The organism is Sulfurimonas sp. HSL3-1 (assembly GCF_039645995.1).
Lineage (GTDB): Bacteria > Campylobacterota > Campylobacteria > Campylobacterales > Sulfurimonadaceae > Thiomicrolovo > Thiomicrolovo diazotrophicus.
Genome location: NZ_CP147920.1, coordinates 1,238,581 through 1,294,075 on the forward strand (window position 1 = coordinate 1,238,581; position 55,495 = coordinate 1,294,075).

The following is a 55,495-nucleotide window of genomic DNA, read 5'->3' on the forward strand; positions in this document are numbered from 1 at the left end:
GACGTGCATCTCGAGGTGCTCGGCTTTGCCGGTAAAGGCGAGCGCGTCATCCCGTCGGCGGCGGCGCTGCGCGCCGGACCGACGGAGCAGGTCGTCAGTGCGTTCTATATTCAGATCGGTGCTTTCCGCCGTTTCGAGGGGGCCTCCATCACCCAGCAGAAATTCGATGGTTTCGAAGGGCATAAAACGATCATCAAGGATACTGAGTATAATAACGAAAGACTTTTCCGCGTCTGGCTCGGAAAGTTCAAAAGCGAGGCCGAGGCGCACGATTTTATTGCATCGTCACCTTTTGAGCACGCCTTTATCGTAAGGAAATAAGCATGATCGTCAAAGAGCGCAATACCAAAGAGACGCAGATCCGCGTAGAGCTCGAACTCTACGGCGAGGGGAAAAGCAGCATCGAAACCGGTGTCGGTTTTTTCGACCACATGCTCGAAGCTTTCGCCAAACACGCCCTGATCGATCTGAACGTCTCCTGCCAAGGCGACACGCACATTGACGACCACCACAGCGTCGAGGATGTCGGCATCGTGATCGCCATGGCGCTGGCCGAGGCGATCTATCCGATCGAGAAGGTCGAGCGTTTCGGCAACGCCGTCGTCGTCATGGATGAGGCGAGCGTCAGCTGCGACATGGACCTGAGCAACCGTCCCTATCTCTATTACGACGTTCCCGTCAACGGCAAGGTCGGCAGCTTCGATGCTGAGCTGGCCGAAGAGTTCTTCCGGGCCGTCGTATTCAACGCACGCATCTGCGCGCATATCGTGATGCAGCGCGGCAAAAACCGCCACCACGTCATCGAGGCGGCCTTCAAAGCCTTCGCTGTGGCACTGCGCCGGGCGGTCACCCGCAACGAACGCGTCACCGTCCCGAGCACAAAGGGCGTTTTGTGATCAAACTGATCGTTCTGGACGTGGACGGCTGCCTGACCAACGGCCAGATCATTTACGGCGAAAGCGGTGAAGAGATCAAGGCGTTCAACGTTAAAGACGGCCTGGCGATCAAAAGCTGGATGCGCCTCGGGCACGAAGTGGCCATCATCACCGGTCGCCGTTCGGGCATCGTCAAGCGTCGCGCGGACGAACTGGGGATCCTGCACCTTTACCAGGGGGTCAAGGATAAACGCAAACGTCTGGAGATGCTCTGCAGCGATCTCGGTATCGATGCCGCGACAGAGGTGGCGGCCGTCGGTGACGACCTGAATGACCTGACAATGCTGGAGCTGGCCGCGGTCTCTTTTGCCCCCGCTGACGCGTCTTCATACATCACCGGACGCGTCGACAACGTTCTTTCCCGCCGGGGCGGCGAGGCTGCCGTACGGGAGATGATCGAAGCGCTGATGCGCCGTAACGGCGAGGAAGAGGCCTTTCTCGCACAGTGGCAATGAGCGTCACGTCCTTCTACCTCCTTATCGGGGCGGTGCTGGGGGGAATTTTCCTCTTTTTCAAACCGCTGCAGGTGGATATTGCCTCCCCGGGGGAGCTCGCACAGATCGAGCTGGATCATTTTACGGTCTATGAGGTCGCGTCGACCGGGGTGAAAACGATACTGGCGGGGCAGCATGCATCGCGCTTTCCCGACCGCTACGAGGTGGACGATCTCAACCTCACCGACCGTTCGGAGGGGCACGTTGAGACGATGAAGGCCCGCAAAGGGATCTATAAAGAGCCGCTGATCTCCCTCGAAGGGGATGTGCGCTTCAGACGCGACGATGGGATCACCTTTGAGACCGCGCAGGCCGATTACAACCAGAGTTCCGGGGTCGTGCGCGCGCCGGGCGCTTTCGTGCTCTTGCAGGCCCGGGACCGCGTTGACGGCAAAAACCTTTATTATAACCTCAACAGCGGCGATATCAGTGCGAAAAAGATCGTCGGAATCTATACCATGAAGGAGAAGATGTGAAGTCCGCTTTAGCCCTTATCCTGGCCACGGCAGTGGCCGGGAGCCTCTATGCAGCCGAACAGCTCAGAATCGTTGCCGACGCGTTTACGGCAAATGAAAAAAAGGGACGTTCGGTCTTTGAGGGCCATGTGCACATCAAGATGGGAAGCGACGAACTCAACGCCTCGCGCGTCGAGGTCTATACCGCGGCTGATCGTACGCCGACGAAGTACATCGCCAGCGGCGACGCCTCGTTTTTCCTCAAGGCCGACAACGGTTCCACCTACAGCGGGCGTGCGCAGAAGGTCATTTATCTGCCGCTCAAAGAGCAGTACAGTTTCTACGGAGACGTCCACCTCATGCAGCACGATGAGCACAAGCAGATCGACGGTGAAGAAGTCGTGGTCAATATCCAGGAGGGTACGGCCGCGGCCAAGGGGGCGGAGCGCCAGCCCGTTATCATGATCTTCAATCTCCCCGAGGAGAAAAAGAAGTGATCGAGGTCGTTGAAGCGCATTTCGAGACGAGCGCCGCGAACATCTCCCAGTCACCGGAGAACGACACCGTCAACGAGGTGGCCTTCATGGCCCGCTCCAACGCAGGCAAAAGTTCGCTGCTCAATGCGCTGTGCAATCACAAAAACCTTGCAAAGGTCTCCGCGACGCCGGGCAAAACGCGTCTGATCAACTATTTCGACGCCACGTTCATGGATCGGGAGAACCGCGAAAAATATCCGGCAAAACTGGTCGACCTTCCCGGGTTCGGATACGCAAAGGTCTCCAAGAGCCTCAAGAGCGACTGGGAGAAGAACCTGACCGACTTCATTACCCAACGCGAGCAAATCCGTGTCTTCGTCCATCTCGTCGATGCGCGCCACCCCGATCTCCCCATCGACCGCTCCGTCGCTGAGTACCTTGAACAGATCCGCCGCCCCGGTCAGACCGTTTTGCGCGTCTTTACCAAGGGGGACAAGCTCAACCAGAAAGAGCTTGGGGCGCTGTTGCGGGACTATCCCGGTGCACTGGTCGTCTCCAGCAGCAAAAAGCGTGGCATTTCAAAACTGGCGACACGCCTTTACGATCTCCTGACGGAGTATGATGATGGCCATACACTATAGAAAAGCGACCCTGGCCGATATCGAGGCGATGCAGCGCCTCGTCGCGCCCAAGGTCGAAGACGGCACCATCCTCGTGCGCAGCAACGACGAGCTGGCGACCAACATCCGCTCCTACATCCTCGCCTTTGACGACGAGCGCCTGATCGGCTTTACGGCCCTGCATGTGCATTCGCCGGAGCTGGCGGAGATCCGTTCGCTTATTGTCGACGAGCCCTACCGCAACCGCGGGATCGGGGCGGAACTGGTCAAACTGGAACTGGAAGAGGGCAAAAAACTCGGACTCAAACGGATCCTGGCACTTACCTATGCGGCCCGTTTTTTCGAAAAACTCTCCTTTTCCGAGATCCCAAAAGAGAGCCTGCCCGAACATAAGATCTGGGCCGACTGTATCAAATGCAAGCACTTTCCGGTATGCAACGAAATCGCGCTGATCAAAACCCTCTGATCTGGCTTTTTTTCGCGCTGCTCTTCGTGCCCTACGAAGCGCTCTCCATGCACTACCTCTATCTGCCGCCGATGTTCGGCGTCCTTTTTTTCCTCTACATCAGGGCGCTCGACACCCATTCGTCCTTCGCGTTTTTCCTGATCCTGATCCTGCTGGTCATCGCCGAGACCGCCAAAGGGTATCTGCTGCTCAGCACGCTCTTCTTCTATACGGTCAGCTACTTCCTGATCCTGCCGCGGATCAAAAGTATCGTCTCCTGCCATCTCTGCCTCAACGCGATCATCGTGGTGCTCGCCTACGTCGGCTACTGGGCGTTTACAGCCCTTTTTGCGAATATGTTCGCCCTGCCGCTGCCGCAGCTTGATTTCAAGGTCATCTTTTATATGATGATCGAATTTTTTCTGGTGGGGCTGCTGTGAGAACCCGTTTCCTCATCGCCCTGTTCATTTTTATCTGGGTTTCGCTGCTCAGCCGCGTCTACTATCTGAGCGTGCACTCCAACCGCTATTATGAGCAGCTTTCCATGGAGAACACGCTCAAAACGGAGCGCATCGCGCCGGTCCGCGGCGAGATACTTGACCGGAATTTCAAGCCCCTCGCCATCAACAAGCTGGGCTTCAAGATCGAGATCATGCCCCATCTGAACACCCAGCGGCGGATCGAGAGCCTTCAGACGACGCTGGAGCGGATCCAGCAGCTGCTGCCGATGCTCGATGCGCAGAAGATGATCAAGATCTACAAGCAGAACGATTCGCACTACAACCACCGCGAGATCGCCGTGGCCGACTTTATCTCATACGAGGACATTCTGCCTGTCTATTCCGAGCTGAACCTGCTTGAAAACGTCAAGATCTCCCCGGCGCCGATGCGCTATTACCCCTACCAGAAGATCGCGGCGCATCTCATCGGCTATACGGCGAAATCCAACCAGCAGGAGATCGAGAAGGACCCCGTGCTCAAACTGACGGGCATCGTCGGGAAATCGGGCCTGGAGAAAGAGTATAACACCTACCTCGAGGGGATTCCGGGGGAGCGCACGGTGCAGATGAACGCGCTCAACGAGGAGATCTCCGTGCTCGAAACCCGCAAGGCGGTGGAGAACCGGAACCTGGTGCTCACCATCGACATGCGGCTGCAGCAGTACATCAGCCGCCTGATGGAGGGAAATGCAGGCGCCGTGGTCGTGATGGGCCTTGACGGCGAGATCCTCTCGGCGGGAAGCTACCCTGAATACAACCCCAATACCTTCGTCTCGGGGATCTCGGCAAAGAAATGGAACGCGCTGATCAACGACCTCGACATGCCCTTTACGAACAAGATCGTCAACGGGCTCTATCCGCCGGGCTCTACCATCAAACCTTCCATCGGGCTTGTCTATCTCGACAGCGGGATCAGCCAGTGGTGGTACGTCACCTGCAGTGGTACGATGAAGCTGGGGAACCGGAATTTCCGCTGCTGGAAAAGCTGGGGTCACGGCAAGACCGACCTGCACAAGGCGATCCGGGAGAGCTGCGACGACTACTTCTACAAAGGGAGCCTCAAGGTCGGGATCGAAAAGATCAGCGACGGGTTGAAAAACTTTGGCCTGGGCAACAAAACGGGGATAGACCTTCCCAACGAGTTCATCGGCACCATCCCCAACCGGGCGTGGAAACGGGAGCGCTACAACGAGCCGTGGTATATCGGCGAGACGCTCAACACCTCCATCGGGCAGGGAAGTGTGCTCGTCACGCCCCTGCAGATCGCCCAGAACACGGCGCTCCTCGCCGGTGGGAAACTGCCCCGGCCGCGGCTGGCGCGCATGATCGACAATAACCTGACCAAAGCGGTCTACCGGGATGTCCTGACCCCTGCGCAAAAAGCGGACCTTCCCATTATCCGCCGGGCGATGCGCCAGGTCTGCAGCCATCCCAAAGGGACGGCATCCTCCCAGATCAAAACCACGGTGCCCATCGCGGGCAAGACCGGGACCGCCCAGGTGGTCGGGATCCCGCAGGCGACGAAGAAACGGATCAAAGAGGAGGATATGGCCTACTATACGCGCTCACACGCCTGGTTGACGACCTACGGGCCCTACAAGCATCCCAAATACGTCGTCACCGCCCTGATTGAACACGGCGGCCACGGGGCCAGCGCCGCCGGCGACATCGTCTCGAAGATCTATGACAAACTGGTGGAGTTCGGGTATATCAAAAAATAGCGGCTGCCGGGGCCTACTGCCCGAGTGCGCTTTTGACGAAGAGGGCAAAGATCATCAGCAGAATGATCCCGCCGGCTTTGCTGTAGAGCTTATTGGCAAGGACCAGCAGCAGGGCGAGTGAAGCGGCCATCATAATGTAGATGTCGGCGAGGTTTGTCCCGTTGATGGGAAGCGGGCGGATAATGGCAGCGCCGCCGAGCACCATGGCGAAGTTGGCCACGTTGGAACCGATGATATTGCCGATGCTCAGATCGGCATTACCCTTTTTGAGGGCGACAAGGGAGACGACAAGCTCCGGCAGCGACGTCCCGAAGGCGATCAGCAGCAAGCCGATGACCCATTCGCTTACCCCGAGGCTGCGGGCGATCATGCTGGCGCTTTCGACGACGAAGTGGGCCCCGCCGATGGTCATAACGAAGCCCACGAGGAGCAGCGCGATTGTTTTGCCCCAGGCAAAGGACTCTTTTTCAAGGCTCTCATCGATCTCTTCGGTCAGTTCCGAACCGTCCGTCGAGAAGAGGAAATAAAGGTAGGCAGCCATGAGCATGACAAAGATACTGCCCTCGAAACGGCCGATGACGCCGTCGTAAGCCGTCAGGAAATAGAGAATGACGGGAAAGAGGATCCAGGCGCTGTCGCGGTTGAACAGATCGCGGTTCGGGTTCATCTTTTTCGCCAGGACGAAGACGAGGCCCAGGACGAGGGTGATATTCATCGTCACGCTGCCGACGACGTTTGCCACGGCCATTTCCGGTTTGGCGTACCATGATGCCGTCATGGACGCCGCCATCTCCGGCAGGGAGGTGCCGAATCCGACCAGCGTCGCACCGATGACGAAGTGGGAGATGTTATAGTGCAGGGCGATCCGCTCGGATTCGCGGATAATGAAATCCGCCCCCCAGATCAGCGCCGCCATCGCGGCAACGAAAACAAGATACTCCATTACGCCTCCTCGGTACGGACGATCAGGCTGCTCGGCAGTCCGAGCGCTTTGATGATTTCTTCCTCTTTGCACCGCATCTCGCCCTCGTCCGTTTCATGGTCGAAGCCCAGCAGGTGCAGGACGCCGTGCAGAAAGAGCAGGGCGCACTCCTCGGCTTCGCTGTGGCCGAAACGCGCCGCGCCGCTGCGCACATGATCGGCGCTGATGACGATGCTGCCGATCGGCGCCATAGGCATCGGATCGTAAGGGAAGCTCAGTACATCGGTCGCTTTGTCGATACCGCGGTGATCGCGGTTGAGTACGCGGATCGTCTCGTCGTCGCAGATGACAAGCTCCATCTCGCCTGCGTCCAGGGCGTCAACAATGGCGTCAAGCAGCGTAAAGTCCGGTTGAAAATCCGTCTGGTTGTCAATATCAATCATAGTCGGCATTTTAGCCAATCTGTGCTTTAGCGTGCCGTTACTGAACCGTTTTTGCCGCTATGCTACAATCAATTCATGATAAACCGACGAACCCTCCTGTTCGGGGGCGCGGCGCTCCTGCTGCTGCCTGCCGAAAGCGGCGCGGAATACGCCCGTCCCGTCACCATGCTCAACGAGCCGTATCAGACCATCGCCGCCGTCCAGCGCGACCTCTTTCCCGGCGGCAGTGCCCCTTCGCCCCGGCTGCTCAAGGCGATCGACTATCTCGGTGGTGTCATGCGCGATCCTTACGTCGATGAAGAGGATAAGCGTTTTCTCTCCAACGGCGCGCGCTGGCTGAACCTGCAGGCGCGCGAGGATTTCGGCAAAGCTTACTATGTACTTGATTCGGAGCGGCGCCAGCAGGTCCTGCAAAAGGTTTCCGGACTCGCCTGGGGAGACAACTGGCTCTGGAGCATACTCTCCTATCTTTTCGAAGCCCTGCTGAGCGACCCTGTCTACGGCGCGAACACCCACGAAGCAGGGTGGCACTGGCTGCAGTACGAACCCGGATATCCCCGGCCGAAGGCACCGTTAATATGAAACAATATGATATCTGCATCGTCGGCAGCGGCGCGGGGGCTTCTCCCGTCGCCTACGAGCTCAGCCGCGCGGGCTACCGTGTTCTCGTACTGGAGAAGGGCCCCTATCTGACGGAGAAGGATTTTACCAAGGACGAGATCGCCGTCAGCCGCCGCAGCATCTACACCCCCCGGCTTCGGGAGGAGCAGCATGTCGTGGAGACCTATAGCAGTGACGGCAGCATTGATCGCGTGACCGCGGCGGAATCGGGCTGGAACTTCTGGAACGGCTCCATGGTGGGGGGCTCCTCGAATCTGATGAGCGGCTATTTCCACCGGATGAAACCGGTCGATTTCAGGCTCCGATCCGCCTTCGGGCCCGTCGAAGGGGCCAACGTCGTCGACTGGCCCATCTCCTACGACGACATGGAACCCTATTTTACGAAAGTCGAACAGCTCGTCGGCGTCTCGGGCCGGGTCGTCGAACACCCCTTCCAGGAGCGCCGCTCCACGAAGGATTTCCCCTTCCCGCCGACCTGGGAGCAGCCCATCTCCGGCTGGTTCGATACGGCCTGCGAAACACTCGGCTACCACAGCATCCCCACGCCGAGGGCCGTGCTCCCCTTCGACGCCCTGGGGCGCAGCGGCTGTTCCTACTCCAACTTTTGCGGCAGCTACGGCTGCGCGACGGGCGCCAAGGGCAACGCCCGCGCGGCACTCCTTGAAAAGGCGAAAGCGACGGGGCGGTGCGATATTCTGCCGAACGTGTTTGTCTACAGACTCGATGCAGACCGGCAGCGCGTCACGGCGGCACACTACTTTGATGCCGACGGCAGATCCCACACCGTCACGGCAGGCACCTTCGTCGTCGCCGCCCAGGCGATCGAAAGCGTACGCCTGCTGTTCAATTCGCGCAATGATCTCCACCCCGACGGCCTGGGAAACGCCAACGGCCAGCTGGGCAAGAACCTTATCTTTTCCGCCGGCGGCAGCGGGCGGGGGAGGTTCGAGTTTGCCCGCCTGAACGAACGGCAGCGCTTTGAGCTGATGACGCGCGGCGCCTTCGTCAACCGCTCGTTGCAGGAGTGGTATGTCTATCATCAAAACGGGCGCGCGCTGAAAGGGGGGACGATCGATTTCCTCTTCGAACATCCCAACCCCGTCAGCCGCGCCCTGCGCGAGCTCTACGACGACGAGGGCAATCTGCTCTGGGGACGGAAACTGCAGGCACGGCTTAAGCACGCCTTCACGGCGTCGCGCATCTTCGCTTTCGAGGTCTTTAACGACTGGATGCCGACGGACAAATGCTTTGTTTCTGTTGACGAAAGCGTGAAAGACAAGTGGGGAGTACCCGTCGGCAAGATCCGCCTCTACGGCCATCCGCACGATATCGAGGTTGGGAATTACCTGGCCGCAAAAGCGGAGCGTGTCCTGCGGCAGATGGGAGCGGTAGAGATCGAGAGCGACATCTCCTCGGCCCCGCCGCCCAACCTGGTCGCCGGCGGGTGCCGTTTCGGGACTGACCCCGAACACTCCGTCCTCGACCCCGACTGCAGGATGCACGGCATCGCCAATCTCTACGTCTCCGATGCGAGCTTCATGCCGACGGGCGGAAGCGTGCCCTACACCTGGACGATCTACGCCAATGCTTTCCGGGTCGCCGATGCCATCATTGCCGCGCTCAAAGGCCGGGAAACAGGCTATAATAACGTCAAAGATTCATAAGGGGAGCACACGTGGCTAAAAAAGCGGTCTGTATCATGAGCGGCGGAATGGATTCGACACTGGCGGCCTATATGCTCCGCGCTCAGGGGTATGAGATCGTTGCGGTCCATTTCAACTATGACCAGCGCACGCAGCAAAAGGAGCTGGAGAGCTTCCGGGCCATCACGGCGCGCCTCGGTACCGGGCAGACCTACGAGATCGATCTGGACTTCTTTGCCGCCATCGGCGCCTCGGCATTGACGGATAGAAGCATCGACGTTCCCACGGGCGGCATCGAAGCCGGCGTCCCCGTTACCTACGTACCGTTCCGCAACGGTATCTTTTTGAGCATCGCCGCCGCCATTGCCGAAAAAGAGGGAGCTTCCGTCATCGGCATCGGCGTCGTCGAGGAGGACTCGAGCGGCTACCCCGACTGCCGTGAGGCCTACATCGAAGCGATGCAACGCGCCGTCAATCTCGGCACGAGGGATGAAACGCAGCTCACCATCGCCATGCCGCTGGTGCACCTTAAAAAGGAGCAGATCGTTGCCGAGGCCCTCGCGTACGACGTACCGCTCGAACTGACCTGGAGCTGCTACAGTGACGAAGCGGCGGCCTGCGGCGTCTGCGACAGCTGCCGGCTCCGCCTCAAAGGTTTCGAACTGGCCGGCATACCCGACCCGATTCCCTATCGTGTTAAAAACGGTGTGTCCTAAGCCTGTCGAAAACTGTTATGATATACAATATCAGAAGTTGACACAAAGGAGTCCGATGACAGAGTTTGTACAAGTTGCGCGACAGCCCATCATCGATGCTTCCAATGCTACCTACGGCTACGAACTGCTGCACCGCGAAGGTGAGAACAACGCCGCTAACCCAGCATTGACGCATCGGCTGATGTCTGCGCAAGTAATGCTGAGCGTATTCAACCTGATTGGCAGGGAGCGCGCAGTGGGAGATACCCTTGCATTTTTCAATATCTCCCCCGCCTTTTTGATGACGGATATTATTGAGACCTTCCGTCCCGATCAATGCGTCTTCGAGATTGCGGCGAACGAGCCGCTGCGCCATAATGAAATCGCCAAGCTGAAAATTCTGTACGACAACGGATACCGTTTTGCCCTGGATAACTTCATCGTATCCGCCAACACGATTACCCAGTACGAAAATGTACTGCCCTATATCAGTTATCTCAAGATCGACATTCAAAACAGCGATGTCGAACAAGTTGCCGAATACGCCGGCACGTTGAAGAAAAACCATAAGCTCATTGCCCAGAAGGTCGAAACCATCGACGAGTTCTCCGCATACCAGGGGCTCGGGTTCGACTATTTCCAGGGATACTACATCCAGCACCCGGTACCGGTCAAGCACTACCGCCTCGAACCCAAACAGATCGGGGTCAGTCGCCTTTACAAGATGCTCGACACCGTACCGTTCCATGAATTCGCCAAAGAGTTTGAGCGCCACAACGAGCTCACCATCCAGTTTTTCCAGTATCTCATCTCCACCGGGATCAAGCGCTACGACGCCACGCGTTCCGTCCGCGCCATGATCATGGATATCGGTCCCGATGTCATGCGCCGCTGGTTCATGCTCATCATCTACGCGAAGGGCGGAGCGGATATCAGCGTCGAGAAAGGGCCTTTTTCCCGCTTCTTCGAGGAGCGCATCGACCTGATGAACACCATCGTTTCCAACGTGCACAGCGCCGATCCGGAGCGCCGCAGCGACGAACTCCGCCTGCTGGCGGTTTTCTCAACCCTGATCGACATCTACCAGATCCCCTTCGATACGCTGATGGCGTCGTTCGAGATCACAAAGAACCTCGAAAAGTGGATCGCGGCGCGCAAAGGGCGTTTCAGCCTGCTGTACAAGGCCGTAAACCAGCTGCAGCACAAGCCCCTCGATATCGAGAAGGTCAACCGCGTGCTCAAAGCCTTCAAGACCGATTACGACGAGGTGAGCGTCAAGATGGACCACCGGGTGTAGATGCGCCTGGAGCACCCTTTTGCCCCCGTCGCCGACGACCGATCCCGCGTCCTGGTCCTCGGTTCTTTCCCCAGTATCGCCTCCTTCGAAGCCGATTTCTACTACGCCCACCCGCGCAACCAGTTCTGGCCCATCATGGAGCAGCTTTTTGATGTGACGCTCCCGGACAAAGCTGCCCGTCGCGCTTTTGCACTGGAGCAGGGGATCGCCCTTTGGGACAGTTACGCCTCTCTGGTGCGCAGCGAGAACAACTCCAGCGACGCCAATCTGAGCGAACTCGTCCCCAACGACATCCCCGCCTTCCTCGCGTCGCATCCCGGGGTTAAACATATTTTCTGTACCGGCAAAAAAGCCTTTGAGGGGTGCAAAAAACACTACCCGGACCTTCCCGTCCCCTGCACACTGCTTCCCTCGACCTCGCCGGCGTACGCCGCCATGCGTTTTGAGGCGAAACTCGATGCCTATCGGCAGGTCAAAGGGGTGCTCGATGGTGATTGAATTGGAGGGCATCCGCGTGGTACACCGCGTCAATCCCCGGATGAAGCACGCCTACCTCAGCGTGGAAGCGGACGGCACGGTCGTACTCAAATCCAACGGGCGGGTGCAACGGCACCTGCAGGCGTTCGTCGCTTCCAAACGAGAGTGGATCCTTCACCAGCAGCGCCGCTATGCCGCGCAGCCGACGATGCAACTGGGGGAGAGCCTGCTTTTTCTGGGCGATATCGTACCTCTTGCATCACTTGACGCCGCCACGTTTCAGACGCATTCGCCCGAGGCGCTCCGGCGAAGCTACGACCGCTTCTACCGGGAGCGCGCCGAAGCGGTGCTGCGCGAAAAGACAGCCCTGTTCGCCGAACGGATGGGGGTCACGTACGAGACGATCCGTTTCCGGAAGATGAAACGGCGCTGGGGGAGCTGCTCGAAGACGGGGGTGATCACCTATAACACCCTGCTGCTCCAGCTTGAAGAGGCGATGGTCGACTATACCGTCGTGCACGAACTGGCCCACCGCGTTCATTTCAACCACTCCGCAGACTTCCACGCTCTCGTGGCCTCCGTGCTTCCCGACGAGAAAGCGCTGCGCCTCCGGATGCGGCACCGCAAGGCTTCCTACTACTGATCACCGTTTTTGAAATATTAATGCACTCTGCTTATACTGGGGAAAAGAGGAGAGAAGATGAAATACATTATTTTTTTTATCACCCTGTTTCTGACCCTGGCCGTTGCCGCGGATAGTGCACCGTACAAACCTGTCGGCACCTGGAAAACGCTGACACCGCAGGAGGAGGCGGTCATCGTCCATAAAGCCACGGAGCGCCCCTATAGCGGCAAACTGCTCCACAACGAGGCCAAGGGTACCTATGTCTGCAAACGCTGCGGGGCCGAACTCTACCGTTCCGAGGACAAGTTCAATTCGCACTGCGGCTGGCCCTCATTCGACGACGAGATCCCCGGCGCGGTCAAGCGCGTTTCCGATCCCGACGGCTACCGCACGGAGATCGTCTGCGCCAACTGCGGCGCGCACCTGGGCCACGTCTTCAGCGGTGAGCACCTGACGGAGAAGAACCTCCGCCACTGTGTCAACTCCATCTCCATGGAATTCATCCCCGATGAAAAGGTTGCCTACTTCGCCGGCGGCTGTTTCTGGGGAGTGGAGTACTATATGGAGAAGATCCCCGGTGTCACATCAGTCGTTTCCGGGTTTATGGGAGGTACAAAGAAAGAACCGGGCTATTACGACGTCGTCGGGGGCGGTACGGGCCACCTCGAGACCGTTGCCGTTGCCTATGACCCTTCAAAGGTCGACTACGAAACCCTCGCCAAAACCTTCTTCGAGATCCACGACCCCACCCAGGAAGGGAGACAGGGGCCCGATGTCGGCGCCCAGTACCAGAGTGCCATTTTCTATAACGCCGCCGCCGAAAAAGCGACGGTGCTGAAGCTGATGGAGCGTCTGCGCAAGAACGGGTATGACGTCAAGACGAAGCTGTTCAAAGCTTCGCCGTTTTACAAAGCGGAGGATTATCACCAGGATTATTACCGGCGCCACCATAAGCAGCCTTACTGCCACGGCTTCGTCGACCGTTTCAAAGATGGGAACTAGCGGACGTTGAGGAAGTAGCGCAGGCTGGCGTCGCTGAAGACTTTGCTTTTGGCGAGATACCTTGAGGCACTCTCAAAGACCCGTTTGAAGTCGGCGCTCTGGGCGCTCTGTTCGGCGACGACCTCCGTCAATGCTTTTTTGGCGGCCTCGGTGACGGCGTCGGGGAAGCGCATCAGTTTTACGCCGTTCGCTTCGAGCGACGCCATCGCTTCGGCGTTTTTCGCCTGGAATTCGAAGGTCATCGTGCTGTTGAGCTCGCTGACGGCACACTCGATGATCGCCTGCTGTTCGGGGGAGAGCCGCTCCCACGTATGTTTGCTGAAGGTCATCTCCAGGATGGAACCCGGTTCATGCCACCCCGAGTAGTAGTAGGGCGCGACTTTGTAGAAGCCCATCTTCATATCGAGGTAGGGGCCGACCCACTCCGTCGCATCGATGACGCCGCGCTCCAGTGAGGTGTAGATCTCCCCGGCGGGCAGCAGCACGGGGTTGACGCCGAGCTTCGACATCACTTCGCCGCCCAGTCCCGGGATGCGCATCTTCAGACCGTTCATATCCTCGAGCGTCTCGATCGGTTTTCGGAACCAGCCGCCCATCTGGATATTGGTATTGCCGCCGGCAAAGGGGTGGAGGTTGTAGCGGCCGTAAAGCTCCCGCCACAGTTCCATGCCGCCGCCGTAGAGGATCCAGCCGTTAAGCTCCTCCGCCGTCATCCCGAAAGGAAAGCCGCTGAAGAGGGAGAAGGCCGCGTTTTTGCCCTTCCAGTAGTAGGGGCCCGAGTGAAATCCGTCGATCTGGCCGCTGCTGGCAGCGTCAAAAACGGCGAGGGCGGGGACGAGGGTGTTTTTCGGGAAGAGCTTGATGCTCAGCTGCCCGCCGCTGATCTGCGCGACCCGCTCGGCGAAACGGTCGACGCCCGTGCCCATGATGGGAAAGTGCGCCGGCCAGCTTGTCGCGATCTTGAGCTCCGTCTTTTTGCCGCGGTTGACGTTGACGCTTTTGTCCGCCGTGTCGTGCTGTTTCGGATGCTTGCTGTAGTCGATCGCCACCCGGTTGCTGTCGTTGCAGCCTTCCAGCAGTACCGCCGACGATGTCGCCGCCGCGGCAGTGGTCAGGAAAGTACGTCTATTCATCTATAATCTCCTATATAGTTCCTTCAGTTCCGTATGCCTGAAACGCAATTTACGCGGTTGCCGGAAGCAACCGTGTGTTTCAGTGCCACAGCGGCCAGCGTAGGCAAAGGGGCTTTTGCTCCTTTGCCGTTCCGATCAGTAAAACGCCGCAATGATGGCATAACAGATAAAGAAAAAGAGGTGCGACGTCCCTTCGAAATAGTTGGTATAGCCGTCATCCGTCGTTTTCCATGCCAGCACGATGGTGAGAATGAGCGCCCCGACCTGCAGGGTGTTGAAGTCCAGGGTCAGGGGATGCGCCGTCGTATAGGAGAGCGCCAGCAGCGCCGGTACCGTCAGCATGATCGACACCGTCGAGGCCCCCATTGCGATATTGATGACCCGTTGGATCTGGTCGTTTCGTGCCGCCGTGATCGCCGTCATGATCTCCGGTGCAACGGAGATGATCGCGATGATGAGACCCGCCAGGCCAACGGGGAAGTCATACTTTTGAACTAGGGACATCCCCTCATCAGCAAAGATCTCCGCGACGAGACCGATCAGCGCGATCAGGGCGAAGATGATCATAAAGTTGCTAACCGTGGCGAGGCGTTCAAAGGCGTCGGGCTGCTCCTCCGCCTCCTCTTCGCCCTCGGCCAGACGCCGCTTGTAGCGGAAGATGCGGCTGCGTGCCGTCGCCTTAAAGAAGTGAGAGTGGGTCTTCGTCTGGAAGATGAAGATGACAATGTAGAAACAGAAGAGGACGAAGCCGATGATGTTGCTGGCGAGGATCAGGTCACGGTGCGACTCGGAGGTAAAGTGCATGATGCTCGGCACAAGCAGGGCGGAGGTGGCGACGAGCAGGATCGTCGTGTAGGTGCTGGAGGTGTCCTCGTTGTGCTCCTGCTCCTTGAAGGCGAGCCCACCGATAAAGACCGCCAGCCCCAGCAGCACGTTCATATCGACGATCACGGCGGAGATGATACCCCCTTTAACCGTATCGAGCGCCCTAGGGTCGTTGTGCGAACTCATCAGGACCATATAGAGCAGGATGATCTCGACGATCACGGCGCTGAAAGTAAGAACGAAGGAGCCATAGGGCTCTTCAAGCCGCTCGGCAAGCACTTCGGCCACTTCGGCGACGGTCATGGAGAGCAGGGCGATGGAAACGGCGGAGAGCGTCGTGGCGAGATAAGCGTTATGGTAGTAGTGGAAAACGAATGCGATCACGCCGAGTACGATACCGTAGACGGCGACTTTATTTTGAGAGAGTCCTTCTTTTAGCGTCAGGGGACTCGATGAGGGGTCTGCGTTCAACGCAATTGCTCCTAGAAGAGGGTTGGTGTTTCGGCCTTGTAATGCACGGTGTCAAGCAGACGTCTGTCTTGACCGCCGATCAATGCAAAATGATATGGAACCGTTTTTAATAGCTGCATTATATCTTCTTGGTTCTCATATAGCAAGAATGCGTCGTGGTGCTCCGATGCTTCGGCGGAGCTCTTGGGCATCAGGTAGATGATCTTCGCCCATTTGGCTTCGCTGCGGATAAAATCCATCTCCTGCAGTAGCAAGGAGAGGTCCGGTTCGAAGATCAGGACCTTGCCCCCCTGGCCGAACGTCTTGGGGCGCAGGTCGTCGCCGACAAAGACGGGCACGAAGTGAGCGCTGCCTTGCATCCCGCCGACGGTGAACGTCAGCCCGTGTGACTTGGCGAACTGGTAGAGATGGCCGAGGTAGGGGAGGAAAAAGGGGGAGAGCTGCATGCGCTCGTAATAGACGTCATCAAGAACAAAGGAGGTTTCAAAGAGTGTCTGTTCCGCAATGTCGATGGGTACGTTGCCCGTTTTCGGAAGGGGCAGTACCTGAACGAAGAGATCCTCACAGCGTTTGTGCTCCGGAACGAAGACCCAGCTCGCTTCGGGCAGCTCCCACAGATCGTAAAAGTTCGAACGGATGGTTCCCTGCCAAACAAAGCAGCGGGGATCCTTGAGCATCTGGGCTGCGACGGCCAGGGTTACCTGGTCGCAGCCGTAGACATGCAGCGATTTCTCCAGCATGCGGAAACGCAGCAGGCGCAACAGCGTAAACTCGACAGAGTCGACTTTCAGCCAGGCGATTTCCGGGTCGGTGACCGTGCATGCTTCTTCATAGAGCACGGCATAGGCGCCGTTGGCCACAGCCTGGGGAATATCCGCCTTGTCAAAGGCGATGAAGAGGTCCCCCCGTCTTACTTTGTGTGCTTCGAGGACAACGGCGTCGACAAGCGTCACGGCCGGATCGGACATCATCTCCGCCCCGGTCAATGAGAGGAGGTTCTGCAGCCTCATCCGACGGAACTGCCTGCCTTTCTCGGCGCTTCGGGGCGCATCAGCGAAAGCCCCTCGTCATCTTTGGCCGCCAGCAGCATCCCCTCGGAGACCATGCCCATCAGCTTGGCCGGTTTCAGGTTCGCGACGACGCAGACCTGGGTACCGACGAGGCTCTGCGCTTCGTAATATTCACGGATTCCGGCGACGACCTGGCGCGGCTTCTCCTCGCCGACGTCGACCTGAAGCTTGAGCAGCTTCTTGCTCTTAGGCACCTCTTCGGCTTCGACAATGGTGCCGATTTTGAGCTGGGTCTGGAAGAACTGGTCGATGGTGATCAGGTTGTCGGCCTCGACCGGTTCCTCCGTTTTCGCTTTTTTCGGCGCCTCTTCCTCTTTCGCATTGGGTTGGGCCGCCGGGGCCTGGTCCATCAGCGGGGCCTCGATGCGCGGGAAGAGGGGCGGGACCTTTTTGATCGTGAAAGTCGGGAGCAGTTTGCCGCCCTTGACGAGATCATTATACGCATTTGTGTCGATGGCAAAACCGAGCGCATCCGCGATCGTCGCCGTCGTTTTCGGCATGAAAGGGTGCAGCAGAACGGAAGCTTTGGCGAGGATGTTGGCCACGAGTGCCACCAGCGCCAGCGCCTCTTCCTTTTTCCCCTCTTTCATCTTTACCCACGGCGCATGGGCCTCGATCGCCTTGTTCCCGATCGTAAAGAGCTTCCAGAGCTCTTCAAGGAAGCGGTGTGTCTGGACTTCGTCCAGGAATCGCTCGACGCTGCCGAGCACGGCGTCAACCTCTTCCATCTCCGCTTTGTGGTAGGTCATAACATCGCTGCTGTCGATGACAAAATCGGAATATTTGCCGCTCATCCCGATGATGCGGTTGAGCAGGTTCCCCAGGTCGTTGCTGAGATCGGAGTTGATCCGGTCGATCAGGGCGCGCTGGGAAAAGTCGCCGTCCTGCCCGAAGGGGACTTCGCGCATCATGAAGTAGCGCAGGTTCTCCAAGCCGTAAACGTCCGCAACCTCTTTGGGACTGACAACGTTGCCTTTGGACTTGCTCATCTTCTCGCCGTCGCGGGTCCACCAGCCGTGGGCGCCGATGTGCTTCGGCAGCGGCAGGTCCAGGCTCATCAGGAAGGCCGGCCAGTAGATGGCGTGGAAGCGGAGGATGTCCTTGCCCACGAGCTGCATCTGTGCCGGCCAGAAGTCCATTTTCGCCTCGTCGCGTCCGTAGCCGAGTGCCGTAATGTAGTTGAGCAGGGCGTCGAGCCAAACGTACATGACGTGTTTGCTGTCGCCGACCGAATCGGGCAGCGGCACGCCCCAGGTGAAGCTCGTGCGGGTCACGGAGAGGTCGTTAAGACCGCCCTTGACGAAGTTGATCACCTCGTTGCGGCGGGATTTCGGCAGGATGAAATCCTGATGCGCTTCGTAATAGTCGAGAAGCTTCTGCTCATACGCCGAGAGCTTGAAGAAGTAGCTCTCCTCCTTGACGATACTGGTCGAACGGCCGCAGTCCGGGCAGAACTCGCCGTCAATGAGCTGGGTTTCGGGGAAGAAGGTTTCGCAGCTGACGCAGTAGTGCCCCTCGTAGTTCCCCTTGTAGATGTCCCCCTTGGCGTACATCTTCTCGAATGCCTTCTGGACACCGGTCATATGGTCCTTGTCCGTCGTACGGATAAATTGGTCGTAACTGATGCCGAATTCGTCCCAGAGGTTGCGGAAGCTGGCGCTGATCTCGTCGGCGAACTGCTGGGTCGGTTTCTCGAACTTCTTCGCCGACTCCTCGATCTTCTGCCCGTGTTCGTCGGTCCCGGTGAGGAAGTAGACATCCTCCCCGATCAGACGGTGGTAGCGGGCCAGGGCATCCGCGATGAAGGTCGTATACGCGTGGCCGATATGCGCCTCGCCGTTGACGTAGTAGATAGGGGTGGTGACGTAATAGCTCATACTCTCTAATATCCTTGTTAAAATTCGAATCCGCCGGTCTCGCCCTTGGACATACTGTCGTAGACCGCGGCGACGTAGCTTTTGCGCACGTCGCATCCCAGGCAGTGCTCACAGACGCTGCAGCTCTTGACGCCGTGTTCAGCCTGGCAGGCCTGCAATTTCTCGATCATAACATCGAGCTGCAGTTCGAAACGGTCTTTTTCCGCGTCACTCTGCGCCATAAGCCGCTTTTACCTTGCCGATCTCATAGGTGGAACCGAAGAAGCAGGGTGTTGTTTCGTGCGGATCGCTGCAGGGCAGCTCCAGCAGACGGTTCCCTTTTTCATCCACCGCCGCGCCGCCGGCCATCTCGTAGACGAAGGCGAAGGGGAAGACCTCGAAGAGCTTGCGCAGCTTGCCGTCGGGTTTGTCTGTCGTGCCCGGGTAGCTGAAGAGTCCGCCCCCTTTGAGCAGGATCTGGTGCAGATCCGGGACCATGCCGCCGGAGTAGCGCAGGCGGTACCCCTCGGCGAAGAGGCCGTCGATGAGCTGCTTGTGGTGCGAAGGCCAGTGCTGCTGCGTGCCGCCCGGGGCGTTGAGCTTGCCCTTTTCGCCGATTTTGATCTGCTCGAGCTCTTTGAAACGGCCGTGGCGCCACGTGTAGTGGCGGACATTGTTCTTGTAAGCCGTCACCATCTCGGTGCGCGGGCCATAGACGACGTAGACGGAGGCGATCATCTTCTGCGCGCTCCATTCGCCGTCGTAGATGCCGAAAATAGAGCCGACGCTCAGGTCGACGTCGATCAGGCTGGAGCCGTCGAGGGGGTCGTAGGCGATGCAGAGCTGCCCGCCTTCGTGCAGGATCTCTTCCTCCTCCTTCTCCTCGCTGGCGATCGCTTTGACGAGGGGGATGCGGGAGAACTCCTCGGCGATGATCAGGTCGCTCTGGATGTCGAGCTTGAGCTGAACGTCGCCGGATTGGTTGGAGTGGGCCGAATAGTCGGTATCTTCGTTGGTGATCGCTTCGTGAATACGGTGCGCGGCGCGTTCAATGGCTTCAAAGACGGGGGCGAGAGTCTGCATGGTTATATCTCCTTGGCATGGGTGAGGATCCACCCGACGACGGCGTCGGGGTCGTTGAGGTCGAGGACGGCGACCTTATCGGGAAGGTCGTAATTGTCTAGCGTGACGCTCTCGTCGACGGCGAGGGCGTTCATATAGGGAAAATAGGCTTCGTCGATGCGGTCGCGGAAGATGCTGATCCGCGGCAGCGGAAGGGTTTTGAGCCCTTCGACGAGCAGAATGTCAAAGTGGCCGAAGAGCGCGATCAGTTCGTCCAGCTCGTGATGGCGGTGGGAGAAGAGGGTGGTACGGCTGGGCGATGTGACGATCACCTCGGCACCGGTGTCGGTGAACTTGTAGCTGTCCTTGCCGGGGATGTCGAAACGCGCCTTGTCCTTGGGGTCGTTCTTGATAATGGCGACCTCTTTGCCGTGTTCGTGCATCAGGCGGGCGGCCACTTTGACGATCAGTGTCGTTTTTCCGCTGTTCGATGGGCCGGTAAAAGCGACGGCAAGACGTTTCTTCATGGTAACTGCATCCCCGGGGACTCTCCCTTAAAATATGGGGGATTATAGTCCACAATGGTTGAAAATCTCTTAAGATGGGCGCAAATGGGCCGCGGCGCGACATTCCGCTATAATGCTGCAAACCATGCTTTCCGGAGTCCCATGCGCTTTTGGCCCATCCTGTTGATCACCGCCGTGCTCTTTTCCGCGTGCAGCAAAGAGAGCGCCTTTACCCACTTTACCAAGCTCGACAGCCGGCACGAACGGGCGGTTGCGAACCTCAAACGTGTCACCCTGACCGACGAATCCAACCGCACGGCCGCCCTGATCAGCATCCTGCACCTCAACCCCGTCGATCCGCAGCTCTACGGCGAACGACCCTCCTTCTTCGTCGCCCTTTTCGACCGCGGCGGCCGGACGCTGGAGGAGTATAACGTCACCCTCAACGGCAAAGCCCCCGTCGGAATGGCCCCGCTCGACGAAAACTGCTCCCTGCGGGAGCTGATGCCGCTGAACAACCCATGGAACCGCTACTACCAGCTGCTCTTCCGCCCGACAAAGGAGGCGAATCTTACTTTGTTTTTCGGAACCGGTCCGTCTTTGAAGGGTGAAGTAACGTTTCACACAGATCAATAAGCGAGACCGGCTCGCCCAGGATCTTCTTGTAGACCACGTAGTTGGTCAAGACCTTCTTCCCGTACTCCCGCGTCTCCGTCGTCCGCATCAGCTCCATGCTCAAAAAAGGCTCGTATGGGCCGGAGTTGAACTTGTCGCTGAGCAGGTAGCGTTTGGTAAAACCGATGCCGCCGTTATAGGCGTAGGCGATGAAGAGGGGGTGATAAACGCGGTACTGCAGCCACGCGATATGGGGTTTGGCGTAGAGCAGGTTGATATGCGGATCGAACATGTCAAAAAGGGTCTCGCGCCCGCAATCCACCTTGCCGTCCATCGCTCGGCACAGAAAGGGCATCATCTGCATCAGTCCCAGAGCATAGGAGTGCGACAGGGCCGCCGGGATAAACCGGCTCTCCTGGCGCATCAGCGCGTAGATGATCGCCTTCGTATCCGTATCGACGTCGTTTAGCTCTGTGTCGTAGGGCATGACATACCCCTGCAGGCGGTAGCGCGACGCCTTTTCGATGATAAAGGACTGGAGCGGCACGAGGTTTTTCGCATCGTAGTGTTTGGCCAGGGCGTAGAGCTCCTCTTTCGGTGTCCGGCTGATCGTATCAAGCAGATCGTTCCAGACGAAGGGGTCGGAGAGGTTCACGTCGGAGACGGTGTCGGAAGTCTGCAGCTGCGAGTAGTAGTTTTCCGGGAAGGTCCCTGTTTTCTCCATCGCGTAGAGGGAGTAGAAGTTGATGTCCCAGCTCTGCGCCAGCAGTTTCCACATCAGGTCGTTCTTTTCCGAAGCCAGGGCCTGCCAGAAGAGCGCCTTGTCCTTGTCGCTCTGGTAGTAGGCCTTGTCGCCTGAGAGCTGGAAGAGTTCGATCGCCCGGGATTTTTTGCCGCGCAGCAGCTGGTTCAGCCCCAGGTAAAAAAGGCCGCGCGGGTCAAGCCCCTCGACGGCATCGACCTTTGTCAGGGCCCATCCGAACTTCGAGAGTTTGTCGTCGTTGATCGTGCTCATGAGCGCACTGGTAAAGCCCGGCGCTTTCGCCAGCAGTTGCATGTAGTCGTAATCGGGAATGAAATTGAACTGCTTCCGCCGGGAATTGCCGTAGCTGCCGTTGAAAACGCGCAAAAACAGGGCGGGCGGGTAGCGCTTGTAGTGCTGCTGGAGGTCCGGATCGTTCAGTACTTCCGCTGCGGCTTTGAGAGAGGCGTCGCCCACAAGCCCGACAACGCGGTCGCGCGCCTTTTGATGCATCGCAGAGAGTTTCCCGACGGAGACCGCCAGTTTCGCACAGCCGGCATCCTCGCTCTTGATCAGGTCATTGACCCCCATTTTCATGCACTTGACGGTATAGGCGACCTCGGGGCGGGAGCTCTTCTCGGCATAGGCGAAAAACATCCGTCTGCCGACGTTGCGGATCAGATAGAACGCCTCGTCGGCCTGCGCGGAGCTGATGTTCTGATCGAAATACTGCCAGATCATGAAATTGCGGGCATTGGAAGGGGGCTTGGAGCGGATCTGCTCCAGGGTGATGTCGGCGCTGAGCAGCGTACCGATCAGCAGTGTTGCGAGGGCGGCCCGCAGACGCATTGCTAGAGCGCACCTGCCAACGCGTAGACCAGGCGGACGAAGATGACGTCGATCACCTGCAGGCCGATGATGATGATAAGCGGGGCGAGGTCGATGCCGTTGAAAACGGTCGGCACGTAGCGGCGCAGCAGGCTATAGGCCGGTTCGGTCAGGCGGTACAGCACCTGCACGATGGGGTTGGTCGGATCAGGGCGCACCCAGGTGAGCAGGGCGGCGATAATGACGACCCAGATATAGACGTTGATCAGCGTATGGACGATGCCGCCGAGGCCTGCGATAATGCTGCCGAAGGTGCTCATTTTACGATCTCCCCGAGGTAGGATTTGATCTGCACATAGACGTCGGCCAGTTCCGGGCCGTGTTCGGCGCCGGTGAGCAACAGGCGCAGGGATTTAAAGAGCTGTTTGCCCTTGATGCCCGTAGCGTCGACGACATGCTGCTTGAGATCGTCGAAAGCTTCGAAGTAGGGGGCTGCTTTGATGGCGGCGCGGATCGCTGCGGCGCTCTCGGCAAATTCATCCGGGATCTCCTTCGGTGCAAAGACCGCCGCCACCTTCGCTTTCAGCTCCTTCGTCGTGCTGGCCTCTTCCAGGTAGAGTTTGGCCAGTCTGCCGATGGAATCGTCGGCAAACCCGACGTAGCGTGAGAGCTCTTTGTCCTCCATGCGGCGGAGGTGCTCGCGGTTGATATGGCGCAGCTTGTCAATGCTGAAACGCGCCGGTGCGCGGGAGATGTTTTTAAAGTCGAACCAGGCCACCGCCTCGGCCATCGTAAAGACCTCTTCAGGGGTCTTGTTGCCGATGAGAATGAGGTAGTTGGCGATCGCTTCGGGCAGGAATCCCTCTTCGAGCATCCATTTGACGCTCGACGCGTTGTCGCGCTTGCTCATCTTCTTCCCCTCATCGTTGAGAATGATGGGCAGGTGGGCGTATTCGACTTTCTTGTCGTACCCCAGGGCGTTACGGATCGCGATCTGCTTGGAGGTGTTGGAGAAGTGATCCTCGCCGCGGATGACCAGGGAGATGTCGCCGAGCATATCATCGATGGCACAGGCGAAATTGTAGGTCGGGTACTTTTCCGCGCGCAGGATAATAAAGCTGTCGATGTCCATCGGATCGAACGTCGCTTCGCCCTTGATGATATCCTCAACCGTGATCGGCGCATCGGGGCGCTTCAGGCGGACCGTAAACGGGTTCTCGTTGTCGATCGTCGCTTCGGGCGGAAGGTGCGTACAGGCGTCATCGTAACGGAAGGGCTTTTTCTGTTCCTTCGCGAGCTCACGCTTGCGGTCGAGCTCTTCGGGGGTACAGAAACAGTTGAAGGCTTTTTTCTCCTGCAGCAGCTGGATCGCCATGGCGCGGTGGAAACGCAGGTTGTTGCTCTGGTAGATGACGTCGCCGTATTCGATGCCGAAGAGTGCAAGGATCTGCAGGATCTCCTTGTCCTTGCCTTCGATGTTCCGCTCTTTGTCCGTATCTTCGATCCGGATGATGAGGGGTTCGTTGCGCTGGCGGGAGAGCAGGGCGTTGAAGAGGGCAACGCGCAGGTTCCCGATGTGCATATCTCCTGTCGGGCTTGGGGCAAAACGCAGCATGAAACGTTCCTGATTTTTTTGTGAAATATTAACGAAACAAGCTTAATAGCGGAGTTCCTATCACATTTAGTTCGCGACAACGCCCCTTCGCATCCCCGGCGGATTAGCCGGCCGCTATGTAAAATGGGGTAGACTGTCGCCATGAAAGCATTATTGATTGATCCCGATACCCAAACCGTTACCGTCCAGGATTACGACGGACAGCCCCACAGCCTTTACACCCTTTTCGGTTCCCTGCTCGTTGATAGCAACGCCCTGTTGAATGCGCATATGGTCTACAGCGGCGGCGAAGCGTTCGAAAAAGGCCAAAAGGGCTTCTTCCTCGGCGAGAAACTGCTCTTCGGCAAAACGCTGGTCGTCGGCATGGCCGACATTGAAGAGGTGGACGCCACTATCGAGGCGGAAACGCTGCAGCAGCTCGTCCGGTACGATCTGCCGGCGTTCTACCGCAAAGCGATCGCCCTGCTGCCCTCGGACTTTGCCTTTGACCAAAGCTGCGCGCTCGCAGGAATGGAGGGCGCCACGGTCGAGTGGGTCTTTTACGCCTTCAGCCTCGCCGACGATGCGACGCAGTCCTATTTTCTTGACGAACTGGAAAAGACGGTATCGGGGGATGGGGAAGTGCATCCCTACCTGGAGAAAATGGGTAATCTCGCTCTCCGCTCAATGCAGTAGACAGGCAAGCGCCGCCTTGTAGCGGGACGGCACTTCAAAAAGTTCTGAGTGAGCCGCTACTGCTCTCCGCGTTGACGCTCTTCCTTTTCGTACAAGCGGTTGTACTGGAGAACGCCTACTCCTAAAAAAACGGCAAAGAGTGCGATGATGCCTAGAATAATCTCTCCCGGTGTCATGATTGTTTCCTCCGGATTCATGTATATTTGTACTTAGACAAATCTACTCCACCCGAAATAAATACCAGCTTCCTTTGCAAACGGAAGGCCCGGGCATAACCATGAACAAAGAATCGTTCAGTCATCGACAGGGGAGAATGGACATATAAAGTGTTAAGGGTGATGAAAAAAGATGTTGAAAGTATCGAAACGAGGCATAAAAAGTGGTGACCCCACGGAGACTCGAACTCCGGTAACCAGAATGAAAATCTGGGATCCTAACCGCTAGACGATGGGGCCACGCTGTTACAACATTTTTGTTGAGCCGAAATTATATTTCCGTATCGCTTAACAATCTCTTAAATGCCGCGGTGTTGCGGCATTTAAATGAAATTACATATAGAATTCGCGGAGGGCGCGGATAATGACCGCATTCTTGGAGATGCTCTCCGCCTTGGCATTGTCGTTGACCAGGTCATACAGATCAAGGGGCAGGGAGATAGAGAAGGTTTTCGTTTCGACCTTTTTCTTGCGTTTGACCATGTTGGTAACGTTCTGAAGCAGCTCGATGATCTTTTTCGTATCAATCGGCTTCTGGATAAAGCTGTTGACACCGATTTCGATCGTTTCCGAGATCTTCTGGATGTCGTTGCTCGCGGAGATGACAACGACCATCTGCTGCGGGTTCATCTCGCGGATTTTGCGTGCGAGCTCGATTCCGTCCATCTCCGGCATGATAATGTCTACAAAGACGATGTCCGGTTTTTTCTCTTTAAAAAGTTCCAGAGCCTCTTTCCCGTTGAATGCGGATGTGACATCTTTAAAAAAGTTCTTGAACGTTGAACTGAGCAGTTCATTCGCAACGGCCTCGTCTTCAACGACCATTGCACTCATTTTTTTCGTCTCTTCGGTCAGCTGAACCAGGTCAACATTTTTCATTTCTGTTTCCTCATGATGATTTCTGTCTGTATTTTACACTGTTATCAGCAAACAACGTTAACAGGATTAAAATTGTTTGCCCGTGATATTACGTTGCAAAATTATAGTAACAATTACGTTACACAAACTTAAATTTATGGAAAAAATCAATATTTTTTAAATTGTTCCAGCCATTCGAGGTTGGATTCGACCGTTTTTTCCTTCTGTTCCAGGAGAGAAACGATGATCGATTTGAGGGTCTGTTCGTCCATGAAAGCAAGCATTTCCGGGTTGATGTGGGTATCACCGCCGTAACCGTTAAGCAGTTTTTCGATGTCGTTGATTAATTCTTGTTTAGTACTCACTAAGTTAAGCTCCTTGTTTCCGGTCCGATGTAGCGTTGACGCGGCCGGGCGATCTTTTTTTCCGAATCGGCGTGAAATTCTAACCACTGCGCGAGCCATCCGACGGTGCGTCCTATCACAAATATGATCGTAAACATCTCTTTGGGGATTTTGAGCGCCGTCAGAATCAGCCCCGAATAGAAATCGATATTGGGGTAGAGCTTCCGCGAAATAAAATAGTCGTCGCTGAGGGCAACCGCCTCGATCTTCTCGGCGATCTGAAGCAGTTCGCTGTCGACATTGAGCTCGTCTTTCATCTCGTCAAGCAGTTTTTTCAGGATCTTGGCACGGGGGTCGAAGTTTTTGTAAACGCGGTGTCCGAAGCCCATCAGCCTGAAATCGTCTTCGGGATCCTTGGTGCGGGCGATGAATTCGTCGACGCGCTCTACGGAACCGATGTATTCCAGCTGTGCGATAACCGACTCGTTCGCCCCGCCGTGGGCCCGGCCCCACAGGGCATTGATGCCCGCCGTGATCGCCGCATAGGGGTGCGCTCCCGTCGACGCGACGGAGCGAACGACCGTCGTCGAGGCATTCTGCTCGTGATCGGCATGGAGCGTAAAGATCGTATCGAGTGCCCGTACCTGCACTTCGGGGATCTTCAGGTCCTGTCCGGGGTAGGCGTGGATCATATAGAGAAAGTTTTCGGTAAAAGAGCGCTCGAGGTCGGGATAGATAAAAGGAATGCCCAGGGAGCGCCGATAAGCGAACGCTGCCAGGGTAGGGACCTTGGCCAACAGCCGGCGGCGCATCACCTGCAGGTCTTCGTCGTTGCGCATCATAATGTGTTCCGAATAGAAGGTGGAAAGCGCCGAAACGGCGGAGGAGAGCATCGCCATGGGGTGCGCATTGTCCGGGAAGGAGTAGAAGAGGTTTTTCAACCCTTCATGCACATACGCCCGCTTACGGAATTCGTAATCGTACGCCGCCAACTCCTCCGGCGAGGGGAGTTCACCGTTGAGCAGAAGGTAGCACACCTCCAGATAGCTCTTTTTCATTGCCAGCTCTTCAATCGGGTAACCGCGGTATCGCAGTTCGCCTTTTTCACCGTCTATATAGGTAATGGTAGAGCTGCAGCTGGCCGTCGACGTGAAGCCCGGGTCGTAGGTGAACATGCCCGTCTGTTTGAAAAGGTCGCGGATATCGATCACGTCCTGGCCCATGGTCGGGTGCATGATGCTGAATTCATAGGTATTGCCGTTTCGATTGTCCGTCAAAGTCACCGTTGCCATCGCGTGCTCCTTTCTAAAGTATTTTTACAGAGGATACCTGAAAACAAGCGCAAAGCGCCATTATCGAAAGATCTTTTGCTTTCCCATTCAGGGTATGTTTAGCCGATGCGGCTTTGTGCACGGCGCGTACACAATATAGAGGTATGATAGCTCCAGAAGGAGCATCCATGGACGATCATCCTGCTGCGATACAAAGACGCCGATTCCTCCAAAGCGTGGCGGTTTCCGCCGTGCTGGCCCGAACGCTATTGTCCGCTGGGGAAGGGGGGAGTGCACCTGCTCCGATCAAGCGCCGGGAGAGCCTCATGCTTGAAGGAACGGAGTTTTTCCTGACGCTTGAACGCACCGTTGTCAACGTCAGCGGCTCCGATGTGCTGGCGACAACGGTCAACGGCATGCTGCCCGGGCCGACGCTCAAGTGGCGCGAGGGCGATACCGTGACAATCCATGTTACGAACAACCTCCCGGTGTCGAGCTCCATCCATTGGCACGGTATCATCCTTCCCTTTCATATGGATGGTGTCCCCGATATCAGCTTCAAGGGTATTGCCCCCGGAGAGACGTTCACGTACCGTTTTCCCGTGCGCCAGAGCGGAACGTTCTGGTACCACTCGCATACCGGTTTTCAGGAGCAGAGCGGGGTTCACGGCACGCTTGTCATCGTTCCGAAGGACGAAGACCCCGTCGTCAGCGACCGCGACTACGTTGTCTCGCTGTTTGACTGGAGCGACGAAAACCCCGAAGCGATCTACCGGAAACTCAAGCTGCACAGCGACTATTACAACTTCAACCAGCGCACCGCGGGCGATTTCATAAGCGAAGTGAAGTCCGAGGGGTTTTGGGATGCATTGCAGCACCGTGCAATGTGGAACCGGATGCGCATGAGTGACAGGGACCTGTCGGATGTCACCGGCTATACCTATACTTACCTGCTGAACGGATTCACGGAAGCGGAGGATTGGCATGCGCTTTTTGAAACCGGCGAAAGGATACGGCTGCGTTTTGTCAACCAGTCGGCGATGACGATCTTCGATGTCCGCATCCCCGGCCTGAAGATGACGGTCGTCGCGGCGGACGGCAACCCGGTAAAGCCCGTGAAAATCGATGAGTTCCGCATCGCCGTCGCGGAGACCTACGATGTGATCGTGGAGCCCGAAGAGAGGGCATACTGTATCTTTGCGCAGAGCATCGAACGCTCGGGGTATGCTGCAGCGACCCTGGCTCCCAGGGCGGAGATGCATGCCGCGCGGCCGGCGATGGACCCGCCCCAGCCCCTGACGATGGCCGATATGGGCATGGGCGGCATGACCGGGGAGGGTGGTGCCGATACGGGCGCCATGAAATGCGGCGGAGGCATGCAGATGCCGAAGGAAGAAGGGAAGAAGCACATGTGGCCGATCACGCCGCTGCCGATGCGGCGCGGGGTCGGGACGACGATGAAAGCGGCCAACCCGCGCTACCGGCTGGACGATCCGGGCGTGGGGCTGCGGGAGAACGGCAGAAGGGTGCTGACCTACGCCGATCTGCGCAACTACTACTCTACCGCCGACGCCCCGCCGCCTGACCGGGAGATCGTGCTCCACCTGACGGGCAACATGGAGCGGTACATGTGGTCGATCAACGGCATCAGGTATGCCGACGCGGCCCCGCTGACGTTTCATTACGGCGAACGGCTCCGCATCACCTTCGTCAACGACACGATGATGATCCACCCCATGCACCTGCATGGCATGTGGAGCGACCTGGAGACGGGCGACGAGGCACGCCTGGTACGCAAGCATACGGTACTGGTGCAGCCCGGCAGCAAGATCAGCTACCGGGTCACCGTCAATGCCGAAGGAGCCTGGGCCTATCATTGCCACATGCTCTACCATATGCCGGGAATGTTCCGAAAAGTGGAGGTGCTCCCGTGAAAACGGTGCCATACACTGCGACGCTGTTACTTGCCGCCTCCCTTTTCGCGGAGATGAACGACGACCCCCTGCGCGCGACGCTGCTGGCTGATCGCCTGGAGACTGCCTCGGGGCAGTGGAGCAGGTGGGAGCATCTGGTGTGGGACGTCTCAGCCTACGCCGGCTACGATCTCGACAAAGCCTATCTCTACAGCGAGGGGAGCAAAGCGCCCGGCGAGAGCGAGAGCCAGAACGAACTGCTCTACAGCCGCGCCGTGGCGCCGTTTTGGGATGTACAGATCGGGGCGGAGGCGGATACCGCCGACGGAAAAAGCGTCGGATGGGGCGTGGTGGCCTTTCAGGGGCTTGTCCCGTACTATTTTGAAACACGTCTACGGCTGATGGTAAATGCGCAGGCCGTGGCACTCAATGCCGAAGCCGAATACGAGATGCTGTTGACGCAGCGTTTGGTATTGACGCCGCGCATCGAACTGCAGGCCTATAGCAGTGACGTCGAAGAGCTGGGAGCAGGGGCCGGGCTCTCTTCGATCGAAACGGGACTGCGGCTGCGCTACGAGTTTATACGGGAGTTCGCACCCTATGTCGGCGTTTCATACGCTGCGACAATCGGCAACACAAGAAAATATGCGCCTATAGACGATGTCCAGGCGGTCGCCGGTATACGCCTCTGGTTCTGAAAGCGGGGTGAGAAGTGCACAGAAGCGCCTATCTACAATATTGAATATTATTTAGTTAACATAATGTATATTCTCTTGAAAGAAAAATTCCATGCTTCCTGCCCCCTTCATCATCACGGCCGGTGAATAATAGATACATTATTTAATATGAGAGCTTTTATTAAATAATATGGCAAATGAGCGCAAACATTGCACTATTTTGGCGGGTACGTTTTTGGTGCTGACGGCACTGCCGGACGCGTTATCAGCGTGTCCAGGATCAGCAGCTTCGGCACCCAGCGGCTTTTAAACGCGGAAGTGTCTCCGGGCAGCGTCATAATCGATTTAAAGGCCTCCAGGGCTTCAGCATGCTTGCTGCCGACCTTTCTGAGCGCCAGCGCCATCTGATCCGCCCTGAGGCCGTAGATCATCTTAATACCGCTTTTATGTAGGTTCTGCGCAATAGCAAACAATACGGTACCCTCATTCCAATCAATGGCGTAGAAGCCGAGATTACCTACCCGGTCGATCTGAGTGACCTTTCTGGCTGCGAAAATAAGCGCCAATGAGCGTTTGACGTCATAGTGGTAGCGATAAGGTGGCTGTGTAACGGCCAGCTCGTAGACGACATGCTGTCCCCCCTGCACTGCGTACAGCGATCGCCTGATCGTCAGGTTCTGCATTCCGATGCGATCTTCAGCCACCTTTTCCGTGCGGATCTCCAGCCGTTCCTGACCGATTTCCAGCCCCAGTAGCAGATCGTTTTTTTCAATAATGGATGGGGAGCTGCAGCCGACGGATAATGCGGCAATTAGGCTGCTAAAAAGCAGTCTCGGCCCGTGCTTCATATATAAATATATCACCCTATCTCTCCTGCTGTTTTTCATGCTGATGATTATAGCGAATCGGGGTAACTCCTAGACCTATTAAATGAACGTATGTTAATTTACCTGCTCCAGTACAAGAACAACCGTTCACTTTAGATTAAGGATAAATTAACGGATGTTCATATACACTTTCCAAAACATGAACAATCGTTAATAAGGAGTCGTAAATGCCCGAAAACAGGGAGTTTAAAAAGGGTGGAGATACAAAGAAGCTGATTGAGGAAGCGGCGATGGATCTCTTTGCCGAGTATGGGTACAAAGGTGCTTCCGTGCGTAAAATCGCCGCGAAAGTCGGGATCAGGGAGAGTGCCCTCTACAACCATTACGCCAATAAAGAGGCGATCTTTCTTGCGGTAGCCGGCAGGGTTTTTGCCTCCCCTTTTGCTCATCAGAAAACGGATGATTTCGTCCAGCAGAATGCCAAAAAAGGCAAGTCGTTTTTACATAAATTTATGACCGAATTTAAGCTGATGACCTTCGACAAGAAGTACGAAAAACTCTTCCGTTTCATGCTCATCGAACTGATGCAGAACGATGTGCTTCGCAGCGGTTTCAGACAGGAGTTTCATGAGGCGAACGTCAAGCTGCTTTCATCGGGTTTTTTCATTATGATGCAAGAAGGCCTCATTCGCTCCAATGACCCTATGACGCTTGCCAACGCCTTTTTGGGCCAGCTCTTCTATCTGAGGCTGCAGGTGAGCCTGCTCAAAGCGGACGGTGCCCCGACAACCGCCCTCTCGACGGCATTTGAAAAACAGCTTGACCTCTTCTGGTCGTCGATCTGCGAATAAACGGGATATGGGGAAGTAAAAGCGGTAAGGAAAAAGGAAAGCGGTACAACGGTAAGCCGGGTTCTGTTGATACGATAATTTATCTACTGCATCCGTTACCGGATGCCTCCAGCGAAACAAAAGCATTGTAAGACGCTTACCATCTGTTTCTTGCTGCCAGGCTGGGTTTACATAGCTTCCGCCATTGCTGGCGGAACTGGTGGGCTCTTACCCCACCGTTTCACCCTTACCGCTTGCGCGGCGGTCTGCTCTCTGTTGCACTGTCCCTCGGCTTGCGCCGGCCATCCGTTAGATGGAGCCCTGTCTTACGGCAGCCCGGACTTTCCTCTTGAAAATCAAGCTATCGCACGTTGTACCGGTGATATTATAGCATATGGAGGAAGCGCTGAGTATTTAACATATTATATAATATGTTACTGGGGTCCCAAAGTGCCATCATGCCGCCCTGCTCTTAAACGTCGCCCTATTCTTTTTACTCCGAATGATTGACCATATAAGATATTATATAATATTAGAAAGAGGTTCAAAAAAAAGCGGCATGATGCCGCCTTTTTACTTACGCCGCCAGAGTAACGCCGGATTCGATAGCGTACTTGACACCGAGTTCCCAGGCTTTGAGGTTTGCTTCGTGTACTTTTTTCGGTACCTTGGAGAGCATGACCTCTTTGAGGGCTTCCGGTTCGAGAACGCTTGTGATCTGGTTTGCAATCGCCATCGCGACGACAGATTGCGTAATCACGTTTCCGACCTCTTCTTTTGCGATCGTGATAATGGGGATCTCAACGATCTTCCATGTTTGACGGTCTTCGTCTGTCGGGTGCACCAGGTTCGGGTCGACAACAATGACGCCACCCGGTTTGACACCCTTCTTGAAAGACTGGTAGCTGACGTCCGCAACGGAAAGCATGAAGTCGATCTCACCTTCGTTCGCGTACGGATAACGGATTTCATCGTCGTCAAGCGTAATGTCAACAACGGTCGGGCCGCCACGAACCTGGGACGTATAGGTCGCCGTTTTCAGACCGAAACCGCCAAGTTTGATCTTACAGGCCGCCATGATCTCGCCGGCGAGGAGAACCCCCTGCCCGCCTACACCGGTAAAACGTAATGTATTTCTCATTTCATGCCTCCTTAGATCTTTTTCTCGAAGTCGTCTTGCGTCAGTTTCGCGCGTTTGCCCTGTGCTGCCGCTTTGATCTGATCGTAAGATTCACAGTACTCAGGGTCATCAACTTCTTTGAGGACGCCCGTCGGGAAAACGTTTTTCTTCTCTTCGTCGGAGAGGGCTTCCCATTTGCGCAGCGGCATAGTGATGCTGTCGATCCACTCGAGGTTCTGCATCGCATTCGCCATTTTGTTCTTACGGCCAAGGTTGATATGGCAGTTGGACATAATGTCGAAGAAGGAGAAGCCTTTGTGGCTGAAGCCTTTGACAAGGATCTTCTCGAGTTTTTTCGGGTCAAGCATCGTTTCACGCGCAACAAAAGAGGCACCGGCACCGATCGCGAGTGCACAGGCGTCGAAGGTCGGGTCGATGTTACCGTTCTTCTGGCTAACCGTCCACATCCCCTGCGGCGTCGTCGGGGACGTCTGGGAGTTGGTCAGACCATAGATGAAGTTGTTGATCAGGATAAAGTTCAGGTCGATGTTACGGCGGCAACCGTGGATCGTGTGGTTACCACCGATCGCCAGTCCGTCACCGTCACCGGCAACAACGATCACGTTTGCTTCCGGTTTCGCAAGCTTCACGCCGGTGGCGTACGCAACGGTACGGCCGTGTGTCGTGTGGATCGTATTACAGTTAATGTAAGAGCTGAAACGTCCGGAACAACCGATACCGGAAACAACACAGACTTTGTCCATGTCCCAACCCATCTTCTCGATCGCACGGATCGTCGCTTTGAGGATGACACCGTCACCGCAGCCCCAACACCAGAGTGTCGGCATCTTGTCTACACGAAGGTATTTGTCGTAGTTAAAAGCCATTACATCATCTCCTTAACTTTTGCGACCATCTCAGCCGGCGCGATAGGACGGCCGTTTGCTTTGAGCAGGCGAGTGAAGTCGTTACGGCGAACGATACGTTCGATTTCCGTAGAGTACTGACCCATGTTCAGCTCGGTTACCATGATCTTGTCGCCGAAGCGTTCACCGATCTTGCGGATCTCGGCTTCCGGGCTCGGCCACATCATGATCGGGCGGAAGAGACCGGCTTTGATCCCTTCTGCGCGCAGTTTCTGAACCGCTTCGAAGGCACCCAGCGCGATGGAACCGTATGCAATAATACAGACTTCCGCGTCGTCCATCAGGACCTCTTCGTAATCAGGGAGGTCATCAAGGCCATCATTTTCGGCAGCGACCGTGTTGATCTTGCCGGTAAGACGTTCGATGTTGAATTCGCACTGTTCCGCGTCTTCCGTCGGGAAGCCGGTCGGACCGTGGTGCAGACCTGTGACGTGGTAGCGGTACCCTTCGAACATCGGGTTGAGGACCGCCGGCTCGTTCATCGGAACGTCATACGGACGGTAGTCTTCCGGCGCACCGTCGAATTTCGCACGGTCGACGATGCTCGCCTGGATCTCTTCGAGGTCCGGAAGCTCCGCTTTACCGTGCATGTGACCGATCGTCTCATCCAGGAGCATGAAGACCGGCGTCATATATTTTTCCGCGAGGTTGAAGGCGCGGACCGTCTGCGTATAACACTCTGTCAGGGAACCTGCACAAAGCGTAATAGAGGCATAGTCACCGTGTGTCGGGTACTTAGCCTGGCCGATATCCGCCTGGGAAACACGTGTCGGAAGCCCCGTGGACGGACCGCCGCGCATAACGTTGATGATAACGAGCGGGATCTCGGCGATGAAACCGAGACCGATCTGCTCTGCTTTGAGGGAGATCCCCGGGCCGGAAGTCGCCGTAAACGACTTCGTACCTGTCATGGAAGCACCGAGGGCTGCGGAGATACCGCCGATCTCGTCTTCCATCTGGATTGCCACACCGCCGACAGCCGGCAGCAGGTCAGATGACTCATGCATAACTTCCGACGACGGTGTAATCGGATAACCGCCGAAGAAACGCGCGCCGGCATCAACGGCCGCTTTGGCAGCCAGCTCGTTACCTGTTGAAATTACAATTCTTGACATTCCTGCTCCTTACTGCTCAAGTGACATATAGTTGTTAGCAACGATCGCCGCCTGGCGAGCTTTTGCTTCGTCTGTCAGCTTCGCAAATTTGTACTCTTTCTTATCTGCAACATAAATCGCAAAGTCCGGACATGTGAGTTCGCACTCGTTACAGCCGATACATGACTCCGGGTGGTCGATGGAGATCATCGCACCCAGTGTAGATGTCGGTTCATAACGCATCCCCAGAACGCCCGAAGGGCAGACGGAAACACAGATATCACATGCTTTACAGTTGTTGGTGTTGACCCAGACAGGGGCATCACCCGGATTTTCAGTCTGAAACATTAATACTCCTCCATTTATTTGCGAGATAAGGGATCTCATAAAAGGCTCCGAAAAACCCTTTATGAGAATCCCTACTCTTCACTTTTGGTTGAAAACTTTCCGATGGCACAGGAGACGAAGCTCTTCGCTTTCAGTCCCGCTGCGTCCAGACCGCTGACCTGCTCTTCTGCAAGAGGATAGCCCAGCCTTCGTAAAATCGTTTTGAATAGTGCTGATCGCGCGTCGTCCGCAACATCTACTGTTACGATACGAGGCTCACACGTCAAATCGACCGCTACGGATGTAAACCCTTCGGCTTCGAGTGCCTGCGTGATCGTCGCTGCGCAGCCGCTGCAGCGGACATTGGCGACGGCGACACTCTCTTTCATTATTTGGAAAGAACCTCTGCGACCGCTTTGCCGATCTCTGCCGGCGAAACGACGACTTTGACGCCTGCCGCTTCGAGGGCTGCCATTTTCTCGGCCGCCGTACCGGCAGCGCCGGAGACGATCGCACCGGCATGGCCCATACGTTTGCCCTTCGGCGCCGTCTGGCCCGCGATAAAAGCTACAACCGGTTTGGTGATATTTTCCTTAATAAATGCAGCTGCCTGGATTTCCAAGTCTCCGCCGATCTCGCCGATCATAACGATCGCTTCCGTTTCCGGGTCCGCTTCGAAGAGCGGGAGCAGCTGCTTGTAAGAAAGACCGATGATCGGGTCACCGCCGATACCGACGGCCGTCGTGATGCCGAAGCCCTCTCTGACGACCTGGTTCGCACCTTCGTATGTCAGCGTACCGGACTTGGAGATCAGACCGACATTCCCTTTTTTGAAGATCATGCCCGGCATGATCCCGATCTTGCACTCTTCGGCAGTGATGATGCCCGGGCAGTTCGGCCCGATGGTCTTCATCCCCTTTTTCGAAGCGTACATTTTCGCGTACATCATGTCGCGGACCGGTGCGCCTTCGGTAATAATGACCGCCAGTTCGATACCCGCATCCGCCGCTTCCATCACCGCGTCACCGACGAATGCCGGCGGAACAAAGATCATGGAAACCGTTGCGGCCGTTTGGTCTACCGCTTCTTTGACGGTATTGAAAACCGGTTTGCCCAGGTGCTCCTGGCCGCCTTTGTTCGGCGTCACGCCGCCGACGATCTGCGTACCGTAGGCGATACACTGCTCAGCATGGAAAGTACCCTCTTTCCCTGTGAAACCCTGAACGATAACTTTGGTATCTTTGTTTACAAGAATTGACATTAATTACTCTCCTTTCGCTGCTGCGACGGCTTTGGCTGCACCGTCTGCAAGGTCTTCCGCCGCGATGACGTTCGCAATGTTGGCGTTTCTGAGGATCTCCGCCGCTTCCGGGGCGTTCGTACCGTCGAGGCGGACGATGACCGGCACGTGGACGTCGACCAGTTTCGTCGCTTCGAGGATCCCGTTGGCGATACGGTCACAGCGGACGATACCGCCAAAGATATTGACGAAGATCGCTTTGACGTTGGGGTTTTTGAGGATAATCTCAAAGCCCTTTGCTACCGTTTCCGCGTTCGCTTTACCGCCGACGTCGAGGAAGTTCGCCGGGGTACCGCCCATGTAGTTGATGGTATCCATCGTCCCCATCGCGAGGCCCGCGCCGTTGACCATACAGCCGATCTCGCCGTCGAGGGAAACATAGGAGAGGCCGAAGCGGCTGGCTTCGCGCTCGTCCGCGTCCTCTTCGGAGATGTCGCGCATGTCTTCGATATCCGGGTGGCGTCCCAGTGCGGAGTCGTCAAAGCCCATCTTGCCGTCAAGCGCGAGGAAGTCGCCCGCACCCGTCTTGATCAGCGGGTTGATCTCGATCATCTCCGCATCGTTTTCCATATAGACGTTGTAGAGCGCTGCCGCAAATTTGATGAATTTGCCCTGCTCCTCTTTCGGCAGTCCGAGGCCGAAAGCGAGCTCGCGGCCGTGAAAGCCCTGGAAACCGATCGTCGGGTCGATCGCCACTTTGACGATCTTCTCCGGCGTCTCTTCGGCGACCTTCTCGATCTCCATACCGCCTTCGGTGGAGGCCATGATAACAGGCATCTCTCTCGCACGGTCAAGGACAACACCGAGGTAGAGTTCGTCTTTGATGTCCGCACCCTCTTCGATATAGACCTTCTGGACCAGTTTGCCTTCCGGACCCGTCTGGTGTGTCACCAGCGTCATACCGAGGATCTGCGTCGCCAGTTCACCAACTTCATCCAGGGAGCGTGCCAGTTTGACACCGCCGCCGAGGCCGCGGCCCCCTGCGTGGATCTGTGCTTTGACGACCCAGACGTCACCGCCCAGTTCTGCAGCGTTTCTCACCGCCTGATCGGCCGTGTTGGCAACAATCCCGCGCGGGGTCGGTACGCCGTATTTGGCAAAAATCTGCTTCGCCTGATATTCATGGATATTCATATTTTCTTCTCCTCCTTTATTGGGTTACGCTTTCGGGGCGATCATGTCGCCTGGAACCACGTATTTATCGAACTCTTCGGCACTCAGCAGGCCGAGATTGACCGCTTCTTCCTTGAGGGTCGTGCCGTTCTTGTGCGCCGTCTTCGCGATCTTGGCCGCATTCTCGTAACCGATGTGCGGGTTGAGCGCCGTGACGAGCATCAGAGAATCGTTCAGGAAGTGCTCGATGTTCTCTTCGTTTGCTTTGATGCCGACGGCGGCATTGTCATTGAAAGAGACGATGCTGTCGGCAAGCAGGCGGACGGACTGCAGGAAGTTATAGGCGATCACCGGCTTGAACACGTTCAGCTCGAAGTTCCCCTGGGACGCCGCGAAACCGATCGTTGCGTCGTTCCCCATCACCTGGCAGGCGACCATCGTCACCGCTTCGCTCTGCGTCGGGTTGACTTTGCCCGGCATGATCGAGGAGCCCGGCTCGTTTTCCGGGATCGAGATCTCGCCGATGCCGCAGCGCGGGCCGGAAGCCAGCCAGCGGACGTCATTGGCGATCTTCATCATATCTGCCGCCAGCGCTTTGAGCGCACCGTGGGCAAAGACGAGGGCGTCGTGGGACGTCAGCGCGTGGAATTTGTTCGGTGCCGTCACGAAGTCGTGCCCCGTCAGTTCCGTCAGTTTCGCTGCAACACGTGCACCCAGCTCCGGGTGGGCGTTGAGGCCCGTACCGACCGCCGTACCGCCGAGGGCAAGCTCGCGGACAGCGTCAAGGGAGTCCTTTGCCATTTTTTCGGACTTGGCAAGCATCTCGACCCAGCCGCTGATCTCCTGACCGAGGGTGAGCGGCGTCGCATCTTGCAGGTGCGTACGGCCGATCTTGACGATGTGCGCGAACTCTTCGCTTTTCGCCTGGAGCGTCGCCTTGAGTTTGGCGATCGCCGGGAGCAGACGCTCTTCGACGGCGATAACGGAAGCGACATGCAGGGCCGTCGGGTAGGTGTCGTTGGAGCTTTGGGACTTGTTGACGTCGTCGTTCGGGTGGACGAGCTTCTCCGTGCGGAAGTCACCGCCGAGGATCTCCGTCGCACGGTTGGCGAGCACTTCGTTGTTGTTCATGTTCGACTGTGTGCCCGAACCGGTCTGCCATACGACGAGCGGGTAGTTGCCGTCAAGCTTGCCCGCGAGCATCTCGTCCGCCGCCTGGGCAATCGCATCCGCTTTTTTCGCATCAAGCTTGCCCAGGTCTTTGTTGACCAGGGCAACCGCTTTTTTCAGATAGGAAAACGCGCGGGTGATCTCGTAGGGCATCGTCTCTTCGCCGATGCGGAAATTCTGGATAGAGCGCTGCGTCTGGGCAGCCCAGTACGCATCTTTGGGGACCTGCATCTCCCCCATCGTATCCTTTTCGATTCTGTAGTCCAAATTAGGCCTCCTCAAAGAATTTGTTTTCGTTCAGGGTGTCGATCAGGGTCTGAACAGAGCTGCACGAACGCGCGAACATCTCTTTCTCTTTCTCGTTGAGCGTTACTTCGATGATCTTTTCCGCGCCGTTGGCGCCGATCATGACCGGGACGCCGGAGACGACGTCATCGTAGCCGTACTCGCCCTCAAGGTAGACGGCGCACGGGTGGATCTGTTTCGTGTCTTTCAGGATCGCTTCGACCATGATAGCCGTGGATTTCGCCGGGGCGTAGTACGCCGAACCGGTCTTGAGGTAGCCGACGATCTCGGCGCCGCCGTGGCGGGTACGGTCGACGATCTCGTCGATTTCATCCTCGGTGAGGAGGTCGAAGAGCGGGACGCCCGCAACGGTGGAGTAGCGCGGAAGCGGTACCATATCGTCACCGTGGCCGCCCATGACGGAAGCGCGGATCTGTCCGCCGCCGTAGCCCAGTTTCTCCTGGATGAACGCCGCCATGCGGGAGCTGTCGAGGATCCCGGCCATGCCCAGGACGCGGCTGCGGTCGAAGCCGCTCTCTTTGAGCGCGACATAAGTCATCGCGTCCAGCGGGTTGGAGACCATAATGATAATCGCGTTCGGAGAGTATTTTGCAATGCCGCGCACGACCTCTTTGGTGATTTTGGCGTTGATCATCAGCAGGTCATCGCGGCTCATACCCGGCAGACGCGGGCTTCCGGCAGTGACAACGACGACGTCGCAGTCCGTGAGCTCTTCCATGCTCTCGGCGACGCTGACGACCGTGTGGCTGCGGACCGCTGCCGCCGCCTGTGACATATCGAGGGCCTTGCCCTTTGCGACTTCGATTTTATTGTCGCGGAGAATGATCTCATGGCATGACCCGAGCATTGCCAGTGAATACGCGACAGTGGCACCTACGTTTCCGGCGCCGACGATTCCAACACGTTTACCCTGATTCATTGTTGAAGTCCTTTTCGATTTTAGTGGCTCTTCTGCACCGATATACACATAAGCAATATGTGCGAACACACACCATTATGCATACATGGCAGAAGATTGTACATTATAAGTAAAATAAGGTTAAGTCCACTTCGTGAACCCAATAGAATGGTAGAAAGGTAACACTCACCTTTCTACCGTGTTCCGAAACGGAACACAAAATGTCGACTTAGAGCGCGTCGATAATCGCGTTGAGCGTGGCAGACGGGCGCATTGCCGCTTCCGCTTTCGCATCGTCCGGGTGGTAGTACCCGCCGATATCCTGTGCTTTGCCTTCCGCAGCCATCAGCTCTTCCATGATCTTCGCTTCGTTCTCTTTGAGCGCTTTCGCGACCGGCGTGAATTTTGCCTGCAGCTCTTTGTCTGCAGAATCCGCCAGCGCCGTTGCCCAGTACTGGGCGACATAGAAGTGTGACGCTTTGTTGTCCGGCTCGCCCGCTTTACGGCCAGGAGCCTTGTTGTTGTCAAGGTACTCCTGGTTCGCAACGTCAAGGGCAGCAGTCACTTCCGCCAGTTTGGCGTTCGGGTACTTCTGCTCGATCATGCGCAGAGACTCGGCCAGGGCGAGGAATTCACCCAGGGAGTCCCAACGGAGGTGACCCTCTGCCAGGAACTGGTCGACGTGCTTCGGCGCCGAACCGCCCGCACCGGTCTCGAACAGCCCGCCGCCCGCGAGCAGCGGAACGATGGAGAGCATTTTCGCCGACGTACCGAGCTCGAGGATCGGGTACATGTCGGTGAGGTGGTCACGCAGAACGTTACCGGTAACGGCGATCGTGTCTTTACCCGCACGGATACGCTCGTTCGTGAAGCGTGTCGCAGCGGCGATGTCCATAAAGTGAATCTCCAGACCGTCCGTATTGAACTCCGGCATATATTTTTTGACTTTGGCGATCATCTGCGCATCGTGCGCACGGTTTTCGTCCAGCCAGAAAACGACCGGGATCTGCTCGATCTGGCCGCGTTCGAACGCGAGGCGGATCCAGTCTTTGATCGGGATGTCTTTCGCGCGGGACATACGCCAGATGTCGCCCGCTTCACACTCAAAGCTCATCAGAAGCGTGCCGTCTTCCGCCGTGACCGTGACCGTACCCGCTTCCGCGAGCTCGAACGTTGTCGGGTGGGAGCCGTACTCTTCCGCCTTCTGTGCCATCAGGCCGACGTTCTGCATCGTTCCCATTGTCGTGACGTCGTACTGTCCGTTTTTGACACAGTCAGCGACCATCTCTTCGTGGAACATACCGTACGTGGAGTCCGGGATAACCGCGACACACTCGAGCGCGTCACCGTTACGATCCCACTGCTTGCCGCCTTCACGGACGACAACCGGCATAGAGGCATCGATGATGATATCGTTCGGCGCGTTGAAGTTCGTCGTACCCTTGTCAGAGTCGACCATCGCGATTTTCGGGCTGTCCGCTTCGACAACCGCCTGGAATGCCGCTTTGATTTCCGCCTCTTTCGCGTGACCCTTGATCTTCTTCTCAAGGTCGGACATACCGAGGTTCGGGTTGACGCCGACCTCTTTGAAAGTGTCCGCGTATTTCGCGAAGACGTCTTCGAAGAAGATTTCGAAACCGTGACCGAACATGATCGGGTCGGAGATCTTCATCATCGTCGCTTTGAGGTGGACCGACCAGATGACGCCTTTCGCTTTCGCGTCCTCGATCGTCTGCTTGTAGAACGCGCGGAGTGCTTTGACGGACATGAAAGTACCGTCGAGCACTTCGCCGTCAAGCGCATCGATTGTTTTGAGTTCGTTGCCGTTGAGGGCGATCGTGACTTTCTGGCCTTTTTCCATTGTGATGGACTTCTCGTTGCCGTAGAAGTCACCGTTGCCGTTCATGTGCGCGACATAGGATTTTGAGTTATCGGAGTACGCTTTGAGGCGGTGCGGGTTCTTCTGCGCATAGTTCTTGACGGCTTTCGCCGCACGGCGGTCGGAGTTGCCTTCGCGAAGAACCGGGTTGACCGCGGAACCGAGGCAGGTGCTGTACGTCGCCTGGAGCGCTTTCTCTTCTTCGTTCGCCGGATTTTCAGGGTAGTTCGGGATATCGTAACCCTGTTCCTGGAGCTCGGCGATACAGTCTTTGAGCTGACCAACGGATGCAGAGATGTTCGGCAGCTTAATAATGTTACCTTCAGGCTTCAGGACAAGCTCGCCCAGTTTTGAGAGTTCATCTTCACCTTTACCCATCGCGGCAAGGACACGACCGGCAAGTGAGATATCGCTTTGTTCCAGTTCAACGCCGCCCTCAGCGCAGAATTTGGAAGCAATCGGAAAGAACGAGTATGTAGCCAAAGCCGGAGCTTCGTCAATTTTCGACCAGATGATTTTAGACATTCTATATCCTCGAAGTGTGAAGTTGATCGGCATTACTAAATATAATTTAGAACCGCCGATTGAAAATTACACGGTCATCATATCACTTCAATCGTCTTTCATGCCAAATCAAGAATGAACGGGGGAGAATATTTAAATTGGTGTATCATTTAGTAACACGGTTAATATTGCGTAAGTGTGTAGAATAGTAACGCGTAAAGCGGTGCTTTCCGTCGGCGCCTTTCGTAAAATAGAGGTATTCCGTTTTGGCCGGAAAGATCGCCGCACGGATCGCGTCGAAGCCGACGTTGCAGACCGGCGCGGCCGGCAGACCAACATGCAGATAGGTGTTGTAGCCGCTCTTGTCCGATCGGATGCGCGCGGCGGTGATCTTTTCGTGGGAGTACGGACCGTAGTTGAGCGTCCCGTCCATCTGCAGCTTCATCCCCTTGGCGAGACGGTTGGCGATGACGGAGGAGACCAGCGGCATCTCCGCATTGTCCGCCGCCTCTTTCTGGATCACCGAGGCGATGATTATATAGTGGTACCATTTGCGTTCGTTGTAGAGGCCGAAGATCTTCTCCGACCAGGCCCGCTGTTTCGCCTCGGCATAACGCAGCAGCATCTGCACCGCGTCGGATTCAGTAATGCCGATGGGAAGCTGATAGGTATCGGGAACGAACGCCCCCTCCTCATAGGGGCTCTGTTCCCGGAACACTTCCATCAGCCGCGCCGGGTCAAGCCCGTGGCTCTCGGCGAGCTGCGTGAAGAAGACCTGGGTCGTCTCCCCGGGGACCAGGGTGACCGGTTTCATCGCCGCTTTGGAGGTCGTAATTCGGTAGAGGAAATCACCGTGGGTCATGGCCGTGCTTCCCAGGTCAATCCAGCCGTGCTGCGGCCGGCCGACGAAACGCAGCAAAAAGGCGTCCAGGCGGTTAAGCTGAGGGTTGGCGTGCTCAAGGTGTGTTATAATCTTGCGAATTGATCCCTGGGGAATATAAAGCACCTTCGATGTCGTGAGCCCCATATTCAGGTAATAGATGAACGACAACGCCATCAACAGAGCGATTGCACATACCCATTTTATGATCGTCGCGGTCATTGTTCTCTGTCTGGCCCTCATCACTGTCCTCTACCTTACCCTCTCAAGCGGTGTCCATCTGGGCAAGCTCAAACTCGGCCGCCTTTATGCGGAGAAATTATACCTGAAGTGGGACGATGCACTTCAAGTCGAGATCGACACGATCGCCCTCGCCCCATCCGACGCGCCCCAGGAACCCACCGACCTCCTTAGCCTCCAACAGCGCGTCTCCGCGGCGCTGCAGCACCTGGACGACCGCTGGATCGGCAGCCTCCGCATCGACCGCATCCGGCTCGGAAACGATCTTAACGCATCGCTCTTCTTCGACCCGCGCCGCCGCAGCAGTCTGCACGTCGCCTCCCGCGCCCAGGGGCACATCTCCATGACCCTTCTGCCGGTGCATAACGCGGACGCCTACAAACTGGAACTGTACGGCGACAGCAGCACGTTTGGCGGCACCTTCCGTTTCGAAGGCGTTCTGCAGCCCAAACTGAGCGAACTCTACCTGGGCGGCAGTATCGATGTCGCCGAGGATATCCACCTGCGCCTGGGCGTGCACGCCACCCGCGACGCCGTCACGCTGAACACCTTCTCGACCGAACCCTTTGCGAGTGTCGCGCCGATCGTGAAACCCCTGCACCTCTCGGACAAGGTCGAGCCGTGGATCGTCGCACGGGCCCAGGGGGGACCGGTGATGCTGCACACCCTGCAGACGACCCTCCCCTTCGCCGCACCGGCGAAAGCCTTCGACAATCTTTTCGGCCAGCTCACCTTCCATAACGCCCGCTACCATTTTGCCAATGATCCCGGGGCGTTTGAGCCGGCCCTGGCGGAGGAGGTTACCGTCCTTTTTGAGCATAAGGTCCTGAGGATCTTGCCGCACAATGCCACTTTTTACGGGGAACCTGGCGGCGACACCCATCTTGCCATCGATTTCAGCGGCAAAGAACCGCTGCTGAAACTTTCCATCCTGACCTCCGCACGCTTTACGCCGCCGCTGCAGCGTCTGACCGCTTCATACGGTGTCGACCTCCCCTTTACCCAGACCCGCGGCCTGACCGACACCAACCTGAGTCTGACCGTCAACCTTGCCCATACGCAGACAACCGCCAAAGGCTCCTTCAAAACGGCAAAAAGCCGTATCGACCTCTCCGGACTCCCCATCGACGTCTCCCGTGCCGCCGTCGATCTAAAAGATTCGGATGTGACCCTGCGCTCCGTGGAAGCTTTGCTCTTTGATGGCAACGTCACGGGTAGCGTCACCGGTGCATTCAACCCGGCCAAACATCGCGGGACAATCCGTTTCAATCTCGGCAACGTGCGCTACCCCGTCGGTAGTGCGCCCATCACCCTCTCTCCGGTGTCCGTCCCGCTGCATTTCGAATACCGCCTGGACCGGGGCGGCGACACCATACGATTTGACGCTTCCCAGTGGCACTATATGGAGCACAACCTCACGTGTGATGCCTTTACGGCCCCCTTTGACCTCAAAAAAGTGCGTTTGAACGTCCCCAAAACCGTTCTCGCGCTCGACCAGACGGCGCGGGCCACCGTGGAGGGCGAAATCACCCTTGCCCACCCCGCCGCCAGCCTGCTGCTGGACCTGACGTCACTGCATGCCGGCACCTTCGCCACCGGCCAGACGCACACCCTCTTCAATATTCGGGCCGACGAAAACCTCTCTGTCGTCAGCAACGCCACCACACACTGGTCCATGGACAAGACACCCCTCTCCGTCTCACCCTTTACCGTTTCGAAGCATAACGGCATTTTCCGCCTCTCCCCCGCCGTCGTTTCGATCGAACACCAGCTGACCGGCTCCGTCGAAGGCGTCTTTGAACCGGCGACGATGGCCACCGAGCTCAATGTCACCAACTTCCGCCTCGAGGACGAGGGGCTCGGCAGGCTGTTCCAGAATATGGATCGGTTCAGCGTCTATATCGTCCCCATCGACGACGAATACGATATCGTCATCCCTTCGATCAATATGGTCTACTCCACGCTGGGCAGGGGATGGCGGCTGCACTTCTTCTCCCTGGACGCCCTGACGAAACACTCCCCGCTGCTGCGCGATTACAACCTTACCGAGAGCACCATCTCCGTCTGGTCGGAAAACGGGAACTATCCCGTCGCCTTTAACGGGATCGTCGATTATCCCTACGCATTGACCGCCGTCAACGGCACACCGGTCAACACCTACCGTTTTCAGGGGAGTATCGAACAAAACGGCACCTTGGAGTGTTCGATCAACGACCGCATCAAAGTCCACAGCGGCGACACGATCCGCATCAGGACGAACGGGGTTGACTTCAGCCAGCCCGAACTGACCCGCTTCTACCGCGATCACCATTTCGATGCGGACAGCAATGCGAGCGAATCGAACACGTCGGTCTCCATCGATGCGAACGATACCGCCATTCTTTTCCCGGGCAAGCGTCAGGCCAAAGCCGACCGCATTACCATAGACTACAGTCCCAACCGCATTCTCGGGCAGCTCTATAAAGGGGGCGGCGGCGCCAAGCTCGATGTCAAAGGAGAGACCTTCTACCTCTTCGGCTACCGACTCGATGACGACTTTATGAACCATTTCTTCAACCTCTCAAAAGTCAAGGGCGGGACGCTGGACTTTTACATGATCGGAGAAAAAGACGATTTTAAAGGGCTGGCAAAGATCAACGATACGACCGTCTACGATTATGTGCTCTTCAACAATCTGTTCGCGTTTATCAATACCGTCCCCGCCCTGGTCACCTTCTCGCTGCCCTCCTATGAGACCAAAGGGATCAAAGTGCAATCCGCCTATACCGAACTCGCTTATCACAAGGGGGTGCTGACGGCATCCAACATCAAAATAGACAGCAAAGAGCTTGATTTCGCCGGCCAGGGGACCATCGACTACAACAAAGACCGCATCAAGATGCAGCTTACCGTCAAGACGCGGGCCGCGGAGAACATCCGCAAGATCCCGCTGGTCGGCTATATTCTTGTCGGCGACGACAAATCCGTCCTGACGACACTGAACATCAACGGTCCGCTGAACGATCCCAAGGTGGAGAACACGATCGCCAAAGACATCATCGTCAGCCCCTTCAATATCCTCAAGCGCACCCTCGACTTCCCCCTGCACTATCTCAAAAAACTGGACAGCGGCGCCGACGACGATGCCGATAAAGGAAAAGAGCCCCAGGAAGTCACCTCCGGCGTCCCTCCCGTTAATTGATACTCACTCTCAAAAAGTTACCATACGTGACAAAAATGTCCTTTCTCCTTCATTTTTGATAATGATTGTCATATCTATTGACTTTTTTGGGCACATTCCCTATACTTCACCCATAATTTTGGGAATGATTCTTGAAATCGTAAAAACAGAAAACACAACAAAAGGATAGGTGATGAAGCACATTGCACTTTCACTGGGAGCCGCCCTACTGGCCGGTACGACACTCTGCGCGGACGAACTGAGCGATCTGAAAGCCCAGATCGCCGAACTGCAGGAAAAAACGGATGCCCTGATCGACGAAACGTCGGACCTGAAAACGGGATTCAACTATACGACGGTCGATGCAAACGCCTCTGTCAACGGTATGGGCCCTGCAGCCTCAAAGGTCTACTACTCCAAGTCCCCGCTCTCCATCGGCGGCTACGGTGAAATGTACTGGTCTTCTCCGGACAGCGACGGCGCTGCCGGGGATGCCTATACGGACGTCTACCGTTTCGTGCCCTATATCGGGTACAAATTCAGCGATAACATCGTCCTCAATACCGAACTGGAATTCGAACACGGCGGCGAAGAGGTTGCCATTGAATTCATGTACATCGATTTCCTGCTGCATGAGGCCTTCAACCTCCAAGTCGGTAATCTCCTGGTCCCGATGGGACTGATCAACAAGCGCCACGAGCCGACGCTCTTCAACACGGTGCAGCGCCCGGACGTCGAAAAATACCTGATCCCTTCGACCTGGCACGAGACCGGGATTCTCGCCTACGGCAGTTTCAGCGACATCGGTCTTAGCTACACGGCCGGGATCATCAATGCCCTGGCGCTCAACAACGACAACAACATGCCCGGTTCCGTCAACAAGAAATGGATCCGCAGCGGCCGTATCGGCTCGGAAGAGAACGGCCCGATGCAGCGCGTCGGCTTCGTCGGACGCCTCGACTACCGCGGCATCAGCGGCCTGCTCCTGGGGACCTCCGCCTATTACGGCGCCGCGACACAGGGGCGCCCGAGCGGTGTCAACGCCTTTATGTACGACTTCTACGGCCAGTACGAAAAAGCGGGCTTCAAGCTCAAAGGGCTCTATACGGCCATGACCGTCTCCGATGCCGAGAAGATCTTCGCCGAAGCGGCGGACGGAGCGGAGGGGTACTACGTCAACGCGGAGTATGACCTGCTGGCGACACTGCCGACACGCTACCGCCTGCCGATCTTCGCACAGTATGAGAGCTATGATCCCGTCTCCTCCGTCGCCGGCGGTACCCGCCCGGACCTCGAGCAGACCAACACGACCGTGGGCATGAACTTCTTCCCCCACGAACAGGTCGTCCTGAAGGCGGACTACGTCATGACCGACTTCCACGACAGCGCGCTTGAAGACTACAACGTCTTCAGCCTCGGGATGGGCTTCGTCTTCTAAGGCGCCTCCCGCGCGCGCCCGGCGGGCGTTCCTTCTCCTTCCCGCTCCGCCGCCGTGTGTTATAATTTTTATACAAAACCGATCCTCAAGTCCCCGCAGCGGCGGGGATTTGATAATCCGTTTTGAAGAGAGATCCATGCTGAAAAAGTTGATAGTGACCCTGATTTTACTGAGTGTCGGCGCGGCAGCCGCCCCGCTGATCTCGCCGATTGATGCGATGCAGCACGCCTTCGGGGCGCAGAGCGAAGTGACGAAGAAAAACACGCTGCTCAGCAGCAAGCAGGCCGCTGCCGTCACCAAACGCGCCAAACTCAAGCTCGAGACGAAAATCTACCGCTTCTATACCGCCGTCCTTGACGGCAAGACCGTCGGATACGGTGTCCTGGTGACGCGCCAGGTCCGCCAGAAAGATGCCACGGTACTCTACATGATCACGCCGGAGGGCACGATCCGGGCCATCGAGATCATCGCCTTCAACGAACCGCCGGAGTATATGCCGCAGCACCCCTACCTCGAACAGTTCCGGGGCAAGGACGCCAACGCGACCCTGCGTGTCGGCAAAGACATCCCCACCGTCAGCGGGGCGACGCTCAGCGCGCGCAACGTCACCGACGGCGCCCGCCTCGCCCTGGCGCTCTTCGAAACCGTGATCAGGAAACGCTGATGCGCTTCACTCTCGTCAAAGACCTGCGCAGCGACGCGCTGATGCGTCCGCTGCTCAACGGACTGCTCCTGTTCGCAGGCACCTTTCTCGTCGCAGACGCCTTTCTCAAACGCGACCATATCGGACTCGACCGCGACACCCTCTCTGCGACCCTTTATGGTAACGAAGCGGAGTTCATCGACCCCGTCAGCGAGCACTTCGTGCTTGAACTCCTGCACAGCGACATCTTCTTTATGATGATGACCCTGCTGATCCTCTCTGCCGTCTACGCGCGCCTCTGCCCGTTCAAACGCATCGCAGCGGTCGTGATCAATATCGCCATGATCGCCGCCGCCGCCGACATCGTCCTCTTTGCCCTCGCCTATTACAAAGGCGAAGCCTATCTCCTGCCCTGGCTGGGCGCCTTCTGGCTCTGGCACGGCACAGCGCTTTTCATGGCCTCCGCCTCGCTGCTCTACCTGAACGTCCTCAAGAAGCCCTGATGCAGCGCGCCTACCGTTTCGCCGTCGTCTATTTCGCCCTCTTCGGGCTGCTGCTGCTCGCATCGGCCGCCGCCCTCTTTGCGAGCAAAATCGGCTTCTCCTTCCAGGGCATCGAGCTCTACTATCTCGGCAGTGACACGCTCCCGGGCAAAAGTGCTTACGGGCTGCTGGAGACCGCCGTGCCTCATCTGGGCGCCATGGGGCTTTTTATCATGGTGGGGGCGCACTTCCTGCTTTTCGCGACCGCTACCGCCAAACGGCGTACGATCCGGCTCGCGCTCGCGCTCTTTGCCGCAGCGCTCCTCGACATCGTCAGCGGCTACTTTATCGCCTCCGGAGCCACCCTCTGGGTCTGGGTCAAACTGGCGTCATACCTGCTGCTGAGCCTGCTGGGGACGCTGCTCATGCTTCAGTTGATCTACTACGCTTTTTGGCATAACTTGTCGCGGCAACGACATCCCCGATGATGGCACGGTGATACGCGAAGGGGGCCTTGATATGGCTGATGACATAGCGCCCCCCGGAGGTCGTCAGGACCTCGAGCGTTCCGACATCAATATGGTTTTTGAACCGTTCGCTGTAGGGCTTGATATAGATCGTCCGGATCTCCTCGAGGTTGATCGGGATGATCTCCCGGTTTTTGAACCCCTTGTGGATGATGAGGCGTTCGGGCGTCAGCACGCAGTGGTAATACTTCTTCTCCCGGATCTCCTGCAGATGCATATAGAAGGTGCGGATGATGAGCACCAGGCCGATCACCCCGATCTCGTACTCGTAACCGATAAACAGCAGCAGGGCGCCCAGTCCGTAGAGGGAGAGGATGCCGTTGTAGAACGTCTTTGATATCTCGGCGGCAACGAGGATCGTCTCCTCCGGGTGCAGCATCTTTTCAATCATCTTCATGGTTCCCCTCCCATACTTCAAGGTAGCGCGGAAGGTTCGCGCTTTTGACGATGCTGCCGTCGCTGTAGATGAGCACATAGCCCACCGGCAGGGTCCGCAAAAACGCGACGGCCTTTGGGGGCGGCATCACGGCCGCCGCCGTCGTCCAGGCATCGAGATCGCCGCTGCGTACCGTACCGACGAGGGTGATCGAGGCAAACGCGCGCTCCGATGCCCGCGTTTTCGGATCGATCAGGTGGTTATGGGTTTTGTCCCCGACAAACCGCCGGTAGTCGCCGCTCGTACTCATCCCCGTTTCCGGAGACAGGCTCATGAAGGTCATGAGGGTCCCTTCCGAAAAGGGGTCCTGGATCGCCAAGAGGCAGCGGCCGAGGCAGCGGATATCCCCGCTGAGCGCCACGGTGCCCTCCGCAACCCCGCAGTGACGGAGCGCGGCGGCGGCCGCGTCGATGCCCACCCCTTTGCCGAAGCCGCCGAAATCGAGCATCGCGCCGGGGGCGAGCCGCGCGGCTGTCGCATTGAACTCCAGCAGGTTCAGGCCGATCGGGAGGCCGGCGATTTCCGCCCTGTCCGGCACGCGTTCCGCTTCGCCGAAGCGGTAGGCCCCGCGGCTGAGGGCACCAATGGTGATGTCGAAGTAGCCGTCGCTCTGCACGTAGTAGCGCACCGCACTCTGCAGGGCGTCATAGAGCGTCGGCGAGATCGGCAGCGCCCCCGCATGATTGAGGCGGTAGACCTCCGCGGCGGGGTCGTACGACGAAAGCGCCTTCTCGACCGAGGTCATGGCGGCGAAGGCAGCATCGATGCAGCCCGCGGCGGTGTCCGGGACCGACACGGTGGCGAAGGTCCCCATCATCACACGGGTTCGTTCCGTCGCCTGCAGCGACGCGAGCAGACACAGCAGGGAGAGCAGAAACTTCATTTCAGACAATGTCCAGCAGCGCGGCAGGGTGCCCGATGACGATATCGCCTTCCCCCTCCGCGCTGAAGCCCCAGGTGGAGAAGATGCCCGTAATGCCGGCCAGGCGTGCGGCGTCGATATCTTTGCTGTTGTCGCCCACCATCCAGGCCCGATGCTCCTGAGGCCGGAACCCCAGGGCGTCGAGGATCAGGCGGAGCATCGCCGGGTCGGGCTTGGACGCCCCGGCGATGTCGGGGCCGATGATATGGTCGAAATAGTCCGCTAAGCCGAGGTGGCCGATCATCCTTGCGGCAAAGGTGCTCGGGGCATTTGTCGCGACGGCAAGCCTGACGCCCGCGGCGTGAAGCGTCTCGACCGTCTCGCGGATGCCCGGGTAGAGCACGGGATTCTGGATGCACTGCTCGTGGTAGTGGGACTCGAAGAGCGCGCGGTCGCGCGCCTCGTACTGCTCCGTCCCGTAAAAAAGTTTGGGCAGATTGCGCACAGGCCTGTTGATCCATGCGACGACGGTGCCGCTATCGATGGGAGGCAGGGCATGATTGAGCGCGCGAACGTGGTTGATCGAACAGGTAATATCATGCTGTGAATCGATCAGCGTTCCGTCCATATCAAAGATCACAATACGCATAGTTTCCTTCCCCGCAGGCAGTTTCGCGCTATTATAGCAAAGCGCCATGAGATGCGGCATATTGTGATTATCCTGTGACAATTTGCAGTGAAATATTTAAACATTTTTGGTACAATCCTGACATTCATGAAGAGACTCATTCTGACAATCGCATTCGGGTTTACGCTGCTTCATGCCCAGTCGGGAGACGTGCGCGTACCCTCTGAAACGGAAAAGGTCGGTCCGCTCGCCCACCTCTCCGGTCCCGAAGACGAGATTTTTGACGACAGCGGCTTCGACGATGCCAGTTTCGAGGAGGAGTTTTCGGACGTCGCCACCGAACCGGCCTATGACCCTTTTGAAGGGTATAACCGCTGGATGACCGGTTTTAACAATACCCTCTTCGATTACATCCTCAACCCCGTGTTCAGTGCCTACGACTTCATCCTGCCCGAACCGATCCGGGTCTCGATCAACAATATTTTCAACAATCTGTACTACCCCGTCAGCCTTGTCAACAACCTGCTCCAGCTCAAATTCGACCACGCACTGACCGAGACGGGGCGCTTTATCATCAACTCTACTTTCGGGTTCGGCGGGATGTTCGATACCGCCATGCAAATAGGGGTGGAACCCCATGTGGAGGATTTCGGGCAGACCCTGGGACACTACGGCGTCGGGAACGGTTTTCCGATCGTCCTGCCCTTTTTCGGCCCCAGCAACCTGCGCGACATCACGGGGGATCTGATCGATTTCTATGTCAACCCAATCTATTATGTTGACCCAAGAAAGTATAATATTCCCCGCGATACGTATGAAGGGTGGGGACTGGTCGGCTATAAGCGTTTCAACAAGTTCTCCCTCTATCGTAAGGAGTACCTGCAGATCCGCGAGGAGGCCCTGGACTTCTACCCATTTATGCGCGATGCCTACGAGCAAAACCGCAACAAACTGATATCGGAGTAATGTCATGAAAAAACTGTTCTATCTTGCCCTGCTTTCCCTGCTGCTGCCCCTCTCGGCCGCGGCGCTTGAAGCGAACGAGATCGGCAGCGTGATGCGCCAGAAGGTCGATACGGTCCTGGAGATCCTGAACGATCACAACAAAAGCAAAACGGACCGCAACGCGGCCATCGAGCAGGAGATGAACCCCTACTTCGATTTTGTGCTGATGGCGAAACTCAGCCTCGGCAAAAGCGGCTGGCAGGAGGCGACCCCCGCGCAGCGCAAAGAGTATGTCGTGCTGTTCGAGCGCCGGATCAAGGACTTCTATATGAGCAAACTCGACCTCTACAAGGACGAAGCGATCACCCTTGAAGCGCCGCAGCAGGTCAAGAACCGTATCTATCTCAACAGCTTCATCATCGAAAAAGGCGAGAAGAAAGAGGTACTCTACAAGTTCTACCATGCCAAAGAGGGGTGGCTGATCTACGACGTCGACGTACTGGGCGTGAGCATCATCCAGTCCTACCGCAGCCAGTTCGCCGGCGAGCTTGAAAAGGGCTCGATAGAGCAGCTTCTCATCAAACTGCGTCAACCACAGCCTGATGCTTAAACGCTTCTATACCGGCTTCGTTTTCCGCTACCCCCGCACGGTCATCGCCCTGGTGCTGCTTGCAGCGGCGCTGTTGGGCACCCAGGCGGTAAAGCTCAGCGTCGACGCCTCCGCCGAGACCCTGCTGCTTGAAAACGACAAGGACCTCGCCTACACCCGCCTCGTCGCCAAACGCTACCGCGGCCAGGACTTCCTCGTCGTCACCTACACCCCCGACGCCGACCTCCTCGCCCCGCAGACCCTCGACAATATCCGGACCCTCAGCGCGGCGCTGCTGAAGATCGACGGGATCGACTCTGTCAACTCCATTCTCAACGTCCCGCTCCTGGAGAGTCCTCCGAAACCCGTCAAGGAGCTGCTGGAGAAGATCCCTTCCATCGAGGCGGGCGACGCGAACCTGACCCTGGCGCGCGAAGAGTTCAAACACAATCCCCTCTACGTCTCCAACCTCGTCAGCCCCGACCTCAAAACGACGGCCCTGCAGGTCAACCTCGTCCGCGACGACCACTACTACGAGCTGCTTGACCGCCTCAACGCCCTGCGCGCGGCCGACGACAACGGCACGCTCACCGCAGAGGGCAGGACCGAGCTTGCCGACGCGACGGCCGTCTTCAAGGCGTACCGCGACGTTGCCCGCGAACGCGACCACCGCATGATCCTCGCCGTACGCGATACGCTGCGCACCCATCAGGCGGCGGGACAGCTCTTCCTCGGCGGCGTGACGATGATCGCCGACGATATGGTCACCTTCGTCAAACGCGACCTCAAAACCTACGGCGTGGCCGTCCTGGCCCTGCTGATCCTCGTGCTTTGGACGGTCTTCCGCCAGAAGCGTTGGGTCGCCCTGCCGGTGCTGATCTCCGCCCTTTCCATCGGCATTACGGTCGGGCTGCTGGGGATGCTTGGTTTCGAGATCACCGTCATCTCGTCCAATTTCATCTCTTTGCAGCTGATCATCACGATCTCCATCATCATCCACCTGATCGTGCGCTACCGCGAACTCGCCCTGACCAACCCCGAAGCCGATGAACGCAGCCTGGTACTGGAGAGCACCCTCTCCATGTCCAAACCGACCTTCTTCGCCATTATCACGACGATCGCAGGCTTTGCGTCGCTGATGCTCTCGGGGATCAAGCCGGTCATCGCCCTGGGCTGGATGATGAGTATCGGCATCAGCGTCTCCCTGATCGTCGCTTACCTCCTCTTTCCTGCCGTCAACGTGCTGCTCAAGCGCAAGCAGCCGAAAACGACCTTCGACAAAGAGTTCTCCGTTACCAAGATCCTGGCGACCTTCACCGAACGTCACGGCGCGCTGACGCTTATGGCCACCGTCTTGCTGATCGCCTTTTCCGTCACCGGGGCGCAGCGCCTCGTCGTCGAGAACAGTTTTATCAACTATTTCAAGCCCACGACGGAGATCTTCCAGGGAATGTCCGTCATCGACCGCCAGCTCGGCGGCACGACGCCGCTGGACATCACGATAGACCTTCCCCAGCCCCCCGCCGCACAAACCCCGTCCGAACCTGCCGCCGACAGTTCGGACGGCTTTGACGAGTTCGACGAATTCGCCGAGGAGTTCAATGCCGAGGCAAAGGGGGCCCAGTACTGGTTTACGGAGAACCGGATGGAGGTCGTGCGCCGTGTCCACGAGTGGCTGGAGAGCGTCCCCCATGTCGGAAAGGTGCTCTCGCTCGGAACGATGCTCGAAGTGGGGCGTACCCTCAACCACGGCCGCGAACTCGACAACTTCGAGCTTGCGCTGCTCTACAACGAGATGCCCGCGAAATTCGCCAATATCATTCTCAAACCCTACGTCAGCATCGAGCACGACCAGGCGCGTTTTGCCCTGCGCATTATCGACTCCGATCCCGATCTGCGACGTGCCGACCTCCTCAAAGAGCTGCATGACGGCCTGATTGACAAGGTGGGTATCCCCCCGGAGCATCTGCACATCTCCGGTCTGATGGTGCTGTACAACAACATGCTCCAGAGCCTCTTCGAGTCGCAGATCGCCACCCTGGGCGTCATGGCCGTTCTGCTCTTCTTGATGTTCTGGGCCCTCTTCCGATCCTTCCTCACGGCCGTCGTCGCCATTATCGCGAACCTCGTTCCCGTCGGGACGGTCTTCGGGGTCATGGGGTGGTCTAATATCCCGCTGGACATGATGACCATCACCATCGCCGCCATCAGTATCGGGATCGCGGTCGACGACACCATCCACTATATCCACCGTTTCCGGATCGAACTTGCGCGCGACGGCGACTATGTCGCGGCGATGCACCGCTCCCACGAGAGTATCGGTT

At 57.2% G+C, this 55,495-nt stretch carries 59 protein-coding genes, 1 tRNA gene and 1 other RNA gene (2 of these 61 running past the window's edge); 29 read left to right on the plus strand and 32 right to left on the minus strand.

Translation table 11 applies throughout. The features are described from left to right. The 9 genes in view from WCY31_RS06335 to mrdA are tightly spaced (at most 2 nt apart) and all read left to right on the plus strand, a layout consistent with a single transcriptional unit that may run on beyond the window. Positions 1 to 321: the 3' end of a septal ring lytic transglycosylase RlpA family protein gene (locus WCY31_RS06335; protein ID WP_345973734.1), read on the plus strand. It extends 468 nt beyond the left edge of the window; the window shows 321 of its 789 coding nt (coding positions 469–789); the start codon falls outside the window, past its left edge; it ends in the stop codon at positions 319 to 321. 2 nt (positions 322 to 323) lie between these two features. Further along, entirely contained in the window at positions 324 to 896 is a 573-nt protein-coding gene (gene hisB, locus WCY31_RS06340) for an imidazoleglycerol-phosphate dehydratase HisB (protein ID WP_345973736.1), read from the plus strand. Continuing rightward, positions 893 to 1,390, plus strand: a complete 498-nt coding sequence (locus WCY31_RS06345; protein WP_345971467.1) for an HAD-IIIA family hydrolase — start codon at positions 893 to 895, stop codon at positions 1,388 to 1,390. The genes hisB and WCY31_RS06345 overlap by 4 nt, the downstream gene beginning before the upstream one ends. After that, positions 1,387 to 1,905, plus strand: a complete 519-nt coding sequence (locus WCY31_RS06350) for a hypothetical protein (protein ID WP_345971468.1) — start codon at positions 1,387 to 1,389, stop codon at positions 1,903 to 1,905. Before WCY31_RS06345 ends, WCY31_RS06350 begins: the two co-directional genes overlap by 4 nt. Continuing rightward, positions 1,902 to 2,381, plus strand: coding sequence for a lipopolysaccharide transport periplasmic protein LptA (gene lptA, locus WCY31_RS06355; protein ID WP_345971469.1), 480 nt, complete (start codon positions 1,902 to 1,904; stop codon positions 2,379 to 2,381). Before WCY31_RS06350 ends, lptA begins: the two co-directional genes overlap by 4 nt. Next, complete coding sequence (yihA, locus tag WCY31_RS06360; protein WP_345971471.1) at positions 2,378 to 3,001, plus strand: ribosome biogenesis GTP-binding protein YihA/YsxC; 624 nt, start codon at positions 2,378 to 2,380, stop codon at positions 2,999 to 3,001. Before lptA ends, yihA begins: the two co-directional genes overlap by 4 nt. Next, positions 2,985 to 3,446: an N-acetyltransferase gene (locus tag WCY31_RS06365; RefSeq protein WP_345973765.1), complete on the plus strand. Its 462-nt coding sequence runs from the start codon at positions 2,985 to 2,987 to the stop codon at positions 3,444 to 3,446. The genes yihA and WCY31_RS06365 overlap by 17 nt, the downstream gene beginning before the upstream one ends. After that, positions 3,413 to 3,865 (plus strand): hypothetical protein, encoded by a 453-nt coding sequence (locus WCY31_RS06370; RefSeq protein ID WP_345971473.1) that lies wholly within the window; start codon positions 3,413 to 3,415, stop codon positions 3,863 to 3,865. The genes WCY31_RS06365 and WCY31_RS06370 overlap by 34 nt, the downstream gene beginning before the upstream one ends. Beyond that, entirely contained in the window at positions 3,862 to 5,646 is a 1,785-nt protein-coding gene (gene mrdA / locus WCY31_RS06375; RefSeq protein ID WP_345973738.1) for a penicillin-binding protein 2, read from the plus strand. Before WCY31_RS06370 ends, mrdA begins: the two co-directional genes overlap by 4 nt. 13 nt (positions 5,647 to 5,659) lie before the next feature. On the opposite strand, the gene WCY31_RS06380 is transcribed toward mrdA, so the two are convergent. Both WCY31_RS06380 and ybeY read right to left on the minus strand, forming a co-directional pair. Next, positions 5,660 to 6,589, minus strand: coding sequence for a calcium/sodium antiporter (locus WCY31_RS06380; protein ID WP_345973740.1), 930 nt, complete (start codon positions 6,587 to 6,589; stop codon positions 5,660 to 5,662). Beyond that, positions 6,589 to 7,011, minus strand: a complete 423-nt coding sequence (gene ybeY, locus WCY31_RS06385) for an rRNA maturation RNase YbeY (protein ID WP_345973741.1) — start codon at positions 7,009 to 7,011, stop codon at positions 6,589 to 6,591. Before ybeY ends, WCY31_RS06380 begins: the two co-directional genes overlap by 1 nt. Before the next feature lie 75 nt (positions 7,012 to 7,086). On the opposite strand from ybeY, the gene WCY31_RS06390 reads away from it, so the two are divergent. From WCY31_RS06390 to WCY31_RS06420, 7 genes are all read left to right on the plus strand, one after another. Then, positions 7,087 to 7,593 carry a gluconate 2-dehydrogenase subunit 3 family protein gene (locus WCY31_RS06390; protein WP_345973743.1) on the plus strand — a complete coding sequence of 169 codons (507 nt, stop codon included), beginning with the start codon at positions 7,087 to 7,089 and terminating at the stop codon, positions 7,591 to 7,593. After that, positions 7,590 to 9,296 (plus strand): GMC family oxidoreductase, encoded by a 1,707-nt coding sequence (locus tag WCY31_RS06395; protein WP_345973745.1) that lies wholly within the window; start codon positions 7,590 to 7,592, stop codon positions 9,294 to 9,296. Before WCY31_RS06390 ends, WCY31_RS06395 begins: the two co-directional genes overlap by 4 nt. Before the next feature lie 11 nt (positions 9,297 to 9,307). Then, positions 9,308 to 9,991 (plus strand): 7-cyano-7-deazaguanine synthase QueC, encoded by a 684-nt coding sequence (queC, locus tag WCY31_RS06400; RefSeq protein ID WP_345973747.1) that lies wholly within the window; start codon positions 9,308 to 9,310, stop codon positions 9,989 to 9,991. Between the two features lie 55 nt (positions 9,992 to 10,046). Further along, a complete protein-coding gene (locus WCY31_RS06405) occupies positions 10,047 to 11,267 on the plus strand; it encodes an EAL and HDOD domain-containing protein (RefSeq protein WP_345971481.1) in 1,221 nt (406 codons plus the stop codon). Next, the gene (locus tag WCY31_RS06410; protein WP_345971701.1) at positions 11,268 to 11,765 is read left to right on the plus strand and encodes a DNA-deoxyinosine glycosylase; all 498 of its coding nucleotides are present in this window, start codon (positions 11,268 to 11,270) and stop codon (positions 11,763 to 11,765) included. Next, entirely contained in the window at positions 11,755 to 12,387 is a 633-nt protein-coding gene (locus tag WCY31_RS06415) for a SprT family zinc-dependent metalloprotease (protein WP_345971702.1), read from the plus strand. The genes WCY31_RS06410 and WCY31_RS06415 overlap by 11 nt, the downstream gene beginning before the upstream one ends. 96 nt (positions 12,388 to 12,483) lie before the next feature. Continuing rightward, the gene (locus WCY31_RS06420; RefSeq protein ID WP_428837502.1) at positions 12,484 to 13,371 is read left to right on the plus strand and encodes a bifunctional methionine sulfoxide reductase B/A protein; all 888 of its coding nucleotides are present in this window, start codon (positions 12,484 to 12,486) and stop codon (positions 13,369 to 13,371) included. Here WCY31_RS06420 and WCY31_RS06425 read toward each other — a convergent pair. From WCY31_RS06425 to mobB, 7 genes are all read right to left on the minus strand, one after another. Beyond that, the gene (locus WCY31_RS06425) at positions 13,368 to 14,504 is read right to left on the minus strand and encodes a TRAP transporter substrate-binding protein DctP (RefSeq protein WP_345971703.1); all 1,137 of its coding nucleotides are present in this window, start codon (positions 14,502 to 14,504) and stop codon (positions 13,368 to 13,370) included. The genes WCY31_RS06420 and WCY31_RS06425 overlap by 4 nt on opposite strands. A gap of 135 nt (positions 14,505 to 14,639) precedes the next feature. Next, positions 14,640 to 15,800 (minus strand): sodium:proton exchanger, encoded by a 1,161-nt coding sequence (locus WCY31_RS06430; RefSeq protein WP_345971704.1) that lies wholly within the window; start codon positions 15,798 to 15,800, stop codon positions 14,640 to 14,642. A gap of 11 nt (positions 15,801 to 15,811) precedes the next feature. Next, a complete protein-coding gene (locus WCY31_RS06435) occupies positions 15,812 to 16,810 on the minus strand; it encodes a hypothetical protein (protein WP_345971705.1) in 999 nt (332 codons plus the stop codon). Beyond that, positions 16,807 to 18,747: a methionine--tRNA ligase gene (metG, locus tag WCY31_RS06440; protein ID WP_345971707.1), complete on the minus strand. Its 1,941-nt coding sequence runs from the start codon at positions 18,745 to 18,747 to the stop codon at positions 16,807 to 16,809. The genes WCY31_RS06435 and metG overlap by 4 nt, the downstream gene beginning before the upstream one ends. A 17-nt stretch (positions 18,748 to 18,764) precedes the next feature. Further along, on the minus strand, positions 18,765 to 18,968 hold the full coding sequence (locus tag WCY31_RS06445) for a hypothetical protein (RefSeq protein ID WP_345971708.1): 204 nt from the start codon (positions 18,966 to 18,968) through the stop codon (positions 18,765 to 18,767). Further along, complete coding sequence (locus tag WCY31_RS06450) at positions 18,955 to 19,809, minus strand: class 1 fructose-bisphosphatase (RefSeq protein ID WP_345971709.1); 855 nt, start codon at positions 19,807 to 19,809, stop codon at positions 18,955 to 18,957. Before WCY31_RS06450 ends, WCY31_RS06445 begins: the two co-directional genes overlap by 14 nt. 2 nt (positions 19,810 to 19,811) lie before the next feature. Further along, the gene (gene mobB / locus WCY31_RS06455; RefSeq protein ID WP_345971710.1) at positions 19,812 to 20,315 is read right to left on the minus strand and encodes a molybdopterin-guanine dinucleotide biosynthesis protein B; all 504 of its coding nucleotides are present in this window, start codon (positions 20,313 to 20,315) and stop codon (positions 19,812 to 19,814) included. Between the two features lie 141 nt (positions 20,316 to 20,456). Between mobB and WCY31_RS06460 the strand changes: the two genes are divergently transcribed. Continuing rightward, positions 20,457 to 20,930, plus strand: a complete 474-nt coding sequence (locus tag WCY31_RS06460) for a hypothetical protein (protein ID WP_345971711.1) — start codon at positions 20,457 to 20,459, stop codon at positions 20,928 to 20,930. Here the strand turns inward: WCY31_RS06460 and WCY31_RS06465 are convergent. Genes WCY31_RS06465 through gltX form a run of 3 tightly spaced genes read right to left on the minus strand, consistent with a single transcriptional unit; the run spans position 20,866 to position 24,094 of the window. Beyond that, complete coding sequence (locus WCY31_RS06465; protein ID WP_345971712.1) at positions 20,866 to 22,500, minus strand: transglycosylase SLT domain-containing protein; 1,635 nt, start codon at positions 22,498 to 22,500, stop codon at positions 20,866 to 20,868. The two genes, WCY31_RS06460 and WCY31_RS06465, sit on opposite strands and share 65 nt — an antisense overlap. 2 nt (positions 22,501 to 22,502) lie before the next feature. Further along, the gene (locus WCY31_RS06470; protein WP_345971490.1) at positions 22,503 to 22,799 is read right to left on the minus strand and encodes a YggT family protein; all 297 of its coding nucleotides are present in this window, start codon (positions 22,797 to 22,799) and stop codon (positions 22,503 to 22,505) included. Next, complete coding sequence (gene gltX, locus WCY31_RS06475) at positions 22,796 to 24,094, minus strand: glutamate--tRNA ligase (RefSeq protein ID WP_345971713.1); 1,299 nt, start codon at positions 24,092 to 24,094, stop codon at positions 22,796 to 22,798. The genes WCY31_RS06470 and gltX overlap by 4 nt, the downstream gene beginning before the upstream one ends. A 141-nt stretch (positions 24,095 to 24,235) precedes the next feature. Here gltX and WCY31_RS06480 point away from each other — a divergent pair, with 141 nt between their 5' ends. Further along, positions 24,236 to 24,769: a hypothetical protein gene (locus tag WCY31_RS06480; protein ID WP_345971715.1), complete on the plus strand. Its 534-nt coding sequence runs from the start codon at positions 24,236 to 24,238 to the stop codon at positions 24,767 to 24,769. 380 nt (positions 24,770 to 25,149) lie between these two features. Here WCY31_RS06480 and WCY31_RS06485 read toward each other — a convergent pair. The 4 genes from WCY31_RS06485 to WCY31_RS06500 all read right to left on the minus strand — a co-directional run bounded on the left by WCY31_RS06485 (position 25,150) and on the right by WCY31_RS06500 (position 27,478). Beyond that, positions 25,150 to 25,224 (minus strand) — tRNA-Glu (locus WCY31_RS06485). 93 nt (positions 25,225 to 25,317) lie between these two features. Continuing rightward, a complete protein-coding gene (locus WCY31_RS06490; RefSeq protein ID WP_231018057.1) occupies positions 25,318 to 25,863 on the minus strand; it encodes a response regulator transcription factor in 546 nt (181 codons plus the stop codon). Between the two features lie 146 nt (positions 25,864 to 26,009). Next, entirely contained in the window at positions 26,010 to 26,207 is a 198-nt protein-coding gene (locus WCY31_RS06495) for a hypothetical protein (protein WP_345971496.1), read from the minus strand. Further along, positions 26,207 to 27,478: a citrate synthase gene (locus WCY31_RS06500; RefSeq protein ID WP_345971716.1), complete on the minus strand. Its 1,272-nt coding sequence runs from the start codon at positions 27,476 to 27,478 to the stop codon at positions 26,207 to 26,209. The genes WCY31_RS06495 and WCY31_RS06500 overlap by 1 nt, the downstream gene beginning before the upstream one ends. Positions 27,479 to 27,645: 167 nt before the next feature. Here WCY31_RS06500 and WCY31_RS06505 point away from each other — a divergent pair, with 167 nt between their 5' ends. Then, positions 27,646 to 29,391, plus strand: coding sequence for a copper resistance system multicopper oxidase (locus WCY31_RS06505; protein ID WP_345971718.1), 1,746 nt, complete (start codon positions 27,646 to 27,648; stop codon positions 29,389 to 29,391). Beyond that, on the plus strand, positions 29,388 to 30,068 hold the full coding sequence (locus WCY31_RS06510; RefSeq protein WP_345971719.1) for a copper resistance protein B: 681 nt from the start codon (positions 29,388 to 29,390) through the stop codon (positions 30,066 to 30,068). The genes WCY31_RS06505 and WCY31_RS06510 overlap by 4 nt, the downstream gene beginning before the upstream one ends. A gap of 194 nt (positions 30,069 to 30,262) precedes the next feature. On the opposite strand, the gene WCY31_RS06515 is transcribed toward WCY31_RS06510, so the two are convergent. Continuing rightward, positions 30,263 to 30,934, minus strand: coding sequence for a hypothetical protein (locus WCY31_RS06515; RefSeq protein ID WP_345971721.1), 672 nt, complete (start codon positions 30,932 to 30,934; stop codon positions 30,263 to 30,265). Positions 30,935 to 31,101: 167 nt separating this feature from the next. Here WCY31_RS06515 and WCY31_RS06520 point away from each other — a divergent pair, with 167 nt between their 5' ends. After that, the gene (locus WCY31_RS06520; RefSeq protein WP_345969031.1) at positions 31,102 to 31,725 is read left to right on the plus strand and encodes a TetR/AcrR family transcriptional regulator; all 624 of its coding nucleotides are present in this window, start codon (positions 31,102 to 31,104) and stop codon (positions 31,723 to 31,725) included. 36 nt (positions 31,726 to 31,761) lie between these two features. Here WCY31_RS06520 and rnpB read toward each other — a convergent pair. From rnpB to mltG, 12 genes are all read right to left on the minus strand, one after another. Next, positions 31,762 to 32,084, minus strand: an RNA gene (gene rnpB / locus WCY31_RS06525) — RNase P RNA component class A. A gap of 197 nt (positions 32,085 to 32,281) precedes the next feature. Continuing rightward, positions 32,282 to 32,845 carry a 2-oxoacid:acceptor oxidoreductase family protein gene (locus WCY31_RS06530; RefSeq protein ID WP_231018062.1) on the minus strand — a complete coding sequence of 188 codons (564 nt, stop codon included), beginning with the start codon at positions 32,843 to 32,845 and terminating at the stop codon, positions 32,282 to 32,284. Between the two features lie 11 nt (positions 32,846 to 32,856). Beyond that, positions 32,857 to 33,711, minus strand: coding sequence for a 2-oxoglutarate ferredoxin oxidoreductase subunit beta (locus WCY31_RS06535; protein ID WP_345969032.1), 855 nt, complete (start codon positions 33,709 to 33,711; stop codon positions 32,857 to 32,859). Next, complete coding sequence (locus tag WCY31_RS06540; RefSeq protein WP_345969033.1) at positions 33,711 to 34,865, minus strand: 2-oxoglutarate synthase subunit alpha; 1,155 nt, start codon at positions 34,863 to 34,865, stop codon at positions 33,711 to 33,713. The genes WCY31_RS06535 and WCY31_RS06540 overlap by 1 nt, the downstream gene beginning before the upstream one ends. Before the next feature lie 9 nt (positions 34,866 to 34,874). After that, complete coding sequence (locus WCY31_RS06545) at positions 34,875 to 35,192, minus strand: 4Fe-4S dicluster domain-containing protein (RefSeq protein ID WP_231018065.1); 318 nt, start codon at positions 35,190 to 35,192, stop codon at positions 34,875 to 34,877. 71 nt (positions 35,193 to 35,263) lie between these two features. Next, on the minus strand, positions 35,264 to 35,560 hold the full coding sequence (locus WCY31_RS06550) for a heavy-metal-associated domain-containing protein (RefSeq protein ID WP_345969034.1): 297 nt from the start codon (positions 35,558 to 35,560) through the stop codon (positions 35,264 to 35,266). After that, complete coding sequence (gene sucD / locus WCY31_RS06555; protein WP_345971722.1) at positions 35,560 to 36,432, minus strand: succinate--CoA ligase subunit alpha; 873 nt, start codon at positions 36,430 to 36,432, stop codon at positions 35,560 to 35,562. Before sucD ends, WCY31_RS06550 begins: the two co-directional genes overlap by 1 nt. Positions 36,433 to 36,435: 3 nt before the next feature. After that, positions 36,436 to 37,605, minus strand: coding sequence for an ADP-forming succinate--CoA ligase subunit beta (gene sucC / locus WCY31_RS06560; protein WP_345969036.1), 1,170 nt, complete (start codon positions 37,603 to 37,605; stop codon positions 36,436 to 36,438). A gap of 24 nt (positions 37,606 to 37,629) precedes the next feature. Next, positions 37,630 to 39,021 (minus strand): class II fumarate hydratase, encoded by a 1,392-nt coding sequence (gene fumC / locus WCY31_RS06565; protein ID WP_345969037.1) that lies wholly within the window; start codon positions 39,019 to 39,021, stop codon positions 37,630 to 37,632. Between the two features lies 1 nt (position 39,022). After that, a complete protein-coding gene (mdh, locus tag WCY31_RS06570) occupies positions 39,023 to 39,979 on the minus strand; it encodes a malate dehydrogenase (RefSeq protein ID WP_345969038.1) in 957 nt (318 codons plus the stop codon). Between the two features lie 208 nt (positions 39,980 to 40,187). Continuing rightward, positions 40,188 to 42,362 carry an NADP-dependent isocitrate dehydrogenase gene (locus WCY31_RS06575; protein WP_345969039.1) on the minus strand — a complete coding sequence of 725 codons (2,175 nt, stop codon included), beginning with the start codon at positions 42,360 to 42,362 and terminating at the stop codon, positions 40,188 to 40,190. A gap of 145 nt (positions 42,363 to 42,507) precedes the next feature. Further along, positions 42,508 to 43,404 (minus strand): endolytic transglycosylase MltG, encoded by an 897-nt coding sequence (gene mltG / locus WCY31_RS06580; protein ID WP_428837503.1) that lies wholly within the window; start codon positions 43,402 to 43,404, stop codon positions 42,508 to 42,510. Between mltG and WCY31_RS06585 the strand changes: the two genes are divergently transcribed. The 5 genes from WCY31_RS06585 (at position 43,382) to WCY31_RS06605 (ending at position 49,672) form a co-directional block, all read left to right on the plus strand. Beyond that, positions 43,382 to 46,642 carry an AsmA-like C-terminal domain-containing protein gene (locus WCY31_RS06585; protein ID WP_345971724.1) on the plus strand — a complete coding sequence of 1,087 codons (3,261 nt, stop codon included), beginning with the start codon at positions 43,382 to 43,384 and terminating at the stop codon, positions 46,640 to 46,642. The two genes, mltG and WCY31_RS06585, sit on opposite strands and share 23 nt — an antisense overlap. A 172-nt stretch (positions 46,643 to 46,814) precedes the next feature. After that, positions 46,815 to 48,059, plus strand: a complete 1,245-nt coding sequence (locus WCY31_RS06590) for a hypothetical protein (protein WP_345969042.1) — start codon at positions 46,815 to 46,817, stop codon at positions 48,057 to 48,059. Positions 48,060 to 48,213: 154 nt separating this feature from the next. Next, positions 48,214 to 48,723 (plus strand): FMN-binding protein, encoded by a 510-nt coding sequence (locus tag WCY31_RS06595; protein WP_345971725.1) that lies wholly within the window; start codon positions 48,214 to 48,216, stop codon positions 48,721 to 48,723. Beyond that, complete coding sequence (locus WCY31_RS06600) at positions 48,723 to 49,205, plus strand: hypothetical protein (protein WP_345971726.1); 483 nt, start codon at positions 48,723 to 48,725, stop codon at positions 49,203 to 49,205. The genes WCY31_RS06595 and WCY31_RS06600 overlap by 1 nt, the downstream gene beginning before the upstream one ends. Continuing rightward, a complete protein-coding gene (locus WCY31_RS06605) occupies positions 49,205 to 49,672 on the plus strand; it encodes a hypothetical protein (protein WP_345971727.1) in 468 nt (155 codons plus the stop codon). Before WCY31_RS06600 ends, WCY31_RS06605 begins: the two co-directional genes overlap by 1 nt. On the opposite strand, the gene WCY31_RS06610 is transcribed toward WCY31_RS06605, so the two are convergent. The 3 genes from WCY31_RS06610 to WCY31_RS06620 are packed head-to-tail and all read right to left on the minus strand — an operon-like array spanning position 49,608 to position 51,658. After that, the gene (locus WCY31_RS06610; RefSeq protein WP_345971728.1) at positions 49,608 to 50,108 is read right to left on the minus strand and encodes a hypothetical protein; all 501 of its coding nucleotides are present in this window, start codon (positions 50,106 to 50,108) and stop codon (positions 49,608 to 49,610) included. The two genes, WCY31_RS06605 and WCY31_RS06610, sit on opposite strands and share 65 nt — an antisense overlap. Next, on the minus strand, positions 50,095 to 51,030 hold the full coding sequence (locus WCY31_RS06615; protein ID WP_345971729.1) for an FAD:protein FMN transferase: 936 nt from the start codon (positions 51,028 to 51,030) through the stop codon (positions 50,095 to 50,097). The genes WCY31_RS06610 and WCY31_RS06615 overlap by 14 nt, the downstream gene beginning before the upstream one ends. Position 51,031: 1 nt before the next feature. After that, complete coding sequence (locus tag WCY31_RS06620) at positions 51,032 to 51,658, minus strand: HAD-IA family hydrolase (RefSeq protein ID WP_345971731.1); 627 nt, start codon at positions 51,656 to 51,658, stop codon at positions 51,032 to 51,034. Between the two features lie 126 nt (positions 51,659 to 51,784). Between WCY31_RS06620 and WCY31_RS06625 the strand changes: the two genes are divergently transcribed. The 3 genes in view from WCY31_RS06625 to WCY31_RS06635 are tightly spaced (at most 4 nt apart) and all read left to right on the plus strand, a layout consistent with a single transcriptional unit that may run on beyond the window. Further along, entirely contained in the window at positions 51,785 to 52,603 is an 819-nt protein-coding gene (locus WCY31_RS06625; RefSeq protein ID WP_345971733.1) for a VacJ family lipoprotein, read from the plus strand. 4 nt (positions 52,604 to 52,607) lie between these two features. Next, entirely contained in the window at positions 52,608 to 53,192 is a 585-nt protein-coding gene (locus tag WCY31_RS06630) for an ABC transporter substrate-binding protein (RefSeq protein ID WP_345971735.1), read from the plus strand. Continuing rightward, positions 53,185 to 55,495: the 5' portion of an efflux RND transporter permease subunit gene (locus WCY31_RS06635; RefSeq protein ID WP_345971737.1), read on the plus strand. It continues 200 nt past the right edge of the window; the window shows 2,311 of its 2,511 coding nt (coding positions 1–2,311); its start codon is at positions 53,185 to 53,187; its stop codon lies off the right edge, out of view. The genes WCY31_RS06630 and WCY31_RS06635 overlap by 8 nt, the downstream gene beginning before the upstream one ends.

What these genes read in the sequence shown, in the direction of transcription:
- hisB (WP_345973736.1), top strand. Translation starts at nt 324, where the DNA reads ATGATCGTCAAAGAGCGCAATACCAAAGAGACGCAGATCCGCGTAGAG.
- WCY31_RS06350 (WP_345971468.1), top strand. Translation starts at nt 1,387, where the DNA reads ATGAGCGTCACGTCCTTCTACCTCCTTATCGGGGCGGTGCTGGGGGGA.
- WCY31_RS06365 (WP_345973765.1), top strand. Translation starts at nt 2,985, where the DNA reads ATGGCCATACACTATAGAAAAGCGACCCTGGCCGATATCGAGGCGATG.
- WCY31_RS06370 (WP_345971473.1), top strand. Translation starts at nt 3,413, where the DNA reads ATGCAACGAAATCGCGCTGATCAAAACCCTCTGATCTGGCTTTTTTTC.
- WCY31_RS06380 (WP_345973740.1), bottom strand. Translation starts at nt 6,589, where the DNA reads ATGGAGTATCTTGTTTTCGTTGCCGCGATGGCGGCGCTGATCTGGGGG.
- ybeY (WP_345973741.1), bottom strand. Translation starts at nt 7,011, where the DNA reads ATGATTGATATTGACAACCAGACGGATTTTCAACCGGACTTTACGCTG.
- WCY31_RS06390 (WP_345973743.1), top strand. Translation starts at nt 7,087, where the DNA reads ATGATAAACCGACGAACCCTCCTGTTCGGGGGCGCGGCGCTCCTGCTG.
- WCY31_RS06395 (WP_345973745.1), top strand. Translation starts at nt 7,590, where the DNA reads ATGAAACAATATGATATCTGCATCGTCGGCAGCGGCGCGGGGGCTTCT.
- WCY31_RS06405 (WP_345971481.1), top strand. Translation starts at nt 10,047, where the DNA reads ATGACAGAGTTTGTACAAGTTGCGCGACAGCCCATCATCGATGCTTCC.
- WCY31_RS06410 (WP_345971701.1), top strand. Translation starts at nt 11,268, where the DNA reads ATGCGCCTGGAGCACCCTTTTGCCCCCGTCGCCGACGACCGATCCCGC.
- WCY31_RS06415 (WP_345971702.1), top strand. Translation starts at nt 11,755, where the DNA reads ATGGTGATTGAATTGGAGGGCATCCGCGTGGTACACCGCGTCAATCCC.
- WCY31_RS06425 (WP_345971703.1), bottom strand. Translation starts at nt 14,504, where the DNA reads ATGAATAGACGTACTTTCCTGACCACTGCCGCGGCGGCGACATCGTCG.
- WCY31_RS06435 (WP_345971705.1), bottom strand. Translation starts at nt 16,810, where the DNA reads ATGAGGCTGCAGAACCTCCTCTCATTGACCGGGGCGGAGATGATGTCC.
- metG (WP_345971707.1), bottom strand. Translation starts at nt 18,747, where the DNA reads ATGAGCTATTACGTCACCACCCCTATCTACTACGTCAACGGCGAGGCG.
- WCY31_RS06445 (WP_345971708.1), bottom strand. Translation starts at nt 18,968, where the DNA reads ATGGCGCAGAGTGACGCGGAAAAAGACCGTTTCGAACTGCAGCTCGAT.
- WCY31_RS06450 (WP_345971709.1), bottom strand. Translation starts at nt 19,809, where the DNA reads ATGCAGACTCTCGCCCCCGTCTTTGAAGCCATTGAACGCGCCGCGCAC.
- mobB (WP_345971710.1), bottom strand. Translation starts at nt 20,315, where the DNA reads ATGAAGAAACGTCTTGCCGTCGCTTTTACCGGCCCATCGAACAGCGGA.
- WCY31_RS06460 (WP_345971711.1), top strand. Translation starts at nt 20,457, where the DNA reads ATGCGCTTTTGGCCCATCCTGTTGATCACCGCCGTGCTCTTTTCCGCG.
- WCY31_RS06465 (WP_345971712.1), bottom strand. Translation starts at nt 22,500, where the DNA reads ATGCGTCTGCGGGCCGCCCTCGCAACACTGCTGATCGGTACGCTGCTC.
- WCY31_RS06470 (WP_345971490.1), bottom strand. Translation starts at nt 22,799, where the DNA reads ATGAGCACCTTCGGCAGCATTATCGCAGGCCTCGGCGGCATCGTCCAT.
- gltX (WP_345971713.1), bottom strand. Translation starts at nt 24,094, where the DNA reads ATGCTGCGTTTTGCCCCAAGCCCGACAGGAGATATGCACATCGGGAAC.
- WCY31_RS06480 (WP_345971715.1), top strand. Translation starts at nt 24,236, where the DNA reads ATGAAAGCATTATTGATTGATCCCGATACCCAAACCGTTACCGTCCAG.
- WCY31_RS06490 (WP_231018057.1), bottom strand. Translation starts at nt 25,863, where the DNA reads ATGAAAAATGTTGACCTGGTTCAGCTGACCGAAGAGACGAAAAAAATG.
- WCY31_RS06500 (WP_345971716.1), bottom strand. Translation starts at nt 27,478, where the DNA reads ATGGCAACGGTGACTTTGACGGACAATCGAAACGGCAATACCTATGAA.
- WCY31_RS06505 (WP_345971718.1), top strand. Translation starts at nt 27,646, where the DNA reads ATGGACGATCATCCTGCTGCGATACAAAGACGCCGATTCCTCCAAAGC.
- WCY31_RS06515 (WP_345971721.1), bottom strand. Translation starts at nt 30,934, where the DNA reads ATGAAAAACAGCAGGAGAGATAGGGTGATATATTTATATATGAAGCAC.
- WCY31_RS06520 (WP_345969031.1), top strand. Translation starts at nt 31,102, where the DNA reads ATGCCCGAAAACAGGGAGTTTAAAAAGGGTGGAGATACAAAGAAGCTG.
- WCY31_RS06530 (WP_231018062.1), bottom strand. Translation starts at nt 32,845, where the DNA reads ATGAGAAATACATTACGTTTTACCGGTGTAGGCGGGCAGGGGGTTCTC.
- WCY31_RS06535 (WP_345969032.1), bottom strand. Translation starts at nt 33,711, where the DNA reads ATGGCTTTTAACTACGACAAATACCTTCGTGTAGACAAGATGCCGACA.
- WCY31_RS06540 (WP_345969033.1), bottom strand. Translation starts at nt 34,865, where the DNA reads ATGTCAAGAATTGTAATTTCAACAGGTAACGAGCTGGCTGCCAAAGCG.
- WCY31_RS06545 (WP_231018065.1), bottom strand. Translation starts at nt 35,192, where the DNA reads ATGTTTCAGACTGAAAATCCGGGTGATGCCCCTGTCTGGGTCAACACC.
- WCY31_RS06550 (WP_345969034.1), bottom strand. Translation starts at nt 35,560, where the DNA reads ATGAAAGAGAGTGTCGCCGTCGCCAATGTCCGCTGCAGCGGCTGCGCA.
- sucD (WP_345971722.1), bottom strand. Translation starts at nt 36,432, where the DNA reads ATGTCAATTCTTGTAAACAAAGATACCAAAGTTATCGTTCAGGGTTTC.
- sucC (WP_345969036.1), bottom strand. Translation starts at nt 37,605, where the DNA reads ATGAATATCCATGAATATCAGGCGAAGCAGATTTTTGCCAAATACGGC.
- mdh (WP_345969038.1), bottom strand. Translation starts at nt 39,979, where the DNA reads ATGAATCAGGGTAAACGTGTTGGAATCGTCGGCGCCGGAAACGTAGGT.
- WCY31_RS06575 (WP_345969039.1), bottom strand. Translation starts at nt 42,362, where the DNA reads ATGTCTAAAATCATCTGGTCGAAAATTGACGAAGCTCCGGCTTTGGCT.
- WCY31_RS06585 (WP_345971724.1), top strand. Translation starts at nt 43,382, where the DNA reads ATGAACGACAACGCCATCAACAGAGCGATTGCACATACCCATTTTATG.
- WCY31_RS06590 (WP_345969042.1), top strand. Translation starts at nt 46,815, where the DNA reads ATGAAGCACATTGCACTTTCACTGGGAGCCGCCCTACTGGCCGGTACG.
- WCY31_RS06600 (WP_345971726.1), top strand. Translation starts at nt 48,723, where the DNA reads ATGCGCTTCACTCTCGTCAAAGACCTGCGCAGCGACGCGCTGATGCGT.
- WCY31_RS06605 (WP_345971727.1), top strand. Translation starts at nt 49,205, where the DNA reads ATGCAGCGCGCCTACCGTTTCGCCGTCGTCTATTTCGCCCTCTTCGGG.
- WCY31_RS06610 (WP_345971728.1), bottom strand. Translation starts at nt 50,108, where the DNA reads ATGAAGATGATTGAAAAGATGCTGCACCCGGAGGAGACGATCCTCGTT.
- WCY31_RS06615 (WP_345971729.1), bottom strand. Translation starts at nt 51,030, where the DNA reads ATGAAGTTTCTGCTCTCCCTGCTGTGTCTGCTCGCGTCGCTGCAGGCG.
- WCY31_RS06620 (WP_345971731.1), bottom strand. Translation starts at nt 51,658, where the DNA reads ATGCGTATTGTGATCTTTGATATGGACGGAACGCTGATCGATTCACAG.
- WCY31_RS06625 (WP_345971733.1), top strand. Translation starts at nt 51,785, where the DNA reads ATGAAGAGACTCATTCTGACAATCGCATTCGGGTTTACGCTGCTTCAT.
- WCY31_RS06630 (WP_345971735.1), top strand. Translation starts at nt 52,608, where the DNA reads ATGAAAAAACTGTTCTATCTTGCCCTGCTTTCCCTGCTGCTGCCCCTC.